Genomic DNA, 57,671 nt, shown 5'->3' with positions numbered 1-57,671 from the left:
TGCGCTGCAGGATGGAGTGTGTCTCGGTGAGCGCGCCTTCAGCGGTCTGCACGACCGAGATGCCGTCCTGCGCGTTGCGCACGGCGACCTTCAGGCCGCCGATCTGCGAGCGCAGGCCTTCACTGATCGACAGGCCGGCCGCGTCGTCGGCGGCCCGGTTGATCCGGAAGCCCGACGACAGCTTCTCCAGCGACTTGCTCATCTGGCTGTCCGTCACGGACAGGTTCCGGTAGGAGTTCTGAGCGGCGATGTTGTTGTTGATCCGTAGACCCATGTCAGTTCCTCCTTGAGCTCGGTCCGGCCGTCCGTGGCCTGTTCACGGAGCAGATCGGCCGGGCCCGCGGGGAGTTGAGGAGAAACGGCCCGGAGGGTCGGCTACTGGCAGGGCACGGCGCCCTGGGTGGGTGCCGTGCCCTGTCAAGCCCTCGTCAGGTCATCGACTCAAGCTCCTAGCGCAGCAGCGAGAGGACGTTCTGCGGCGCCTGGTTGGCCTGGGCCAGCATGCTGGTGCCGGCCTGGGTCAGGATCTGTGAGCGGGTGAACGACACCATCTCGGAGGCCATGTCCGTGTCCCGGATGCGCGACTCCGAGGCGGACAGGTTCTCCACGGCGACGTTGATGTTGTTGATGGTGTGCTCGAACCGGTTCTGGTATGCACCGAGCGTGGCCCGAGCAGTCGAGACACCCTTGATCGCTGTGTCGATCGCGGTGATGGCCGCGGACGCGGCGGTCACGAGGTCGAGCGAAACAACCCCGAGCCCGGTCGAGTCGAAGCCGGTGACCCCGGTGACGCCACCGAAGGCGGCGGTGCCGAGGTCGACCGCGATCTGGTCAGCGGACGCGGTGTTCGCGCCGACCTGGAACGTGCCTGTGTAGGAGCCCGCCGGGTCGAGCAGTTTCTGCCCGCCGAAGGACGTGGTGGTGGCGATCCGGTCCAGCTCCGCATTCAGCTGAGTGAACTCGGTCTGCGCCGCCGTGCGCGCATCGGTGTCCTGCGAACCCGTGGACGACGCCTGAACGGACAGGTCACGCATACGCTGCAGGATGGAGTGCGTCTCGGTGAGAGCACCTTCAGCGGTCTGCACGACCGAGATGCCGTCCTGAGCGTTGCGCACCGCGACCTTCAGGCCGCCGATCTGGGACCGAAGACCCTCGCTGATTGAGAGGCCTGCCGCGTCGTCGGCGGCACGGTTGATCCGGAAACCCGACGACAGCTTCTCCAGCGACTTGCTCATCTGGCTGTCCGTGACCGACAGGTTACGGTAGGCGTTCTGAGCAGCGATGTTGTTGTTGATGCGAAGACCCATGAAATTTCCTCCTTGAAGCGGGTCGCGTCCCGGGCCATCCGTGGCCCAGTCGTACTCCTCATCGGCGTTTCGCCTTGCCACATAAGGGTTCTGCGGGAAAAAGTCCGGAGAGACAGCAGCGGCGCCTCCGGGGGTGGAGGCGCCGCTGCCGTGTCATCACTGAGGAGGGTGGTGCGCGTGGTGCGTACGGTGCGGTGCGGACTAGCGCAGCAGGGACAGCACGTTCTGCGGCGCCTGGTTGGCCTGGGCCAGCATGCTGGTGCCGGCCTGGGTCAGGATCTGCGAGCGGGTGAAGGACACCATTTCCTGGGCCATGTCCGTGTCCCTGATCCGGGACTCGGACGCGGACAGGTTCTCCACCGCGGTGTTGATGTTGTTGATGGTGTGCTCGAACCGGTTCTGGTACGCACCGAGCGTCGCCCGAGCGGTCGAGACACCCTTGATCGCTGTGTCGATCGCGGTGATCGCGGCCGACGCGCCGGTCACCAGGCTGAGCGCGACGACGCCGAGCCCGGTCGAGTCGAAGCCGGTGACCCCGGTGACGCTGCCGAAGGCGGCGGTGCCGAGGTTGACGCCGATCTGGTCGGCGGTCGCGGTGTTGGCGCCGACCTGGAACGTGCCGGTGTAGGCGCCGGCCGGGTCGAGCAGCTTCTGCCCGCCGAAGCTGGTCGTCGTCGCGATCCGGTCCAGTTCCGCGTTCAGCTGGGTGAACTCGGTCTGCGCCGCCGTACGGGCATCGGTGTCCTGCGAACCGCTCGAGGACGCCTGCACGGACAGGTCGCGCATGCGCTGCAGGATGGAGTGCGTCTCGGTGAGCGCGCCTTCAGCGGTCTGCACGACCGAGATGCCGTCCTGCGCGTTGCGCACGGCGACCTTCAGGCCGCCGATCTGGGACCGGAGACCCTCACTGATCGACAGGCCGGCCGCGTCGTCGGCGGCGCGGTTGATCCGGAAGCCCGACGACAGCTTCTCCAGCGACTTGCTCATCTGGCTGTCGGTGACCGACAGGTTCCGGTAGGCGTTCTGCGCGGCGATGTTGTTGTTGATGCGAAGACCCATGGTGATTCCTCCTTGATTCGGGCCGTACTGCCCGGGCCGTCCTTGGCCCGCTCGCTCAACACATCGGCGTCAGGACCCGGAGGATGAGGAATCTGTTCAAGAAGTTTTCCGCAACGCAACTACAACGCGAAGAGACCCGGCTCCATGGGAACCGGGTCTCTCGTCAGACGCTGTACGGGATGCCGAGCGGTGTGGTGTGCGCCAGCCGGGCGCTCAGGTTGCCCTGGTCCGCGATCTGGTTGTAGTACGCCTCCCGCCGGCGGGCGATGCAACCGCCGGCCCGTTCCTGCGCGGCCACCAGGTGCGGGTCGAGGTGGTTGTTGAGCCCGTCGCGCAGCAGCACCAGGGCCTCGGAGCGCAGCTGGCTGATCCGGCTCTCCGTCACGCCCAGCTCCCGTGCGATGTCGGTCATCGGGCGCTCGTCGAAGAAGTACGCCGTGATGACCTGGCGCAGCCGCTCCGGCAGCGCGCCGATCGCGTGGTGCAGGTAGCCGATCCGTTCCCGGTGCAGAATCAGGTCCTCGGGCCCCGGGGTGCGCTCCGGGACCAGGTCCTCGGCGGTGCCGGCGGCGAATCCCTGCAGCGACAGCACCACGGCCCGCTGGACGTCGTCGTCGATCGTCTTGAGTTCGTCCGGTGCCACGCCGAGGGCTTCGGCGAGTTCGGTCTGGGTGGGGGTGCGGCCGAGGGTGGCGGTGAGTTCCTGTTGGGTGGTTTCGACCTTGCGGGCGCGGGTGCGCACGGATCGGCTGGCCCAGTCGAGGCCGCGGAGTTCGTCGAGGAGGGCGCCGCGGATGCGGGTGGTGGCGAAGCTGCCGAAGGGGATGCCGCGGCTGGCGTCGAAGCCCTTCGCGGCGTGGGCGAGCGCGGCCATCCCGGCCGACACCAGGTCCTCCCGCGACACGTGGGACGGCAGGCGACTGAGCATCTCGCGGACCAGGTGCCCCACCAGTGGCAGGTGGGCGCGGACAAGGTCCTCGCGTTCGCGGGCGGTGGTGGTGGGGCGGGCCTGGGTGGCGGTGCTGGTCACGGCAACCTCTTCGTGGCAGGAGTGGGTCTTCGTGTGCCGGGAAGTGCCGGCAAGATCCAGCCTCTGTCACTTTGGGTACACAATCGGTCGCACTTGGTTGCGAACCGGTTGTTGTCCTCAGGCTGCGTCCGGCAGCTCCGACGTGGGCATCCCCAGCGCCGTGGTGTGCGCCAGCCGGGCGCTCAGGTCGCCCTGGCGCGCGATCTGGCTGTAGTACGCCTCCCGCCGACGGGCCACGCAGCCGTTGCCCCGCTCCTGCGCGGCCACCAGCTGCGGGTCGAGGTGGTTGTTGAGCCCGTCGCGCAGCAGCACGAGGGCCTCGGAGCGCAGCTGGCTGATCCGCGACTCGGTGACGCCCAGCTCGGCGGCGATGTCGGTCATCGGCCGTTCGTGGAAGAAGTACGCGGTGACGACGTGCCGCAGCCGCTCCGGCAGCGCGTTGACGGCGTGGTGCAGGTAGCCGATCTTCTCCCGGTGCAGGATCAGGTCCTCCGGGCCCGGGGTGCGCTCCGGGACCAGGTCCTCGGCGGTGCCGGCGGTGAACCCTTGCAGCGACAGCACGACCGCGCGCTGCACGTCGTTGCCGATCGCCTTGAGCTCCTCGGGCGCCACGCCGAGCGCCTCGGCGAGTTCCGTCTGGGTGGGGGTGCGGCCGAGGGTGGCGGTGAGTTCCTGTTGGGTGGTTTCGACCTTGCGGGCGCGGGTGCGCACGGATCGGCTGGCCCAGTCGAGGCCGCGGAGTTCGTCGAGGAGGGCGCCGCGGATGCGGGTGGTGGCGAAGCTGCCGAAGGGGATGCCCCGGCTCGGGTCGAAGCCCTTCGCGGCGTGGGCGAGCGCCGCCATCCCGGCCGACACCAGGTCCTCCCGCGACACGTGCGCGGGCAACCGGCCCAGCATCTCGCGGACCAGGTGCCCCACCAGCGGCAGGTGGCTGCGGACGGCCGCGTCCAGCTCGGCCGGGTTCAGCTCGGTGGCCCGGGCTTCGGTCCGAGCGTCGGCCGGGGCGTCGGCCGGAGCTTTTGTCAGGGCTTCGGTCGGGGACTCGGTCTGGGCTTCGATGGTGACGGTCACGGCAACCTCTTCGTGGCAGGAGTTGGTCGAAAACCAGCCTCGGTTGCCGTGGGTGCAGGTCGAGGTGACGCAAAGTTGCGGGGAGGTTGTACTCAACCCTCGTATCGACCTGCCGACCTATGTGGGTGAAGCGATCGATGACGTGGGGAAGGGCGGCACACGCATGGGCCTGGCGGACCTCGCGAGCATCCTGTGGCGCGAGCGGGAGATGCTGGAGCTGCTGCTGTTCAAGCTCGAGGAGGAGCAACTCGTCCTCGCGGGCGGGCGCACCCGCTGGCTCGCCCACGCCACCCGCGAGGTCGAGGTCGTCCTCGAGGAGATCCGGCGCACCGAGGTCGTCCGCGCCGCCGAGGTCGAGGCGATCGGCGCCTCCCTCGGGCTCGGCCCCAACCCGAGCCTCACCCAGCTCGCCGAGGCCTCCCCGGCGCCGTGGTCGGACCTGCTCAACCAGCACCGCATGGCGTTCATGACGCTGACCGCCGAGGTCAGCGCGCTCGCCGAGGCCAACCGCGACATCCTCACCACCGGCGCGCGGGCCGCCCGCGAGACGATGCTGGCCGTCGCCGGATCCGTCGAGACCTACGGGCGGCGGGGGCAGACCGTGGGTTCGGCTCCCCGTACCCGGCTGATTGACGAGGCGATGTAGATGAGCACCTTCTCCGGCCTGAACACCGCGCTGTCCGCGCTCTACGCGCAGCGCCGGGCGCTGGACATCACCGGCCAGAACGTCGCCAACGTCAACACCGAGGGCTACTCACGGCAACGGGTGGAGCTCGCCCCGGTCGAGAACGTGACCGAGCCGGCCCGCTACTCGATCTCCAGCGGCGTCGGCGACGGCGTCAGGATCACCGGCGTCACCCGGCTGCACAACGAGTTCATGACCAACCGCACCCGGGCCGAGCACGGGCTCAACGAGTACCTGCAGGCGCAGAAGACCGTCTACACCAACATCGAGCAGGCGCTCGGCGAGCCCAGCGACAACGGGCTGCAGGCGCAGCTGTCGGAGTACTGGACCGCCTGGTCCGACGTGGCGAACCGCCCCGGCGACCCCTCGTCCCGCACCGCGCTGCTCTCCCGGGCCAACACGGTCGCCGGCACGATGCGCACCACCAGGGCCAACCTCGCCGAGCTGTACACCGCCACCCGCGAGCAGCTCGGCGCCGACATCAACGTGGTCAACCAGACCACCGCCGGCATCGGCGACCTCAACGCCCGGATCGCGCTGGCGAAGGTCGCCGACATGCCGACCAACGAGCTGTCCGACAAGCGCGACCAACTGGTGCTGCGGCTGTCGGAGCTGACCGGCGCGACCGCCCGGCCCAAGCAGGACGGCAGCACCGACGTGCTGCTCGCCGGCGCGGTGATCGTGCAGGGCGACACGGTGCGCCAGCTGGAGGCGGTCGGCTCGACCACCGTCGACGGGCGGGCGGCAGCACCGCCGCGGGTGCAGTTCGTCGGCGGCGGGATCGCCTCCATCACCACGGGCAAGATCGCCTCGCGGCTGGAGGCGCTCACCAAGACCGTTCCGGACGCGGTGCAGGGCCTCGACGACGTCGCCGGCCTGCTCATCAGCACCGTCAACACGCAGCACGCCAAGGGCTGGGACATCACCGTCGTGCCGCCGGCCACGGTCCCCACCCCGGTGCAGGGCGGCGACTTCTTCTCGGGCACGGACGCCCACGACATCGGCGTGGCGATCACCGACCCGACGAAGGTCGCGGCGTCCGGCACGGCCACCAACCCGTTCCAGGGCGACAACGCGATCGAGATGGCGAACCTCGCGAAGGACACCGCGGGCGCCGACGTCAGGTACCGCAACTTCGTGGTGGACACGGGCGTCGCGGCACAGACGATCAACCGGCGCGCCGACGCGCAGCAGGTCATCTCCGACGACGTGAGCGCGGCCGAGCAGGCCGAGTCCGGCGTCAGCCTGGACGAGGAGATGACCAACATGCTGCAGTTCCAGCGCGCGTACGAGGCCGCGGCAAAGGTCATCTCGGTGGTCGACACCACGCTCGACTCGCTGATCAACATGAAACGGTAGGGGGAACGGATGCCCGGCTTCCGCGTCACCGAACGGTCCATGGCCAGCAACACGCTGGCGAACCTGCAGGTCAACCTCTCGCGTAACCAGCAACTGCAGGAGCAGCTGTCCAGCGGCAAGCTCATCACCAAGGCGTCGGACTCGCCCGGCGGCGCGGTGATCGCGATGCAGCACCGTTCCGACATGGCGACGCTCAACCAGTACTCGCGTAACGCCGACGACGGCATCGGCTGGCTGAGCATGGCCGACACCGCGCTGACCAGCGCCTCGACGCAGATGAACCGGGCCCGCGAGCTGGTGCTCTCCGGCCTGTCGAGCGGCTCGGCCGGCAGCGTCGAGGCACGGGAGGCGATCGCGCTGGAGATCGACAACCTGCGGGAGTCGATGCTCAACCTGTCGAACACCACGTATCTGGACCGGCCGATCTTCGGCGGCAGCACCTCGGGCTCGATCGCCTACGACAAGGACGGCGTCTTCCAGGGCGACGACGGGAAGATCAACCGCACGATCAGCGGCAACGCCACCGTCCGGGTCGACACCAGCGGCGACGACGTCTTCGGCGCCGGCACCGGCAACGTCTTCAACCTGCTCGGGCAGATCGCCGACGACCTGCGCACGAACCCGGCCGGGCTGCAGGCCGACCTGGCCCAGGTCGACACGGCGCAGAAACGTATCCAGGCGGGCCTCTCCGGGGTCGGTTCCAGATACAATCAAGTGACCGAAATGCAGCAAACTGCCCAGAACAGGGTGCTCGATCTGCGGGCGCAACTCTCCGACGTCGAAGACATCGACCTGCCCAAGACGATCACCGAACTCGCCCTGCAGCAGACCGCCTACCAGGCCGCGCTCGCCGCCACCGCGAAGGTGATCCAGCCGTCGCTGGTCGACTTCCTGCGGTAGGCCGCGCCGCAAGCACATACGTGAGGAATCCATGAGCGTCGCGACTGTGGGACACCCAGAGACCACCACGTTGCCGGTGATCGACTTCGTAGCGCCGATGCCGGGCTTCCCGGACGACCGCCGGTTCGTGCTGGTCCGCCTCGAGGACACGGGCATGCTGTATGCCCTGACCTCGGTCGACTCGGCGGGGCTGCGGTTCCTGGTGGTGCCGCCCGCGCAGTTCTTCCCCGACTACGCGCCGGAGATCGACGACGACGCACTCGCCGCGCTCGGTGCCGGCGACGAGACCGACCTGCTGGTCCTGCTCGTCGTCACGGCCGGCGACGGGGTGGAGGACGCGACCGTCAACCTGATGGCGCCGATCGTGCTGGACCAGCGCAGCCGCCGCGCCGTGCAGCTGGTCCTGACCCGCAGCGGCCTGTCGGTGCGCCAGAAGCTCGTCGTCGTCGCCTGATCGGGTCTTCTCAACTTGCAGAACCGGCATATCGGGTACTGTTCGCGTATCGCCCAGCGAAGGAGCGGCTTGTGCTCGTCCTGACCCGACGTCCCGGGGAAAGCGTGATGGTCGGTGACGACGTCGTCGTCACCGTGCTCGACGTGCGCGGCGACGTGGTGCGGCTGGGCATCAAGGCGCCACGCAGCATCCAGGTCCACCGCGAAGAGGTCTACCGCGAGCTCCAGAAGGTCAACCGCGAGGCCGCGTCGCCCAGCGACGTCGCCGTGCGGGCCCTGAGCCGCATGCTCCGCGCCGACGTCGAGCAGCAGTAACCAGGAAGAACCCGACTTCTCAGGACGTCTCCACCGATGCCGATAGGCCGGATGGGTAACGCCTCGAGAAGGGCACGTCCATGGCCGCTCTGCGCGGATGGGTACGAAACCGGCCGATCGTCGTCAAGCTGGGTGCGATCTTCGTCGTTTCCCTGCTGACCGTCGTCGCGCTCCTCTTCGCCGGCACCCGCGCGCTGAACGACGGTGAGGAACGGGCCCGGCAGCTGGAGCGGGTCGGCCAGCTGACCAGGCAGACCCTCGAGGCCGACATGGCGCACGACGCCATCCGCGGCGACGTGCTGCGCATCCTGCTCGCGGTCTCCCGCGGCGGGGACATCGCCACCGAGGCCACCGAGGTGCAGTCCGACCTCACCGACCACTCCGCCATCCTCGGCGGCGCGGTCACCACCTTCACCGCCGACGGCATGAACCCCTCCGTCCGGGCCGCCGCGCAACGGGTCGCCCCGGCCATCACCAACTACATCGACCTCGCCGGCAAGACCGTGCGGGCCGCGGTCGGCGGCGAGGCGAACCCGGCCAGCTACGCCGGGTTCCAGACCGCCTTCTCCGCGGTCGAGGAGCAGCTGCCGGCCATCAGCGACGCCCTGGAGCAGGTCGCCGCGGCCGCGTCGAAGTCCGTCGGCGACGAACGCGACCGGGCCGTGCTCACCCTGTCCGCCGCGGGCGTCCTCGGCCTGCTGCTCACCGTCGCGATCAGCTGGCTCGTCATGCGCGGCATCATCGTGCCGCTGCGCGAGGTGTCCACCGTGCTCAACGGCATGGCCGAGGGCGACCTCTCGCACACCTCGAAGGTCGAGTCCACCGACGAGGTCGGAGCGATGGCCCGCGACCTCAACCGGGCCATCGCCAGCGTCCGCGGCACCGTGCAGTCGCTGTCCACCACGGCGCGCACCGTCGCCGTCTCCGCCGACGAGCTGACCGGCGCCTCGCAGCGGATCTGCTCCGCCGCCGAGCTCGCCCGCGACCGGGCCGGCAGCGCGAACCACGCCGCCGGGGAGGTCTCGCACAACGTCGAATCGCTCGCCTCCGCCAGCGAGGAGATGGGTGGCTCCATCGCCGAGATCTCCCGCAACGCCAACGCCGCCCTGCGCGTCGCCGGCGACGCGGTCGCCATGGCCGGCCAGACCAACACGATGATGTCCCGCCTGGGCGCCTCCTCCGTCGAGATCGGCAACGTCGTCAAGGTGATCACCTCGATCGCCGAACAGACCAACCTCCTGGCCCTCAACGCCACCATCGAGGCCGCCCGCGCCGGCGACGCGGGCAAGGGCTTCGCGGTCGTCGCCGGCGAGGTCAAGGAGCTCGCCCAGGAGACCGCCCGCGCCACCGACGACATCAGCCGCCGCGTCGAGCAGATCCAGGCCGACACCGGCCGAGCCGTCGAGGCGATCAGCGAGATCGGCTCGATCATCGCCCGCATCAACGACTTCCAGGTCACCATCGCCAGCGCCGTCGAGGAGCAGACCGCCTCCACCCAGGAGAGCAGCCGGACCGTCAGCGACGTCGCCACCCGTACCGGGGAGATCGCCGCCACGATCGCGGACATCGCGGACGTGGCCAACCGGAACACCGCCGAGGCCGACACGTCGCTGACCGCGGCCCGCCAGCTCGCGGGCATGGCCGAGGACATGAACGCCCTGGTAGCTCGTTTCCGTTTCTGACCGAATCGGCAGACGTTACCGTCCGCTACGCCGGAAACTTGGAATCATGCTCTACAGCGACGCTGACCTGCGGACGCTGAGCGCCCCGGATCGTTGGCGGCGTATCGCGCCGTTCCTCACCGTGGCGGTCCTCGCCTTCGGCATGGCCCTCTTCCCGCCCAGAGTCGACCGGGTCGCCCTCGCCTGCGCCCTCGTCGTGCTCGCCCTGCTGCTCGGGCTCGTCGTCGTCGTGCCGTGGCGGCGCCTGCCGGCCATCTACGAGGCGATGCCGCCGCTGGGCTTCTTCGGCGTCGTCGCGCTGCTCAACATCCCCGAGCGCGGCGACGACCCGGCCGGCTACGGCGCGCTCGCGCTGCTGCCCGTCTTCTGGCTCGCGCTGTACCACGGCCGCGCGGCAACGGCGATCGGCGTCGTCGCCCTCGCGGTCGTCTTCGCCGCCCCGATGCTGCGCAGCGCGGAGATCCTCGAACACGAGTGGCGCCGCGGGGTGCTCGTGTTCGCCCTCGGCGCCCTCATGGCGTCCGCGGCCCAGAGCTGGGTGCGCCGCAACCGTGCCAGCGCCGCCGAGCTCGCCGCGCGGACCCGCGAGGTCAGCCGCGAACGCGACTTCAACCGCGCGATCCTGGACAGCGCCGGCTTCCTCGTCATGGTGCTGGACACCGACGGCCGGATCACCGCCTTCAACCGCCGGTGCGAGGAGGTCACCGGCTTCACCGCCGCCGACGTCCTCGGCCACCCGTTCTGGAGCGCCGGGCTGTCCATCGACGACACCGGCCGCGGCGACGACGCCTTCGCGCACCTCACCGCCGACGCGTTCCCGAACACCTTCGAGAACGACTGGCTCGCCGCCGATGGCACCCGCCACCGCATCGTCTGGAGCAACACCGCCCTCACCGACGAGCAGGGCCGCCTCACCCACGTCATCGGCACCGGCCTCGACGTCACCGCACAACGCCACACCGAGCGCCTCTTCGCCGACGTCCTCGCCGCCGCCACCGAACAGTGCATCATCGGCACCGACCGGCGCGGCACCGTCACCGTCTTCAACGCCGGCGCCGAACGCCTCCTCGGCCACCGCGCCCGCGACGTCGTCGGCACCGCCACCCTCGACCGCTTCCACCTGCCCGCCGAGCTGCCCGGCCTGGCCACCCTCTTCGAACCCGCGCAGGCCGGCGACAGCGAACCCCGCGAATGGACCTACCTGCGCCGCGACGGCACGCCGCTGCCCGTCGCCCTCACTGTCAGCGTCATCCGCGACGAGTCCGGCGAGGTCACCGGGTACCTCTCGGTCGCCCGCGACGTCACCCGGGAACGCCGCACCGTCGAGGCGATGCGCCACGCCCTGGACCGCGAACGCGCCGCGGGCGACCGCCTCCGGGAGCTCGACAAGGTCCGCGCCGACCTCGTCGCCACCGTCTCCCACGAGCTGCGGACCCCGCTCACCAGCATCCTCGGCAACGTCGAGGTCATCGTCGACGGCGACGCCGGCCCCCTGCAGAAGCCGCAGGCCCGCCTCCTCGCCGCGGTCGAACGCAACGCCCGCCGCCTCCTCGCCCTCATCGAGGACCTGCTCATGCTGTCGCGCATCGAGGCCGGCCAGGTGAAGATCAACGCCCGTCCCGTCCACCTCCGCACCGTCGTGTCCGGCGCCCTCGAAGCCCTCCAGGCCGTCCGCGGCCAGCGCGACGTCCACCTCGACATCGACCTGCCCGACACCCCGCTCGTCGTGCACGGCGACCGCGACCAGCTCGAACGCGTCGTCATCAACCTGCTCGACAACGCCCTCAAGTTCACCGCCCCTGGCGGCAACGCCCGGCTCACCGCCGACCTCGACGGCGCCCAGATCCGCCTCACCGTCGCCGACACCGGCATGGGCATCCCCCCGGACGAGATCGACCAGATCTTCGACCAGTTCTTCCGCTCCAGCCGCTCCCACGAGCGGCACAGCCAGGGCACCGGCCTGGGCCTGGCCATCACCAAGTCCATCGTCGAACGCCACGGCGGCCGCATCTGGGCCCGCCCCGCCCTCGGCCACGGCACCGTCGTCACCTGCCTCCTGCCCCGCCACGAGTCCCCGGTCCCGGCCCGCACCGCTCGCTGACGACGCACCCTCCGCCAAGCCCGGCCATGGGACCTGACAGCGCGTGGAGAATCGGGACAGCTATGGGCTACGGCGGGCGGGCCGGAGCGGCCGAACACCTTGCACGGGCCCAGGCCGACCGAGGGGTTTCACAGCGACCAGCCGTTTCGCCGCCGACGCGAGTACCTGCGCGCCTCATCCTCATCGGTGGGGTACGGCTCGCAGAGTTGATGCTGCTGCACAACGTCGGGGTACAAGAGGAGGAGACTTTCATCCTCAAACGTATCGATCAAGACTTCTTCGAAGGCCTCTGACACCTGAGGCGCTTGGTCTTGTGCCCGGCAATGACACTGACTCGGAATGCAGTCAGCGGCGGCCACGCCCGGGGGTGAACCGGGCATGACCACCGCCGAAGCGTCGTAGCGAGCCGACGACCTACAGGGCCAGGTCGTACTGGTACAGGTTGTACTTGGTCATCAGGTTGACCAGCTTTGTCGTGTACAGCGGGTCGGTGGCGTAGCCGCCCTTGTGGACCTCGGCGACGAACTGGTTCGGGTTGGTCGTGTAGTTGAAGGCGGCCGCGTACCGGGCCAGGTTCTTCAACGCCATGCCGTGGTCGGTGAAGGAGGCCGCGGACGTGGCGTACGTGCGGAACGTGGCGACCGTCGTGCTGCAGACGCCGGCGGCGTTGCACTCCTGGGTGCTGTAGGCGTGGCAGCCGGCGGCGTAGGCGCCCGACACGTTGTTGAAGCACTTCATGCCGAAGAAGTTGCGGTCGTTCGCGGACAGCGAGCTGCGGCCCCAGCCGGACTCGAGGATCGCCTGGGCGAGGGTGACCGAGGTCGGCACGCGGGTGTCGCGCTGGCTCTGCTGGGCGGCGGGGATCGACGCGGCCAGGAACTGCTCGTTCGTCATCGTGCCGGTCGGCCCCATGGGGACCGTCGCGACGGGTGCCGCGACCACGGGCGTGGGCACCGGCGCCGGCGCCGGGGGCGGCGGGGTGATGACGCAGGTGGGCAGCTTCGGGTTGCCCGACACGTACGCGTGGGAGATGAAGTCACCGAGCGCGGTGCGGTCCCACTGTGCGGTGCGGCGGATGTTGCCGCGGAGGTACTGGCCGCTGACCTTGCAGGTGACGGTGACCTTCTGCTTGTTCTTGATCTTCCGGGTCTGCGTGAACCAGTTGGCGGCGCCGTTGCGGGCGGCAAGGGTGCCGTTGACGCGGACGGAGATGACGGCCGCGTCGGCCGGGGTGGTGGCCACGACGAGCGTCGTGGCCGTCGCGGCGAGTGCCATGGCAGGGACGAGGACATACTTCTTGAGGTTTCGCAACATGCACTGATCTCCCATGAGGGGTGGGTGGTCCCCTCAAAGGTCGCCAGTGCGGGTAGCGCGACCAGGTCCCCGCCGGGTGCCGGCGCGTTGCGGCAAAAAGCTCCACATCGTCCACTGAGGACGGTGGGATCAGTTGGTACCGTACTGCTGCTTGAGCGTCAGGTAGTCGCCGAGGCCGAGCCCCCGGTAGGCGGTGGAGCAGTCCGGTAGCCCGTCGGTCATCGTCAGGCTGCCGTGCTCGGCGAACGCCACGTGCCCGAGCCCGAAGGCGTGCCCGAACTCGTGCGTGACCGTGCCTTCCAGGTCCCACCGCGACGAGCAGTCCGGCGGCGTCGTGGTGAAGAACAGCCCCTCGGTGTCGTCGATGAGGATGTCCGTCTCGACGCTGCGGCCGTTCTCCTTGCCGCCGAACCACCAGATGCAGGTGACGGCGAGCAGCCCCTGGTCCAGCCGCCCGAAGGAGACGGCGTTGTGGCCGTCCCGCTCGCCACAGCCACCCGCCGCGGTCACCCCCGCCTTGTGGTCGGTGCGGCCGGCGTAGGACTCCACGATGCCGAGGTTCGCCGGCAGGCCGCAGTCGTTGCGCCCGGTGTCGACCGTGGTGGCGGCGCTGCGCAACGAGTCGACGACCTTCGTGCGGTCGCCGAGGTACGCGGGGATCGTCTGCTCGTTGACCCGCCATCGCAGCTCGTTGCGCCAGCGCATGCCGAGCCACGTCCCAGCGGGGTCCGCACAGCGCCCGCCGCTGTCCGCGGCGCCCGCGGGCTCCCCGACGGGTGGGCCCGGTATGACCGGCAACCAGCTACGCGCGACCGCGGAGCGTGACACGCTCACCGACGTCACAGGTGCCGTCAATGAACCGGCCACGAGGACCAGCGCGAGCAGCTTTGCCAGACCAGTGTCGATCTTTGGCACAGACTCATTCTGGTCCGCGCGCCACCTCGAAGGGGTGACTTTCCGCAAACAAGGTGCCGACATGGCTCGCTGGATGCCCTTCTGCCGCCCGCCGACACCTGTACGGCAACCTCATGTCGGGCGTTCATCCCCCGCTCACCGCACTCCCACTGGACAGTGCCGGGAGATCACGTTCAGTCATGATTGGGTGTACCGAAAGCCACCCAGGAGGAAGTTGAGCATGACGAACCTGATCGCCAAGCTGCACGCTCGTCTCGTGCGCGACGACCGCGGCGCCGCTACCCTCGACACCGGCCTCGTCGCCGTCCTGCTCGGCGTGACCATGGTCGCCGCCGTCACCCTGATCGGCGGCGACCTCTCCACCTGGTAGCCACGACCCGACGCCGCGCCGGCGCCACGACGACGGCGCCACGACGGCCGTGCTTACGGGGTCGGGTAGGACAGCCGGCGGATGCGCGGGACCTCGTCACTGCCGGCGACCGGGGCGGCGCAGTGCTCGCAGGAGAACGCGACGGGCCGGACGAGGTTGGTCTGGATCGTGAACGTGCCGCCGCCCTGCTGGTGCGGGCAGTGGTACCCCACCTGCAGCCTCACCCAGGGGATCCGGGTGAGGGCGGTGCCCGGACGGTCGCGCCTGGCGTCGTGGAACGGCGCCCACCAGTGGTCGATGACGGCGTGCAGCGTGGTCCGCCGCGGCTCGCTGGTGTAGTCGAACGCCGCGATCCGGGCGGCGGTGTAGTGCTGCCCCGAGTCGGCGTCGCCGGAGCAGACGGCGCGCTCCGCACCGTGCTCGAACACGGTGGTGCGGCCGGTCCGCTCGCAGATCCAGCAGTCCAGGCAGAACTCCAAGCTTGGTGAGCTGCTCGCGATGCCTGGTCACGCATTCGGCCATGTCCATGCGGGGCTGTGGGGTCTCGCGCAGGACCGCCACCGGGATGCCGGCGCCGGCCTGCTGGTCAGCAGCAGATCTGGCCGTTGCGGTCCGGTGAGGACCGACCGCAGCTCGCGGTTCCATTCGGTACAGCCTGTGAACGGCTGGGTCGAGCGGGGGAGTGCCACCTCCACGTCCAGGAACGGGCAGGAGTTCCTGAGGTGGACGACCAGGCGCCACTGCTTCTGCTGTGCGATGGCCTCCAGCGTGGGCAGCCAATGTCCGGCGTGGGAGTCGCCGGCGAGGACGACGGTGGTGGTCGCGTCGCGCACGCCGTACTCGCACGGCCGCAGTTCGCCGGTGGATCCGGTGGGCACGCAGCCGTCGAAGTACAGCACCAGCCCGCGGGGAACTGGGACGAAGTCGACGTCGTGGGTGGGGAACGACGAGCACGCGGACCGGCAAGGGGGCGCCGGTCCGCGTGTTCGTGGTGAGGGGTCAGCGAGTCAGGCGGCGTCCGCCGAGACCAGCAGGCCCTGGTTGACGGCAGCCATCAGGGCCTGGGAGCGGTTGTTGACCCGCAGCTTGCTGTACAGCCGGGACACGTACGTCTTGACCGTGGCCTCGGAGACGGCGAGGCGCTGGGCGATCGTCGGCAGGCTGAGGCCGTCGCGCATGAGGGACAGCACCTCCTGCTCGCGCTGGCTGAGCAGGCCGGTCTGGCCGCGGCGGCGGGACAGGGCGGAGGACAGGCCCGGCGCGGTGAAGGAGTGCGGGGCGACCGCCGCGTGCCGGATGGCGGCCAGGACGGACGGGATCGGGGCGGCCTTGGTGACGTAGGCGGACAGGCCGGCGTCGAGGGCGCGGTAGAGGAGGTTGTCGTCGCTGACCGCGCTGAGCAGCACGACGCCGAGGTCGGGGCTGGAGGCGCGCAGGCGGCGGGCGAGCCCGATGCCGTCGCTGTCGGCGAGCGAGGCGTCGATGGTCACGACGTTGGCGCGGGTCTCGGCGACGACGCGCTCCGCTTCGGCGGCGCTGCCGGCCTCGCCGACCAGGGTGATGTCCGGGACGGTCGCCACGACACGGTTGAGGCCGAGTCGGAGAAGGACGTGTTCATCGACGGCGACCAGTCGGATCGTCATCTGGGCTCCTCAGGAAGGTGTGCCGTGGCCTGCACGTTTACGGCGTGGATCATTGCTCCGTAAGCGTCGCAGCCTGCACCGTCCGGTCGCCAGGTGCTGCAATTGACCTGCGCTCGTCGGCAACCGTGCTGCACCGGAGGACAATCGGACACCGGTGGACACCGTCCACTCTTCGGGTATTTCCGCGAAAGGCACGCCGCGGAAGGCACGCCGCGACGGGCACGCCGGCGAAGACGGTCAGGGGCGCGGGAGCGAAATGCGCATGGTGGTGCCGCCGCCGGGGGTCTCGTCGATCACGAGGGTGGCGCCGTGGGCCTCCACGATGCGCTGGCAGGTGGCCAGGCCGATGCCGGAGCCCTCGACGTCGGTGCGCAGCCGGGTGAACATCTCCAGCACGCGCGGGCGGTCCTCGGCGGGGATGCCGATGCCGTTGTCGGCGATGGTGACGGTCCAGCCGTCGGGGGTCTGCGAGCCGGTGATCGCGATGTGGCAGGCGCGGCCGCGGTCACGGAACTTCAGCGAGTTGCTGACCATGTTCTGGATGAGGACGCGCAGCTGGGTGGCGTCGCCGTACGCCATGGGCAGTGGACCGACGTCCACTGTGGCCTGAGCGGTCGCGATCGCGGTGCTGACGTCGTCGACGACCTGCTGGACGACGGCGCCGAGGTCGACCGGGGCGAAGGACGGGCGTCCACCGAGCGACGCGTGCGACAGGACGTCCTCGATCATGCGCCACATCCGGGTCGCGGAGGACAGGGCCCGGTCGATGCAGCGTTTCGCGGTGGGGTCGGCGATCACTGCGTCGGTGTCGGCGAGCATGGCCACGAAGCCGAGGACGCCGGTGAGCGGGTTCTTCAGGTCGTGGCTGACCTGGCCGGCGAAGTGCTGCAGCGAGGCGTTGGAGCGTTGCAGCTCGTGGGTGGTGCGCCGGACCTTGTCGAGGGCGTCGGTGAGCAGCTGGCCGTGCCGGTGCAGGTCCATCACGTCCATGACCATGCGGGCCAGCTTGTCCAGGCCCTCGCGCTGCTGCGGGGTGAGGTCGTGCGGTTGCTGGTCGAAGACGCACAGCGAGCCCAGGACGTGGCCGTCCCGGTCGCGCAGGTGCGCGGAGGCATAGAAGCGCACGTCGTCGATCTCGCCGGTGACGAACGGGTTGCGGGCGAAGCGCGCGTCGAGGGTCGCGTCGCGCACCACGACGGTCTCCGGCTCGACGATGCTGATCGCGCACATCGAGTCCTCACGGGCGCAGACGCCGGCCGCGAAGCCGTAGGCGGCCAGCTGGTGCTGCGACGTCGCGGAGATGATGTTGACGACCGCGTTCGGCACGCCGCAGATGTAGGCGGCGAGCTCCACGACCGACGGCAGGTCCGGCAGCGGGGGAGACCCGATGACGCCGTAGTCCGCCAGGGAGCGCAGCCGCTCCTGCTCGTCGGCCGGGACGGGGTAGGGGCGCGTCGTCGTGCTGGTCATACGGCCGACGATAAGCGCCGAAAGTTGCTGGTCAGCCCAGTTCGTACGCCAGCACCAGGGTGTGCGCGCCGTCCTCGGCGATGACGATGTCGCCGGCGCCGCTGATGCCGGTGAGCTCGCCGGTGCCGGTGTCGGGCACGATCGTCCAGGAGCCGCCGCGCTGCCCGCCGGAGCCGGTCGCGGTGTGGTGCAGCACGAAGGTGCCGGCCCGGCCGTGCAGGCTGCCGAGGAAGCGTTCGAAGCCGACGTACGCCGCCGATCCTTCGACCGGGGCGCCGCACATCAGCGTCTCCGCCTCGCTGGTGCCGGCGAAGTCACCGGTGAACCGCTTGGTGATCCTGGTCCGTGACAGGCGGGCGCCGGGGCGCTCGTCGTACACGTCCTCTTCCCAGCCTTCGATGCTGAACGGCGCGACGGCCTTGTTTCCCATGCCCCACAGCGTGCCGCACATTCCTGACAGATCGCGTCAGGAATGCGGAAGCGTGATGCTCACGGTGACCCCGCGCTGCTCCACGGACGTGAGCATGCCGCCGCCGTGCCGGGCGGCGATCTCCCGGCCCAGCATCAGTGCGAGCGCGCCGGTGCGGTGCTCGCCCGGATGGTCCGGGTGCGGGATGCGCATGGAGAGCAGCCGCTCGGCGCTCAGCGGGCCGGCCACCGTGGCGATCACCCGCACCGTCCAGATCCCCGCGGCGCGGGAGGCGGTCACGGTGATCGGGTGGTCCGCGTCGTTGACCACGCCCGCGACGTCGACCGCGGTGCGCAGCAGCTGCCGCAGCAGCGGCTCGTCGCCGAAGAGGTGCGCGGTGTCCGGCACGTCCAAGGCAACGGCGAGCCCGCCGGTGACCTCCTTGAGCAGCGGCCGCAGGTCGACGCGGACCGCGTCGAGGGGCGTCTCGGCGGACTCCAGCTCGGCCAGCAGCATGAGGTCGGCCACGGTGAGCTGCATGCGCTCCGCGTTGCGCCGGATCGCGGCGAGCGCGGAGTGCCGGTCGCTCGGGTCGAGCGTGAGGACGTCGTCCGAGGCGTCGAGCATGTTCGCGAACGTGATGATCGACGTCAACGGCGTCCGCAGCTCGTGCGCGGCCACCCGGATGAACTCGGTCCGCAGCTCGCTCATGCCCCGCCCGCCCGGGGCGCCGGCTGTCACGTCGCCCGGTGCGGTGGTTTCTGTGGCGGTGTCGTCAGTGATGAGCACCCCCTCGGTCCTCCGGAAACGTTACAGGACATGTCATTACATTGCGTAGTATATGTGTGTACCGACAGTAAGCGACGGATGTCGCGAAGGCTGCCGGCCGAGGAGAGCTTTGCGTGGAGAGACCGACCGTCTGGTTGACACGGGCCTTATCGAGGGTGCCGTGGTCGACCTGGTGGTCCGTGCCGCGAACGCGACCACCGTGGTGGACGCGCAGCGCCTCGTCGCGGAGTTCCGGGGCTTCTCGGGCGTCCGGTCCGCCGAGATCGTCTCCGCGCTGACGCCCGTCGTCGGCGAGCTCGACCTCCTCGAGCGGCTCCCGGTCGGGCCCGCGCAGTGGGGACAGGAGCTGCGCGTCGAGTTCAGTGCCGCGCCGGCCCGCACCGAGCTGCTCGCCGCCGCAGCGGAGATCGCCGCCGCGGCCGACCGCGCCCTTGCCCAGCCCTGCCGCGCGGTGCCGCCACCGCCGATGCTCGGCTCGCCCCTCGCCTGGGCGATCACCACCGGCGCGCGGGCGATGATCCTGACCGTCGACCCGGCCCGCGGCTGGAGCGCGCTGTCCGACTCGTTCGGAACGGTCCTCGGGTACGACCGGCACAGACCCCCCGACTACCGCATCATCGACCTGATCCACCCCGACGACCGGCCCGCGGCCGTCGGCATGTTCCTCACCTGCTGCACCGGCCGGCACCCGGCCGGCACGGTCGACCTGCGGCTGTGCACCGCCAACGGCCACTGGCGCACCATCGAGGTCGCCGCCCGCAGCTTCGTCGACGACGCCCAGGTCGGCGCGGTCGTGTTCTTCGGCATCGACGTCACCCGCCAGCGCGAGACCGAGCGCACCGTGCTCGTCGAGCAGCAGCGCCTGGCCCGCCTCGTCGAGACGATGGGCGACGGCCTGCTGCTGCTCGACGAGCAGGGCCGGGTCGGCCTGGCCAACCTCGCCGCGCACCAGCTCCTGGACACCGGCCTGGCCGGCCCCGACACCTCGCGCGGCCAGGTGACCGACGACGAACAGCTGGACTGGGCCGCGGTCATCGGCCACACGGTCGACCGGCTCGGCGCCGACGCCACCCGTGTCGAGCGGCTGCGCGAGGCGTTCCGGGCGCGCCGCGCGATCGTCGGCGAGGAGATGCCGTTCGACGACGGCCGGGTCCTGGAGATCGACCTGGTCCCGGTGGCCGGCCCCGGCGAGTCGGACTCCGGCACGCTCGTCCACATCCGCGACGTCACCGCCAGGGTCGCGGTCCGCCGCGGGCTGGAGGAGCGCAGCCGCGGCCTGGAGGAGCGCAACCAGGCGCTGATCGAGGCGACCGCGCTCAACAACGAGTTCGTCGCCTCCGTCTCGCACGAGCTTCGCGGCCCCCTGTCGTCGGTCGTCGCGTTCGCGCACCTGCTCGGCGACGCCACCACCGGGGACCTGTCCGAGGACCAGCGCACCTATCTGGACGTGATCGACCGCAACGCCAACCGGCTGCTGCGCCTGATCGAGGACCTGCTGCTGCTGTCCCGGCTGGAGGCCCGCACCTTGCAGCTCAAACCGATGCCGACCCGCCTGCCGGAGCTGCTCGCCGTCGCCGTCGCCGAACGGACGCCGGCGGCGCTCGCGGCCGGCCTCGATCTCGTCCTCGAGTGCGCCGAGGGCCCCGAACTGGTCTGCGACGACACCCGGGTGCACCAGGTCGTGGACAACCTGGTGAGCAACGCCGTCAAGTTCACACCGAGCGGGGGGAGGGTCACCGTCCGGGCGGGGCCGGGCGACGACGGCTGGACGATCGCCGTGGTGGACTCCGGGGTCGGCATACCCGCCGCCGACCTGCCCCGGCTCTTCAGCGCATTCTTCCGCGGCTCCAACGTCGCCGCGGCCGTCGGGCGGCAGGTCATGCCCGGCACCGGGCTCGGACTCGTGGTGAGCCGGGCCATCGTCGAACTGCACGGCGGCGGCATCAGCGTCGCCAGCACCGAAGGGGTCGGCACGACGGTCACGCTGTCGTTGCCTTCGCGACCAGCACGAAATGGGGGATGATCGTGAGCCGACTTCTCGTCGTCGAGGACGATCCGGATATCGCCATGGCTCTGCGCCTGCTGCTGACGCGGGCCGGACACCAGGTCGCACACGCCAAGGACGGCAGGACCGGACTCAGGGACGCCTACACGGAGCGTCCGGAGCTCGTCATCCTCGACATCGGCCTGCCCGGCATGGACGGGTGGCAGGTGCTGGAGCGGCTGCGGGACGTCAGTGACGTCCCGGTGCTGCTGCTGACCGCGCACGGGCAGGAGTCAGACAAGGTGCGTGGGTTACGCGGCGGCGCCGACGACTACCTCACCAAGCCGTTCACCAACGCCGAGCTCGTGGCGAGGGTGGAGGCGCTGCTGCGGCGCAGCGCCGGACCTGCGTCCTGGGCCGACGAGGTGTACGACGACGGCGTCCTGCGCATCGACCCGGCCGCCCGTCGCACGTTCGTGGCCGGCGACGAGGTGCGGCTCACGCCGACCGAGTTCCGGCTGCTCAACGTCCTCGTCCGGCACGCCGGCGCGGTCCTGTCGCCCAACCAGCTGCTCGCGCAGGCCTGGGACGACCCGACCGGTATCGGCCCGGAGCGGGTCAAGTTCGCGGTGCTGCGGCTGCGGCGCAAGCTCGGCTGGACCGACCCGGACGCCTCGCCGATCGAGTCGGTGCGCGGTTTCGGGTACCGGTACCGCCGCCCCGTGCTGGACCGCGCGGGCGAATAACCCAAGCGCAACTGGCCGGGACCGGGGCAGGGGACCCGGGCCCGGCACCCTGATACATGGAAAGAGCAGCCAGCCTCAGGGAAGAGAGCCCCACATGATCGACCTTGCCGCCGACGGCCACGTCCACACCGCCTTCTCCTCCGGCCGGGACAGCGTCAGCGTCCTCGTGGCCAGCGCCGAGCAGGCCGGACTGACCGAGGTGACGTTCGCCGACCGCGTGGGACCCGACACGAGCTGGTTGTCGCCGTACCTGTCCTCCATCCAGCGCGCCCAGCAGCGCACCGACCTCGTCCTGCGCCGTGGCGTCGAGGTCGAGGCGATCGGCATCGACGGCTGGCTGGCGTTCCCGTCGGACCTCAACGGCCTGGAGGTCATCTCCGTCGGGCTCAACCGCCTGCCGCTGCCCGCCGGCCTGCTCAGCCCCGACGCCGTGCGCGGGCTCATCGACAACGGCACCATGCGCGCCCTGGACGTGATCGACCAGGTCGTCACCGTGACCGGGCTGGCCGTGGAGCGGGTCTCCCGCTACGCGCCGACCCGGCTGGCCCGACCCCTGGACTTCCTCGCGCGGGCCGGGATCGACGAGGCCGCGGTGCCGGAGTCGGCCATCGCGGACCTGGTCGAGGCGTGCCGGGCCAACGGCACCGTCGTCGAGATCAGCGAGCGGCACCGCCTGCCCGGGCTGCGCTTCGCCCAGGCGTGCGTCGAGGGCGGCGTGCGGCTGGTCGCCGTGAGCGACGCCGTCCGCGCGAGCGAGATCGGCTACTACCGCTACGTGCGTGAGGTCGCCGCGGCGCTGCACCGCTCACCCGCCACGGCCTGAACGGTTCCATCCACCCCGATCCCGTCGCGAACCCGCCGTGATCCGCCCGAAACGGGCTGATCGCGGCGGGTCCGACTTTAGGATCGAAGATGTGTCGAAGGCTCGCGAACTCGTCCTCGTCTCCCTGTTACAGGAGGCGACCCGGATCGCGAACGAGGCGGACCACATCGCCGACGCCGGACTGCCCGTGATCAAGGCGGTCTGCGCGGCCACCGGCTGGAACGCCGGGCACCTGTGCCTGCCGGACGAGCGCGACCGCAGGGTCTTCGTGTCGACCGACATCTGGTTCGAGGACGTCCCCGGCTCGTTCGCCGGCCTGCGGGCCGCGAGCGAGGGGTTCCGCTTCACCTACGGCGGCGGCATCGTCGGGCAGGCGGCCCGCAGCGGCAGGCCCGTCTGGTGCCCGGACGTCGCCGTGGACGTGAACTTCATCCGGTCCCGGATCCCCGGTGCGATCGACGGGGTCGGCGCCGCGATCGCCTTCCCGATCACCGCCCGCGGGGTCGTCTCCGCGGTGCTGGAGTTCTTCACCCACGAGCCGGCCCAGCCGGACACCCGGCTGCTGGAGATCATGGCCGACGTCGGCATCCAGCTCGGCCGGGTCGCCGACCGGATGGCCGCCACGCGGGCGCTGCGCTTCGGCGCGGAGCGCCTGGAACGCATCCTCGACAGCTGCGTCGAGGCGTTCGTCGCAATGGACGAGGGCGGCATGATCACCGGCTGGAACGCCGCCGCCGAGAAGGTCTTCGGCCTGTCGAAGGAGGAGGCGCTCGGGCGCCGGCTGGCCGACACGATCGTGCCGCCGCGGTACCGCGAGGCCCACCACCTCGGCGTCGGCCGGTTCCTGACCACGGGCGAGAAGCACGTCCTGGACAACCGGATCGAGATCGTCGCGTGGCACGCCAACGGCTACGAGTTCCCGGTCGAGCTCGCCGTCTGGGCCGTGCAGGACGCCATGCAGGGCTGGAGCTTCAACGCCTTCGTGCACGACATCACCGACCGCAAGCGCACCGAGGACGCGCTGCGTGCCGCCTACGAGCACGAGCGGGAGGCGGTCTCCCGGCTGCGCGAGCTCGACGTGGTCAAGAGCGACTTCGTGGCGACCGTGTCGCACGAGTTCCGCACGCCGCTGACCAACGTCATCGGCCACCTCGAGGTCCTCACCTCCGGCGACGCCGGAGAGCTCAACCCCGCGCAGACCCGGATGCTGCAGGTCATCGGCCGCAATTCCGACCGGCTGCGGGCGCTCATCGAGGACCTGCTCACCATCTCCAAGGTCGAGGCGGGGGTCTTCGACCTGGCGCTGGTCACCACCGACCTGACCGAGGTGCTCGTCGCGGCGCACGCGGCCGTCGAGCCGCGGGCCAAGCGCCGCGAGCACCGCCTCGCGCTCAACGTCGCGCCGCGCCTCGGCGTCATCGAGGCCGACCCGGAGCAGCTCGAGCGCGCCCTGGTCAACCTGCTGGTCAACGCGATCAACTTCACCCCGGACGGCGGGCTGATCGAGCTGACCGCCAGGCCGGACGGTGACCAGCTGGTGATCACGGTCAGCGACACCGGGGTGGGCATCGACCCGGCCGAGCAGGGCCAGCTGTTCACCCGGTTCTTCCGCGGTACGTTCGCGGTCCGCGAGGCCGTGCAGGGTGCCGGGCTCGGCCTGGCGATCACGAAGACGATCGTTGAGGGTCACGGCGGGGAGGTCGCCGTGGACAGCGTCGTCGGCGCCGGCACCACGTTCACGGTCAGGATTCCACGCGAACGTCCGCTTTGGCTGTGACGGGCTGCGGCGCCGCCGCCTGCGGCGTGGGGTCTGCGGGCGCGGCCGGGGTCAGCACGGTCTGGAAGCCGGTCCGGGTCATCTGACCCCACTCGTGCTTGCCGCCGCGGATCGCGGCCCACATGCCCATCGTCCGCCAGAGCGCGGTCAGCTGCCGGTAGCCGAAGTTCTCCAGCACCGACGCGAGGATCGAGGCGATCAGGTCCGTCCAGCGGTGGTACCGGTGGAACGAGTACTCCTCGACCGTCAGCGCGATCAGGTTGAGCAGCAGCGCGTAGCCGTACGCGACGGCGACGAACACCAGGGCGAACCTGGCGTTGATCGCGCCGACGTACAGGCCGAGCGGGACCAGGACCACCCCGGCCAGCTCGATGATCGGCGCGAGCAGCTCGAACAGCACGTAGTAGGGCATCGCGAGCATCCCGATCCGGCCGTACCTCGGGTTGAGGATCATCGAGCGGTGCTTGCCGAGGATCTCGGTGATGCCCCGGTGCCAGCGGCGGCGCTGCTTGCCGAGCACCTTGAGCGAGCTCGGCGCCTCGCTCCAGGACACCGGCTCGGCGACGAACACGATCCGGTAGTCGCGGCGCTGCCGGCGCAGGTGCCGGTGCAGCCGCACGACGAGCTCGGCGTCCTCGCCGATGCAGTCGTGGTCGAGGCCGCCGACCTCGACGAGGAGGTCCCGGCGGAAGATGCCGAACGCGCCGGAGATGATGAGCAGCCCGCCGATGCGGGACCAGCCGGTCCGGCCGAGCAGGAACGCCCGCAGGTATTCCACCACCTGCACCCTGGCGAGCCAGTTGCGCGGCATCCGGACGTCGACGATCCGGCCGGCGACGACGGTGCAGCCGTTCGCGACCCGGATGACCCCGCCGGACGCGACCGTGCGGACCGGGTCGTCGGTGAACGGCTTCGCCACCGACAGCAGCGCCTGCGGGTCGAGCACCGAGTCCGCGTCGACCATGCAGACGAGGGGGTACTGCGCCACGTTGATGCCCGTGTTGACGGCGTCGGTCTTCCCGCCGTTGTGCTTGCGGACCACGACGAGGGGGTCGGGGCGTTCCCGCGGTACGTGCACCGACTGGATCGTTCCCCGGGTGGGTGTCGCGTCCGGCACCACTCTGGGCACCTCGACCAGGCCGAACTCCTGCCGCAGCCGCTCGAAGGTGTCGTCGGTGGATCCGTCGTCGATGACGATGACCTCGAACACCGGGTAGCGCAGGGCCAGCATCGCCTGGACCGACTGCACGATCCCGGCCGACTCGTTGTGCGCCGGGACCAGCACTGACACCGCCTGGGTGAGCGGGCTGCGGTAGGTCTCCTCGTGCCCGGCGAACGGCACCCGCCGCATGTGGTGCACGAACTCCGCCGAGGCGAGCACGATCAGCACCAGGTAACTGGAGTTGATCAGCAGGAAGTACGTCAGGATGAACACGTCCGTGACGGTCAGCACCTGCCGGACCCAGTCGGCGATCACGCCGCCACCTGCGCTGCGGGGCCGGTCATGGCACGAGTTGCCTGCGGTGGTCGTCGAGCTCGGCGGCGGCCAGGGCCTCGCGGGCGTGCGCGGCGCCGAGCAGGACCCGCTGGTCGTCAGGCTCGGTCTCGGCGCGGTGCTCGGCCGCCGCCAGGGCGGCCCGGCCGGCCCCGCCGAGCCGCAGCAGGGACCGGGCCGCGTTATGGGCCACCACGTATTCGACGTCGGACAGCAGCACGGTCAGGGCCGACGCGGCGGTCACGGCGCCCAGCTCCCCGAGCGCCTTCGCCGCCTCCGCGCGCAGCACCACGGGGCGGTCCGGTTCGAGCGAGTCGAGCAGCGGCGCGAGGGCCGTCCGGGTGCCGAGGCGGCCGAGTGTACGGGCGGCGCTGATCCGCACGTCGATGGACGGGTCGGCGCGCAGCGCGCTTTCCACCCGTACCGTGGCGCCCGCCGCACCGATCAGACCCAGGACCTCCGCGGCGGTGGCTCGGATCGGCGCCCGTGGATCGTCGAGGCTGGCCAGCAGGGCTGCCTGGGCGGCCGTGCCGAGCCGGGTCAGCGCGGTCGCGACCACCTGCTGCGGCACCATGCGCCGGCTGGCGAGGGTGGCCAGCAGCGGCTGGGTGGCGCCGGCGTCGCCGATGCGGCCGAGCGAGCGGGCGGCGACCACCCGGACGTCGGGGTCGGGGTCGCCGAGCAGGTCGCACAGCGGCAGCAGGGCGTCCTTGCGGCCGAGGTTGCCCAGCACCTCGGCGGCCTGCGCGCGGGCCACCGGGTCCCGGCGGCGCAGCCGGCTGCGGGCCCGCCAGGCGGCGCCGCGGCGCTCGAACACGTCGACGAGCGTGGTGTGCGCCTCGCCGCGGACCTTGCCCAGCAGGGCGATCGCGTTGGGCTCCACCGCCTGCCAGACCTCGTCGGGCAGCCGGACGAGGGCCTCGACCTGGTCGGGGTCGTCGTCCCCGGCGGCGATCGCGAGGAGCAACTGTCGGGCCGGCTTGGCCAGTTTCGCGCGGCGGGCCTCGCGGGCGCGGCGCACGGTCCTGCCGCCGACGATGAGACCGCCGAAGACCAGGGCCGCGACGAGCAGGACCGCCAGCGCCACGACGGCGGCGCCGGCGAGCGTCACGTGCGCATCCGCGCCAGCACGGCCTCGACGCGGCTCACCAGCTCCCGGGGGCTGAAGGGCTTGACGATGTAGTCGTCGGCGCCGGCGCCGAACCCGACCTCGACGTCGCCCTCCTGGGCGCGCGCGGTGAGCAGGATGATCGGCAGCGCCTTGGTGCCGGCGTCCTGCCGGAGCTGGCGGCACACGTCGATGCCCGACATGCCGGGCATCATGACGTCCAGCACGACGAGGTCCGGCGGGTTCTGGGTCGCCTCGGTGAGCGCGGCAAGCCCGTTGTCGACGGCGACGACGTCGTAGCCGGCCTGTTCGAGCTTGAAGGCGACGAGGTCCCTGATGTCCATGTCGTCGTCGGCGACCAGGATCGCGGTCATGGGATCCTCGCTCCTCTCGGCCTTATGAAACTTCATGATATGTGACAATTAGCCCGAATGTCGGTGATCCAGTCGGTGATCCGGTTGGTGATCAAAAAGGACGCCGACCGAATAGCCGGCGCCCCTGAAAGCCTTGGTGGAACCTAGAACCGCGTCTGCTTGGTGCGCGCCGTGCCGCGGTCCAGCGCGTGCTGCATCGGCCCCAGGTTGCCGGCGGGCGGCGGGCCCTGCGGCGGCCGCTCGTTGCTGGCGTGGGTGAGGCCGGAGGCCGACGCGATGCCGCGCGCGATCGTCGCCGGGGTCGCGGTCACCGGCTTGTTGACCGTGGTCTTCGTCGCGGCCTCCTCGCAGAACCGCTTGAAGCCCTTCAGGTCCGCCTTCAGCCGCCGGTTGAGCACCTCGACGGCGTGCTGCTCGGTCGGCATCAGCTCGCGGGCGTCGATCTGCAGCTCCGCGATGACCCGGGTCATCCCGTCCGCCATTGGCTCCAGCCGCAGCGCCTCGCTGACCTGCGGGCCGTCGAGGGCCTCCCAGCACAGGAACTCACCGGGGCGCGTCTCGGTGATCCTGGCGTCGAACTCCGCCCGGTTGCCGCCGATGTCCAGCACCATGTGCGCGGTCGAGGCGTCGATCGGCGCCATGCTCATCACCCCGGACATGAACTGCGGGTAGTTCTCGAAGTGGGTGAGTTGTTCGTATGCGACCCCGGCCGGGACGGCCACCTCGATGGACTCTCGCGCGGTGCTCATGGTGTCCCCCTAGCTCTCGGATGACCAACACGGTACCGACGGGTACGCCCTAGTTGAGACCGATTCGCGGTTTCTGCAACGCCGATGGCCCCCGCGAGGTCGCGGGGGCCATCAGTCACCGGGGGAGGTGGGATCAGACGGTCAGGGTCCAGCTGTCCAGGGTGCCGGTGTCGCCGGCGAAGACGTCCGTGACCCTCAGGGTCCACACGCCGTTGCGGGTCTCGCTGGACAGGTCGACGGTGTAGGTCGCGTTCAGGTTGGCCACGTCGTCACCGGAGATCGAGCTCTTCAGCTTGTACGCGGTGCCGTCCGGGGCGATCAGGTCGAGGCGCAGGTCGCCGCGGTCGGCGTGCTTCACGGCCACCTTGACGGTCGAGGCCTTGGCACCCTTGCCGGCGCAGTTGGCGACGGTGACCTTGCTGGAGACGATGGCGCGGTCGGCGATGAACACGTCGGTGCCGTTGGAGGCCGCGGCGCAGGTGACCGGCGTGGTCGGGGTGACCGGCGTGGTCGGGGTGACCGGGGTGGTCGGGGTGGTCGGCGTGGTCGGGGTCGTCGGGTTGGCCGGCGCCGGGGCGGCGATCAGGCCGGCGGTGTAGAGCAGCTTGTTCGGCGAGCCGGTGCCGGCACCCGTCACGACGTTGCTGACGGCGCCGTTGACCAGCGCGTCACGGACCTGCGCCGGGGTGGCCGTCGGGTGACCGGCCAGGTAGAGCGCGGCCGCGCCGGCGACGTGCGGGGTGGCCATCGAGGTGCCGCTCATCTTCGCCGTGCCGGTGTTGCCGCTGTTCGCGCTGGACAGGATGTTCACGCCGGGGGCGAAGATGTCCAGGCAGGTGCCGAAGTTCGAGAAGCTGGCGCGGGCGTCCTTGGCGTCCGTCGCGCCGACGGTGATCGCCTCGGGCAGGCGGGCCGGGGACTTCGTGCAGGCGTTGGCGGAGTCGTTGCCGCCGGCGACCGCGTAGGTGACGCCCGACGCGATCGACTTCTTGACCGCCTCGTCGAGGGTGCTGCCGGCCGAGCCGCCCAGGCTCATGTTCGCCACGGCGGGCTTGACCGCGTTCTTCGTCACCCAGTCGACACCGGCGATGATCTGCGAGTAGGAGCCGCTGCCCTGGCAGTCCAGCACCCGCACGCCGACGAGCTTGACGTCCTTGGCCACGCCGTAGGTGGCGCCGCCGACGGTGCCGGCGACGTGCGTGCCGTGCCCCTGGCAGTCGGTCGAGTCCGCGTCCTTGTCGACGAAGTCGTAGCCCGAGCGGGCCCGGCCGCCGAACTCGGTGTGGGTCGTGCGCAGGCCGGTGTCGATGATGTACGCCGTGACGTTGCTGGCCGGCCCGTACGTGTAGGTCCCGTTCAGCGGCAGCGCCTGCTGGTCGATGCGGTCCAGGCCCCACGTCGCGCTCGTCTGCGTCGTCGCCTCGACCTGGACGATGCGGTCCTGCTCCACGTACTTGACGGCCGGGTCGGCCGCGAGCCGGCGGGCGCCGGTCGCGCTCATCGTGCCGGAGAAGCCCTTGACGGTGCTGTTGAACCGGGTGCCCACCGAGCCGCCGACCTTGCCCGCGAGGGCGTCGGAGGTCGTCGTCGAGCCGTCCTTCAGGACCACGATGTAGCGGTCCTTCATGGCGCCTGCCTCGCCCATGCCGCGCACGGTGCCCTCGGCGGGCGCGGCGACGGCGGCGGAAGCGAAGGAGAAGGAGCCGGCAGCGGCGGCGGTCATGGCCAGAACGGTGAGAACGCGGCGGTTCAGCATATGTCTACATCCCTTGCTTTCATGTTTTCCGTCATTGCCTTACAGGAATAAGATTCGGGTCCCCGGGTGGCACGCTCGGGACCCTGTCAGGAGCAGCGAAGTTGCGTGGGTCGCGGCGCTTCCGCCCGCGACGCCCGGCCGGCCTGCCCGCCGCCCCGACCGCCCGACGCCGATCGGCCGGACCCGGCCCCGACCGTGCTGCAGTAGTGCGTCCATCGGGTTGACGCGGGCCCGCACAGCGAAAGGCCGCCCGGACGTGGGTCCGGGCGGCCTTCGTGCCTTCAGTGCTCAGACAGTGCTCAGAGCTTCACGTTGAAGCGGGGGTCGGCGGCGATCTTCCGGAATCCGGCGAGGGCTTCCGGGGTGTCGTCCATGCGGATGTCGTGGCCGTTCTGGTCCTTGGCGGTCTCGAAGTACACCAGGCCCTTGACCTCCGGCATCTTCGCGAGCTGCGGCAGGACGGTGGCGTACACGTCGGCCTTGTTCTTGCCGACGACGGTCGGCGACGAGTCGTAGACGCCCCACTCGGCCACCATGATCGGCTTGCCGGCGTGCTTGGTGGTGGCCCAGGTGTACCAGCCGGGGAACTTCGCCTTGTCGGTGGTGCGGTTCATCATGTAGTTGAAGTCGCCGGTGTGGAAACCGCCGGGTTGCGCGTTGTTGTAGGTGTCGATGCCGACCCAGTCCACGACGTCGTCGCCGGGGTAGAGGTCGCCCCACCAGGAGGTGTTGTTCCACTTCTCGTAGTTCATGTAGGCGACGACGAAGACGGCGTTGCTGACCCCGTTGGCCTTCAGGCGCAGCGCGGTGTGGCGGAACATCGCGGCGTAGTCCTTGGCGGTCATGCCCGAGCCGGCGGTGGCGTTGACGTCGTTCTCCGGCTCGTGGTGCAGCACCATGAAGAACTTCTTCGTGCCGTAGTTGGTCTTGATGTAGGTCGAGAGGCGGTCGATCCGCGCGTCCTGGTCGCCGTTGGCGACGTTGGCCCACTTCGTGCCGTAGCCGACCTTCCAGTTCAGCATCAGGGTGCGCGGGCTGGCCGGGTCGCTGCTCATGGCGATCTCGTCCTTGGTCGGGAAGAGCTCGTCGCCCTTGTGGTACGTGTGGTAGATCGTCGACGTCCGGCCGGTCTTCTGCTCGAAGGTCTTGAGCGCCTCGTCGCGGGGCACGTCGGAGAAGCCGCCGGCGGCCGCACCCCACAGCACGCCGCAGGACGGGACGAGCTTCGCGTCGACGGCGCAGCCACCGGGGGTGGCCGGGGCGGTCGGGGTCGGCGTCGCCTCGACGGGGGGCTTGACCGGGGGCTTGGTGCTCGGGGGTGTGGTGACCGGGGGCTTGGTGGTCGAGGGCTTGGGGGTCGGGGGCTTGGTCGCGGCCGGGCGGGCCACGGTCAGGTTGAGGGCGGGCTGGCCGCTGGTGGCCTCGGCCGACTTGAAGCGGGCCGGGCTGTTGGCAACGTGGGAGGTCACCGCGAACGTGTAGGTGCCGGCGCCCTTGACGACCGAGCTGACGTCGAAGGTGACGGTGGCCGCGGCGCTCTTCGGCTTGACGGTGCTCACCAGCGCGCCGATGGCGGGGTCGTTCTTCGCCGTGAGGGCCCTCTCGGTCCACGCCGTGTCGGCGACCTTGCTGAGGGTCAGCGTGCCCGGCAGCGTCTTGCTCTCCCGGGTCAGGGTCACCTGGGCGGTCTTGACGGTCACGCCGGTGCCCGGGGAGGCGACGGTGAACTTCAGGTAGGTCACCATCGTGTCGCCGCCGGCGCGGCCCGCGACGAGGGTGTCCGACGCGCCGAAGTTGTAGGTCGGGCGGCTGCTGGAGCTGTAGCCGTCCTCACCCGCGGCGGTGCGGACGATGTCGGTGGTCTCGGCGCCGGCGTTGCCGGAGAAGAACACGGTGCCGGCGGCGGCACCAATGGCGAGGGCGGCGAGCGGCATCAATGTGCGGGTGTGGCGGCGAAACATCTATGTGGGCCCTTCCGTGGATGGCGAATCCTGGTGGAGCGGTGGTGCCGTCCGGCGTTGTCATCCGGACCTCCACAAGATTCGGCAACCCGGGTTACACCCCTGGTTCGCCGTGCGTTGCCGTTCGGGTGCCCGCCCCCGAACACGTCTGTCCACAGTGGACGCCGTGAGCGTGCCCTGAGCGTGCCCTGAGCGGGACCGGGCTCATCGGCGGCTGGCAGGGCGGCTGGTGTCGAGAAGTTGCCGAGGGGGTATGTGACGTCCACAAGTGATGCATCAGACGAACGGCTAGAGTCAGCAACCCGGCAGTGACCAAATGCCAACGCTTCCGAACTAGTCGCTCAAATCAGGCGAACGTACTGTTAGGTAGGTAAGGCGCAACACCTAGAAAAGCCACATTTCATTTCGCAGCTGACCGTTTCGACTCGAGGAGACTGAGATGACCCCGATGCTGATCTCGCGCCCGGCCGTTCACGTCGTCCCCGAGCTGACTGGGGAGCGCTGCGACAGTTGCGGTGCCGCCGCCAAGGCTCGGGTGACGTTCGGCGCCGCCGGCGACCTGTCGTTCTGTGGGCACCACACCAACAAGTACGCCGACCGGATCGCCGCCACCGCGGACAAGATCGTGGTCGAGGCGGGCTTCGACTGGCGCGGCTGACCACCTCGCAGACCTGGGCGGGCCTCCTCCGTGGAGGCCCGCCCTTTGCGTGTGTGCGTGTTGTCCGTTAGGTGGCGAAAAATCGGATATGTGATAGCTAGCATCGGAGCGTGCGACGCAAGCCGAGCCCTCATCCCCGCCCAGCCCCGATGGCAGGCCGGCCGTCCACCCTGCTCGCCGTCGCCGGCGTCTTTCTGATCGCGTTTTCGGCGGCGGTACCGGCGATGCTCCACCAGGCACTTTCCGGCTTCGCGATGCTGGTGGCCCTGGGTGCGGCCGGCGCGGCGGTGCTGCTGGTCCGGCACCGCTCCGACCGGCTCCGGCGCTCCCTGGCCAGTTCGTCGGCGCGTAGCAAGGGCCTGGAGCGGGAGCTGCGGCAGCGCGCCACCCGTGACCCGGTGACCGGGCTGGCCAACCGGCGGCAGCTCACCGCGCGCCTCGACCAGGTCCTCACGGGCGTGGCGCCCGGCGTGACGGTCGCGCTGCTGGACCTCGACGGTTTCAAGGACGTCAACGACACGCTCGGCCACGCCGCCGGCGACGAGCTGCTCGTGCAGGTGTCCCGGCGGCTGCGGGCGGCGCTGCCCGACGCCGACGTCCTGGCACGGCTCGGCGACGACGAGTTCGCGGTCGTCTGGCGCGGCGCCGACCAGGCCTTCGAGGACGCCCTCGCGCAACTGCGCCCCTCGTACCCGGTGGCCGGCCGGCAGGTGCACCTCACCGGCAGTGCCGGGCTCGTTGCGGTCGGCGACCAGCGCAGCTCCACCGACGTGCTGCGCGACGCCGATCTCGCCCTCGACGCGGCCAAGAACGCCGGCAAGGACAGGATCGTCCGGTTCGACCCCGACCTGCGCACCGCCGCCGCCCGCCACCGGGAGCTCGCCGCCGGCCTGCGCCGCGCCCTCGCCGACGGCGAGTTCGTGCTGCACTACCAGCCGGTCGTACGCCTCGCCGACGGCCGGGTCACCGCGGTCGAGGCGCTGCTGCGCTGGCCGGCCGGCGGGGTGCCGCCGCTGACCTTCATCCCGGTCGCCGAGGCCACCGGCCTGATCGTGCCGCTGGGCTGGTGGGTGCTGCGGCAGGCCTGCGCCGACGCGCGCGGATGGTTCGAGCGCGACGGGGTCGCCGTCACCGTCAACGTCTCCGGGCACCAGCTGCGCGAGCAGGACTTCGTCGAGCGGGTCCTGGCCGTCCTCGACGAGACCGGGCTGCCGCCCGCCGCGCTGGTGCTGGAGCTCACCGAGTCCGTCCTGGTCGACGACGCAGAGCGCACCGCACGCCTCGGCCGGCTGCGGGAGCGGGGCGTGCGCATCGCCGTGGACGACTTCGGCACCGGCTACTCGTCGCTGGCGTACCTCGTACACCTCCCGGTCGACATTCTCAAGATCGACCGGACGTTCACCGCGTCGGGGGTCGACTCGACCCTGATGCGGGTGATCCTGCAGCTCGCCGAGGGATTGTCGCTGCGCACCGTCGCCGAGGGCGTCGAGACCGCCGGGCAGGCCGCCGCGCTCCTGGCGCTGGGCTGCAACTCCGCGCAGGGGTACCTGTACTCCCGGCCGCTGCCGGCCGGCGAGGTGTTCGCGGCGGGCCTCGACCTCGGCGCGTTGCCGGCCCGCTGACAGGTGTCATCTGTCGCCTGTTCGTTGTCACCCTGTCCGCAACCTGGCGGACACGGCGGTACACCTGCGGGAGCGTGTGATTGGAGGAAGCCGAAGGGGGTAGAAGATGACGCCACAGCTTCTGGAACATGTCCGGGCCGAAGCGCTGTTCGTCTCCGACGTGCAGTCCTCGGATCCGATGAGTCCCGAGCACATCCGCACCGCGGTGATGCGCAGCGTCCGGCGGCACGGGCCGCGCGGGTGCGCCGCGCTGGTCGCCCACGAGTTCGGCGAGCACCCCGACACCGCCGTCAACCGGATGGGCTGGGTGCTGGGGGTCGTGCGGCTGGCGTACGCCGCCTGAGGTTTTTCTGTCGTACCCCTGGGTCAAAATCCGGGTATGAGATTCGTCGAGCTGGCCTCCGTCTCCGCCGAAGTCACGCGGACCTCCGGGCGCAACGCCAAGATCGACCTACTCGCCGAGGCGCTGCGGCGGCTGGAGCCCGATGAGGTCTCGCCCGGCGCCTCCTATCTGTCCGGCGAGCTGCGGCAACGCCAGACCGGCGTCGGCTATGCCGCCCTGCGCGACCTCCCACCTCCCGCGGAATCCGCGACGCTGTCCGTGACCGACGTCGACGAGGCGTTCGCGGCGATGGCACAGCTGGCCGGCAAAGGCTCGCAGGCCGCCCGGCGGGAGCTCGTCGCCACTCTCTTCGGCGCCGCCACCGAGGCCGAGCGCCACTTCCTCATCGGCCTGCTCAGCGGCGAGCTGCGGCAGGGCGCGCAGGCCGGCCTCCTGGTCGACGCCGTCGCCCGCGCCTCCGGCGTCCCGATCACCGCGATCCGCCGGGCGCTGCTGCTCGCCGGCGACCTGAAGATCGTCGCGGTCGACGCGCTCACCGCCGGCGCCGACGCCCTCGAGGCCTACAAGCTCACCGTCGGGCGGCCCCTCGCGCCGATGCTCGCGCAGAGCGCCGCCACCGCCACTGACGCCCTCGCCGACACCGGCACCCCGGCCGCCGCCGACACCAAGATCGACGGAGTCCGGATCCAGGTGCACCGCGACGGCGACCAGATCGCCGTGTTCAGCCGCAGCCTCGACGACCTCACCGCCCGGGTGCCCGTGGTCGTGGAGGCCGTCCGCGGCCTCGCCGTGTCCTCGATCGTGCTCGACGGGGAGGCCGTCGGCGTCGACGACACCGGCCGGGCCGTGCCGTTCCAGGAGACGTCGAGCCGGGCGGCGCGCCGCGACGGCACCGCCGTGCTCCAGCCGTTCTTCTTCGACGTCCTGCACCTCGACGGCGTCGACCTGCTCGACGAGCCGGCGTCGGTGCGGTGGGCGGCCCTCGAACGGGCCGTGCCGGCCGCGCTGCGGGTCGAGCGCACCATGCTCGACACGCCGGAGGACGCCGAGCGCGTGTTCGCCGCTGCCGTCGCCGCCGGGCACGAGGGGCTCGTCGTCAAGTCCGCCGCCGCGCCCTATGACGTCGGCCGGCGCGGCTCCGCGTGGGTCAAGGTCAAGCCCAGGCACACGCTCGACCTGGTCGTCCTCGCCGTCGAGTGGGGTCACGGCCGGCGCAAGGGCCTGCTGTCCAACCTGCACCTCGGCGCCCGCGACCCGCAGAACGGCGGTTTCGTGATGCTCGGCAAGACGTTCAAGGGCATGACCGACGAGATGCTGCGCTGGCAGACCGAGCGGCTGCGGGCGCTCGCCGTCGAGGAGTCCGAGTGGGTCGTCAAGGTCAGGCCCGAGCTGGTCGTCGAGATCGCGTTCGACGGGGTGCAGACCTCGCCGCGCTATCCCGGCGGCGTCGCGCTGCGCTTCGCCCGCGTCCTGCGTTACCGCGAGGACAAGCGCGCCGAGGAGGCCGACACGATCGACGCCGTGCGGGCCATCCACCTGCCGCCTCAGGCCGGCGCGTCGTGAAACTCGTCCAGCAGGTCCTCCGGCTCCGGGCCCCGTGCCTCCCGGCGGGCCAGGTAGCCGAAGCCGTAGAGGGTCAGCGCCGCGAGGAGCCACCACTGCAGCACGTAGCCGGCGTTCTGCAGCGCGTTCTGCTTCTCCGCCGTGACCACCGTCAGGCCCGGCGCCGGCAGGTCGGTGCTGACGTAGGCGTCGTAGATGGCGTAGGGCATCGCCGGTGCGATCGCCGACGGTGTGATCCGGCGGATCTCCAGGCGGCCGTTGACCTCCTTCGGCGCCCCGCCGCGGCTCTCCGACGGCCGCAACCGGCCGAGCACGGTCTGCTCACCGTCCGGGGCGGCGGGCACGGCCGGCATCGCGAGCGCACCACCCTCGGCGGGCGCCACCCAGCCCCGGTCGACCAGCACCGCGGTGCCGTCTGCGAGGACCAGCGGGGTCAGCACCTCGAAGCCGACCCGGCCCTCCACCGTCCGCCCCCGCACGAGGATCTCCCGGGAGGCGTCGAAGCGGCCGCTCACCTGCACCCGCAGCCACTCCATGTCACCGCCGGGCGCCGCGCCGACGGTGCCGGGCGCGCCGCCGGGGCGTGGCACGACGCCGGTCAGCGGCACCGGCGTGGCCGAGGTCCCCGCCGAGATCCGCGCGTTGATCGATGCCCGTTGGTGATAGCGGTCCAGCTGCCAGAAGCCCAGAAGCACCATCACGGTCGCCGCGGCGACGGTCAGCGCGGCGTAGCCGAGCCACCGGGGCGACGCGAGAAACCGGTACACAACCATGCACGGTATCCGGTGCGTTCCGGACAGTTGCTGTGGCGCCCACCCGGTATCGTCCGGGACACACATTTGCCCCAGCGCCTGAGGAGCATCATGAGCACGATCCCGAGGCTGGTGATCAGCGCGCCATCCTCCGGTCACGGCAAGACTGCCGTCTCCGTAGGTCTCTTGTCCGCGCTGTCGGCCCGGGGTTACCGGGCCGCCGGATTCAAGATCGGCCCCGACCACGTCGACGCCGCCTACCTGGGTCTGGCCGCCGGCCGTCCCGGGCGCAACCTTGACCCGCGCATGATCGGCGCCAAGCGGATGGGCCCGCTGTTCGCCCACGGCGCCGCGTCGCTCGACATCGCCGTGGTCGAGGGCACGATGGGCCTCTTCGACGGGCTCGCCGGCCGCACCGACAGCGAGTCGACCGCGCAGATCTCGGGTCTGCTGCGCGCGCCCGTGGTCCTCGTCGTCGACGTCGGCGCCATGGGGCAGTCCGTCGCCGCGCTCGTGCACGGCTTCCGCGCGTATGACGAGCTGCTCTGGCTCGGCGGCGTCATCCTCAACCGGGTCGCCTCCTCCCGGCACGAGCAGCTGCTCCGTGAGGCCCTCGACGACATCGGCGTGCCCGTCCTCGGTGCCCTGCGCCGCCACGCGCTCACCGACATCGGCGACGCCGGCGCGCCGCTGCCGTCGCGGCACCACGGCGTCGCCCCGGTCGTGCACCACAACCTCGACGCGGTCCGCGCCGTCCGGCGCCTCGGCGAGGTCATCGCCGGCGCCGTCGACATCGACCGGACCATGGCCCTGGCCCGCTCCGCGCCCCGGCTCACCTCCGACCCGTGGAGCGCCGCGGAGGAGGTCGCCGCCGCCCGCATCGCCGAGCCGGCCGTGGCCCGCATCGGCCGCCGCCCGATCATCGGCGTCGCCTTCTCCTATCCGGAGACCGCGGAGCTGCTCACCGCCGCCGGCGCCGAGGTCGTCCCGTTCGACCCGCTGCGCGACGAGTTCCTGCCCGACGGCGTCGACGGCCTGGTCGTCGGCGGCGCGCTGCCCGAGTCCTACGCCGAGGAGCTGGGCTTCAACACCCGCCTCCGCGCCGCCGTCGCCGCGCACGCGGCCGCCGGCAAGCCCATCGCCGCCGAGGGCACCGGCCTCGTCTGGCTCTGCCGCGACTTCAACGGCCGCCCCATGTGCGGCGTCGTGGACGCCTCGGCCCGCGAGACCGACCTCGTCGTCCTCGGCTACCGCGAGGCCACCGCCCGCAGCTCCTCCGTCCTGCTGCCCGTCGGCGCCCAGGTCGTGGGGCACAAGATGCACCGCACCACGATCAGCCCCCGGGCCGGCCTGCAGGCCGCATGGACCTGGGCCGGCGGCCCTGCGGAGGGCTTCGTCCACCGCGGCGTGCACGCCTCCTACCTCGGCCTGCACTGGGCCGGCTCGCCGTCCATCGCGTCGCGCTTCGTAGGCGCCGCCGGCGCCACCGCCACCCCCGTCCAGGGCCAGTGGACGACGCCCAGCACCCACCCGTACGGTCGCCCGTCCGTCGTCCCGGCCTCACAGGCCCCGTCCGGCAGCGGCTCGACCCTCCAGTTCCCAGCCGTCCCGGCCGACGCCTCCACGGCTGCTGCCGCAGGGGTCCCTGCTGCGGCTGGGGTTCCTGCGGGTGCTGGGGTTGCTGCGGGTGCTGGGGTTGCTGCGGGCGCTGGGGTTGCTGCGGGCGCTGGCGTCTCTGGGGGCGCCAACCTGTCGAAGACCGCCGCCGCGCCCGGTCTGACCGGGTCCGACCCGGCGCGCCCGGCGGGTGACACGGCGGCCTCCGGCCCGAGTCCCGTTTCGGCGCCGGCTGCCTTCGCCACGCCGGGCCCCCTCTCGGCGCCGACTGCCTTTTCCACGCCGGGGCCCGTATCAGCGCCGGCGGCCTTTTCCACGCCAGGCCCCGTTTCGGCGCCGGCGGCCTTCGCGGCGCCCGGGACCGCCCCGGCCGCGAGCCCTGTGTCGGTCCCCGGCCCGGTCTCGGCGCCTGGTGGGTTCGCCGCTGCGGCACCGGCCACGTATTCGCCACCCGCCCCCGTTGTGGGCCCGGGTGCGGTGACACCGGTCTCGGCGCCGTCCACGTTCGCGTCACCCGCGCCCGTGTCTGCTCCCGGCGGACCCGCGGGTCCCGTCTCGGGCCCGTCTGCGTATGCGGCGCCGGGGCAGGCCGCGGCGGCTTCGGCGTATGCGCCGGCAGGCCCCCGGCCACCGGCCGGGCCTCCGCCCACAGGCACCTCACCCGCAGGCACTTCACCCGCAGGACCTTCACTCGCAGGACCGTCGCACGCTGGACCTCCGCACGCTGGGCCTTCGCACTTCGGGACGTCGCACTCGGGCGCTTCGCCGTCCGGGGCGGCGCGTTCCAGCACTTCGCGGCCGGGTGCGTCCGCGGAGGAGGGGCCGACCGCGGTCATTCAGACGGGGATCTCGGCCACGCCGCAAGCACCGTACGCGCAGGCCCAAGGTGCCCCCTCGCCCGCCGCGGGAGACGCTGACGAGCCCGACGGGATCGCGTCGAGCCCGTTCGGCCCGACGAGCCGGGCGGGGGTCGCACTGGCGTCCGCCAGCCAGGCCGCGAGCTCAGGCGTCACGGGCTCAGGCGTCACGAGCTCAGGCACTACGGCCTCGGACGTCGCAGGATCAGGCACCGCAGCATCGGCCACCATGGCGTCGGACATCGCAGGCCCGGGCGCCACGACATCGGGCACTACGGAGTCTGGCGTTCCGGAGTCTGGCGCCGCGGGCTCAGGGACCGCGGCGTCGGGCGTCGTGGGGGCGGGCTCTGCGGAGGCGCCCGAGGTTGGGCCGTCCACCGCGACTGGTGGGGCGAGCGTTGGGGTGCCTTCCACCCCGAACGCGCCCGCGACGGCCTCTGGGCTGCCATCGTCTTGGGTTGTGCCGACGACCGTCTCCGCTCCACCAGCATCCGTCCACTCACCGACCTCGCCTGCCGCGCCCCCGCCGCCGGTGACCAGCTCACCCGCGGCCGCAGTGCCCGCCCCCGTGTCCGGTTCCATGACCGGTGCCGGCGGGGCCGGTTCGGGGGGTGTCGCGGCGGAAAGCATCGGCGCGGCCGGGCCCGTGTCAGGGGCCGGTGCCGCCGGGTCGCGGCCCGCGGAAGGGGCCGGGGTGCAGCCGGTGTCGACGCCGCCGTTGAGCGCGCAGGGTGGGCATCAGTGGTCCGGTGCGCCGGCGACGTCGTCCGCGGTGCCGGTGTCGTCCGCGCCGATGCCGACCGTTGCGGCGCCAGTGTCGGCGGCGCCCGCCGGGATGACGGTGATCGCCGCCGCCGGCTCGGATCTGGTCGCGCCTGACGAGGCGCCGACCGCGTACCTGCAGCTTCCGGCACAGGGGCACGACCCGCTCGGTGCCGGTGACCACAGTCCCGTCTCGGCGCCGCCCGACTCGGGGCCCGCCGCCGCGGCGGCGCTCGGGGCGACCGCGTCGCACGAGGCGAGGCCGGGGGAGCGGGCGACGGACGCGCGTCCCGGGGAAGGGGACGCGGACGAGCGGTCCGGGGACGGGCCGCCGACGTCGGGGCCGCCCGCCGGCGGTGCGACGGAGGCCGCCTAGTGTCGACCTGGTCGGTGGCGTTGCGCCGCTTTCCGGCACTGTCGGTCCAGACGCCCAGGCTGTCGGTGCGGCCGTTGTGCGCCGACGACGACAAGCGGGTCGGGGAGATCTTCGCGGACCGGCTCGTCCGGCGGTGGTTGCCGATCGCGCAGGACGACAACAGCGAGTTCGACGGCTATTCGTGGTGCACGGAGCTGGCCGTCGAGCGGCGTGACAGCGGGGCCGGCGATCATTACGGCATCGTGCGGCGCGAGGACGAGCGGCTCGTCGGCTGCCTGTGGACGAAGAACACCGACTGGCTGAACCGGTCGACGGAGATCGCGTATGCGGTGGCCGCCGACGCCCGCGGCTACGGTGTGGCGCCCGAGGCGGTCGACGTGCTGGCGCTGTCGCTGCTGCTGGAGCACCGGTTCCAGCGGATCGAGCTGCGGGTCGCGCCCGGCAACGTGGCGTCGCGGCGGGTGGCGGAGAAGGCGGGGTTCACCTACGAGGGGCTGATGCGCAACGCCGGGTCCCTGCACAGCGGGCGCGTGGACCTGGAGAGCTGGTCGCTGGTCCCCGCCGACATCCGCTGACCGCACAGGCGCTGACCGCACAGGTCAGCGGCGGGGTTTGAAGGCGCGGGGTTTCGCGTTCGCGCCGTAGGCGATGGCAGTGCTCGGTGGGGTGAACTGGCGCACGGCCGTGCCGGCGAGGGCGTCGCGGAGGGTCTCGGCGACCGCCTCGCGGGGCTTGCCGGCGTTGGCCGGGCCGACGCGGTGCAACGGGTTGTCGGGGTCGGCGATGAACCCGGCGATGGTCAGGCCGGGGGTCATGCCGACGAACCAGGCGGCCCGGTTGTCGTCCGTGGTGCCGGACTTGCCGGCGACCGGGCGGCGGACCGTGGGGTACACCTTCGACGCGGTGCCCCCGCCGCCGCAGTCACCGGTGGCGGCCTTGAAGCCGGTGACGCAGCGGGCCGCGTCGACCGCGCCGCGCGCGACGTCGGGGGACAGGACCTGGGTGCAGCGGGGGCGGGCCACCGGCACGCCTTCGGCGTTCACTGCCTCGGTGCCGTCGACCTGCCTGATCGAGATCACGGGGATGGGTTCGCAGTGGGTGCCGTCGGCGGCGACGGTCGCGAAGGCGCCGGCCATCTCGAGGGGGGTGGTGTCGGCGACGCCGAGGGTGAAGGCGCCCCAGGTCTTCGCCTTCGCCGGGGAGGCCTGCAGCCGGTCGATGCCGGTGCGCCAGTGCAGCCCGAGACGTTCGGCCATGCGGACCGCGGACTCGGCGCCGACGCGCTGCTCGAGCTGGACGAAGAACGTGTTGACGGACTTGCCGAAGCCGGACCACATGGTCTGGCGGCCGGTCATGGAACTGGAGGCGTTGGAGGGGCACCAGCTGTCGGTGCCGCAGCGAGCCGGGCTGTCGCGGCCGGTCTTGTACTTCGACACGAACGTCTTCGGCGAGTTGATCGCGGTGGACAGCGGCATGCCCTGTTCGAGGGCGGCCAGCAGCGTGAACATCTTGAACGTGGAGCCGGCCTGGTAGCCGGCCATGTCGCCGCCGCCGAGGAGCGGGTTGACCGTGTTGGGGTAGTTGCCGCGGAGGCGTTTGCGCTGGCGCGGGTCGGAGTGCGGGCCGTTGCTGGCGCGGTCGAGGGAGTAGGTGCGGTTCACGGCCATGGCACGGATGAGGCCGGTGCCGGGTTCGACGGCGACCTGCCCGAGGGCGTACGGGCTGCGGGTCTTCTCCCGCTTCAGCACCTGCGCCTGCGCGATCGCCTGGATGCGCGGGTCGAGGGACGTGATGACGGTGTACCCGCCGCGGCGCAGCCGGTCGAGCCGCTCGTCGGGGGTGGCGCCGAGACCGGGCTGGCTGCTCCACCACGACCGGAACATCGCGCAGAAGAAGCCCCAGCCGGGCTGGGTGGCGAGGCAGTCGTTGGGCGGTTCGCTGAGCTTCAACGCGATCGGGGTGGCGCGCGCGGCGACCGCGGCGGCGGCGTCGAGGTAGCCGAGGTCGGCCATCCGGTCGATGACGTAGTCGCGCCGCTCGGTGGCCGACGCGACGGAGGCGGCGGAACTGCCCGCGGGGTCGTACGAGGACGGCGCCTGCACCAGGCCGGCGAGCAGCGCCGCCTCGGGGACGGTGAGGTCGGCGGGCCGCTTGGAGAAGTACACCTCCGCCGCGGCGAGGACGCCGTAGGCGCGGTGCCCGAAGTAGGCGACGTTGAGGTACCGCTCCAGGATTTCGGTCTTGCTCATGTGCTTCTCGAGCTCGATCGCGAGCTTCATCTCGCGCAGCTTCCGGGCGCCGGTCTGCTCCGTCGCCTCGGAGACCTCGGCCGGGGTGTCGGCGCTGTCGCGCAGGACGTTGCGCACGTACTGCATGGTGAGCGTCGATGCGCCCTGCGAGACGGCGCCGGCCTTCTGGTTCGCGACGAACGCGCGGGCGACACCCTTGAAGTCGACGCCGTGGTGCTCCCAGAAGCGGGCGTCCTCGGCGGCGACGATGGCCTTCTGGATGTTGGGCGAGACGGTGTCGAGCGTGGTGTACGTGCGGTACTCCTCGTAGAACTGCGCGAGCAGCGTCGTGCCGTCGGCCGCGTAGACGTGGCTGGTCTGCGCGGGCAACGAGGAGCGCAACGCACCGACCGGCAGGGCGAGCGCGTCGGTGCCGCGTTTCACGCCCACGCCGGTGAGGGCGACCATCGGATAGACCAGCGCGGCGATCGCGAGCCCAACGATGAGCCCGGTGCGGACGAGGGCCAGGAATCCGCCGGCCACTCGCAGCGTGCGCGTGATCACATCTCCAAGCTAGGACAATTCGCCTCGGCGTACGCGACGATCGCCTGATGCTGCGGTTCCACGGCGATGCCGAGGTCGCGCCCGGTCTGGTCGACCTGGCGGTCAATGTGCGACAGGAGACGCCGCCGTCGTGGCTCACGGCCCCGATCGCGGCGTCCCTGGCGCACCTCGCGCGATACCCGGATCCGGCGGAGGCGACCGCGGCGATCGCGGCGCGGCACGGGCGGCCGGCGGACGAGGTGCTGCTGACCGCCGGGGCGGCGCAGGCGTTCACGCTGCTGGCGCAGGCGCTGCGGCCCCGGCACGCGGTGGTGGTGCACCCGCAGTTCACCGAGCCGGAGAGCGCGCTGCTGACCGCCGGGCACGCGGTGGACCGGCTGCTGCTGGACGCCGAGGACGGATTCACGCTGAAAGATCCGCCGGAATCGGCGGATCTCGTCGTCGTCGGAAATCCCACCAATCCAACCTCTTGTCTGCATCAATCCGAGCGGATCGCCGCCTGGGCGAGGCCCGGCCGGACGGTCGTCGTCGATGAGGCGTTCGCCGACACGATCCCCGGCGAGCCCGAGACCCTCACCGGCAACCGCGAGGTCGTCGTCATCCGCAGCCTGACCAAGACCTGGGGGCTTGCCGGCCTGCGCATCGGCTACGTCCTCGGCCCCCGCGACCTGCTCGCCGAGCTCAACCGCCACGCGCCGCTGTGGAGCGTCTCCACCCCCGCGCTCGCCGCCGCCGTCGCGTGCGCGTCACCGCGGGCCGTGCGGACCGAGCGCGAGATCGCCGAGCGGCTCACCGCGGACCGTGACCATCTCGTCGCCGCGCTGCGCCGGATGGGCGTCGAGGTGGCGGGTGTACCCCGCAGCTCGTTCGTGCTGATCAGGATCGCCGATGGCACGAAGGTCCGCGAGGACCTGCGGGCGCACGGCTTCGCGGTGCGACGTGGCGAAACGTTCCCGGGACTGGGCCAGGACTGGTTACGTATTGCGGTGCGGGACACTGCCACGAGTGACGCGTTCGTCGCGGTGTTGTCGAACGTACTGGGAGGGTGAGCATGCTTACGGAGACACTCGCGGCGATCCGGCCGCTGGACGACGAGGCGATCGCGGCGGCCAGGGCGCTGCAGGCAAGGCTGACGAAGCCGCCGGGTTCGCTCGGCGTGCTGGAGATGCTGGCGGTCCGCCTCGCCGGGCTGGCCGGCACGTGCCCGCCGCCCATCCCGGAGCCGGCCGCGCTGGCGATCTTCGCCGGCGACCACGGCGTGCACGCGCAGGGTGTGACGCCGTGGCCGCAGGAGGTCACCGGGCAGATGGTCGCCAACTTCCTGGCCGGCGGCGCGGTCGTCAACGCGTTCGCCCGGCAGTGCGGCGCGAGCGTCACCGTCGTCGACGTCGGCGTGAAGAGCGCCCTCGACCCCGCCCCGGGCCTCGAGCTGCGCAAGGTCCGCGCCGGCACCCGCGACCTCAGCGTCGAGCCGGCGATGACCCGCGAGGAGGCGCTGCAGGCCGTCGAGGTCGGCATCGAGATCGCCCAGTCACTGGTCGACAAGGGCGCGAAGGTGCTGCTGACCGGCGACATGGGCATCGCCAACACCACCCCGTCGGCGGCCCTGATCGCGGCGTTCACGCACGCCGACCCGGCCGCCGTGACCGGCCTCGGCACCGGCATCGACAGCGAGACCCACGCCCGGAAGGTGGCGGTCGTCACATCCGCGGTCGTCGCGCTGCACGCCGAGGACCCGATCGACATCCTCGCCGCGGTCGGCGGCCTGGAGCACGCCGCCCTCGTCGGCTACATCCTGCGGGCCGCGGCGCTGCGCATCCCCGTGATCATCGACGGTGTCATCGCCGCGTCGGCCGCCCTCGCCGCCGCCGCGCTCGCACCCGCCTGCACCGCGGCCATGGTCGCCGGGCACCGGTCGGCCGAGCCCGGCGCCAGCGTCGCGCTCAGCTATCTTGAGCTGGAACCGCTCGTCGACCTGGGCCTGCGCCTGGGCGAGGGCACCGGCGCCGTCCTGGCGCTGCCGATCGTGGCCAGTGCTGTCCGCGTCCTGCACGAGGTAGCCACTTTCGACTCAGCTGGAGTTGCCCACAAGTGAACCCATACCCCCTCGGTCTGGTGCTCGAAGGTTTGCGTGTCCTGGTGGTCGGCGGCGGTGCCGTGGCCACCAGGCGCGTTCCCGCGCTGCTCGACGCGGCCGCGGACGTCGTGCTGGTGTCACCCCACATCACCCCCGCCCTGCAGGCGCACGTCGACGCCGGCCGGGTCACCTGGCGCGCCCGGCGCTTCGAGCCCGCCGACATCGACGACGCGTGGCTGGTCCACGTGGCGGTCAGCGACACCGCCGCGGCGGCCACGATCAGCGAGCTCGCCGCGGCCCGCCGGGTCTTCTGCGTGCGCGCCGACGACCGGCACGCCGCGACCGCCTGGACCCCGGCGGTGACCCGGCAGGGTCCGGTGACCGTCGCCGTGCTCGGCGGCGGCGACCCGGCCCGCTCCGTCGCCGTCCGCGACGCGATCGGCGAGCAGCTCGCCGCCGGCGCGATCGTGGCCGCGATCCCGCCCGAGGCCGGCCCCGGCCGGGTCGCGCTGGTCGGCTCCGGCCCCGGCGACCCGGAGCTGCTGACGGTCCGGGGCCGCCGACTCCTCGCCGCCGCCGACGTGGTGGTCATCGACCGGCTCGCCGCCGGGCTGCTGCTGGACGAGCTGCGGCCCGAGGTCGAGCTGTTCGACGCCTCGAAGATCCCCTACGGCCCGTCGGCCGCGCAGGAGGAGATCAACCGGGTCCTGGTGGACCGGGCCCGGCAGGGCAAGTTCGTGGTCCGGCTCAAGGGCGGCGACCCGTATGTCTTCGGACGTGGCGGCGAAGAGCTCCTGGCCTGCGTGGCGGCCGGTGTACCGGTGAGCGTCGTGCCCGGCATCAGCAGCTCGATCGCGGTCCCCTCGGCGGCCGGCATCCCGATCACCCACCGGGGGCTGGCGCACGAGTTCACGGTCGTCTCCGGGCACCTCGCCCCGGCACACCCCGAGTCGCTGGTCAACTGGCCGGCCCTGGCGCGGCTGCGGGGCACGCTGAGCATCCTGATGGGCCTGAAGAACCTGCCGGCGATCGCCGCCGTCCTGCAGGAGCACGGCCGCGCGCCCGACACGCCGGTCGCGGTGATCCAGGAGGGCACGACCCGCGACCAGCGGGTCGTGCGCGCGCAGCTGTCCACGGTCGCCGACGCGGTCAAGGAAGCGGCGCTGCGCCCGCCGGCGGTCATCGTCGTCGGGCCGGTCGTGGACGCCCTCACCACGTGAAGTGGACGCCCTCACCACGTAAAAGTGGACGCCGTTACCACGTGAAAGACGCCCTCACCACGTGAAAAGGGGCGCCCCGGAAAGGGCGCCCCCTCACAGCGCTCAGGAGCGGTCCAGCTCCAGCGCGCAGCGGATCAGCCCCAGGTGCGAATACGCCTGCGGGTGGTTGCCCAGGGCGCGCTCCGTCAGGGGGTCGTACTCCTCCGGCAGCAGGCCCGTCGGGCCGGCGCACTCGATGAACTGGGCGAACAGCTCCTCCGCGTCGGCTCGGCGGCCGGTGCGCAGGTACGCCTCGATCATCCACGTGGTGCAGAGGTGGAAGCCGCCCTCGACGCCAGGCAGGCCGTCGTCCCAGCGGTAGCGGTACACCGTCGGGCCTTCGCGCAGGTCCGCCTCGACCGCCAGGACCGTGGCGAGGAACCGCGGGTCGTCGTCGGCGAGCAGGCCGGACAGCCCGATCCACAGCACCGACGCGTCCATCTCGTCGTAGCCGTAGGCGACGGTGTAGGCGCCGAGCTTCTCGTCCCAGCCCTTGTCCAGCACGTTCTCGGCGATGGTGGTGCGCAGCGCCCGCCACGCCTCCGGCACCGGCCGGCCGGCCCGTTCGAAGAGCTGGACGCCGCGGTCGACGGTCATCCAGCACATGACCTTCGAGTAGACGTAGTGCCGGGGCCGCCGGCGCGCCTCCCAGATGCCGTGGTCCGGCTCGTGCCAGCGCCGCTCGACGGCCTCGACCATCGCCTCCATGAGGGCGAAGTCGCCGGCCTCCGGCGGGCGGAGCTCGGCGAGGGTGGTCACCAGGTCGGCGACCGGGCCGAACACGTCGAGCTGCACCTGGCCGTTGGCGGCATTGCCGACCCGCACCGGGCGGGAGCCCGCGTAGCCCGGCAGCGCCTCGATGACGGCCTCCGGGCCGAGCTCGGTGCCGTCGAGCGTGTACAGCGGGTGGAGCCGCTCCGGGTGCCCGTCGGTGTTGTCGGCGACCTTCAGCGTCCACCGCAGCAGCGACTCGGCCTCCTCGGTGGATCCGAGGTCGACGAGGGCCTTGGCGGTCAGCGACGCGTCGCGCAGCCAGCAGTACCGGTAGTCCCAGTTGCGGGACCCGCCGACCTCCTCCGGCAGCGAGGACGTCGCCGCGGCCAGGATCGCCCCGGTCGGCTTGTGCCACAGCCCGCGCAGCGTGAGCGCGCTGCGCTTGACCAGGTCGCGGGCGACCGACGGCAGCTTCAGCGCGTCGGACCAGTCCCGCCACGCGGCCTCCGCCGTGACCTGCCGGTCCTCGGCACGCTCCTGCGGCGGGTCGATCGAGTCGGTGCCCAGCCGCAGCTCCAGCATGGCGCTGCCGCCGGTGGCGCTGAGGTCGACCGTCGCGCGGGCCAGGTCGCTGTGCCCGTCGGAGCTGATCTCCCAGCTGATGCCGGGGGAGTAGAGCACGATCGGCTCGTTGGAGCCGAGCACCAGCAGGCCCTCGTCGCCGATCGGCTGCAGCCGGATGTGCACCTGGCCGAAGTCGGGCCGCGGCACGAAGTCGATCCGGGCCCGTGAGCTGCCCGACAGCACCCGGATGAGCGAGTTGCCGGTCGGGTGGTGGTCGAGCCAGTCGGTGACCGTCAGACCCGACCAGCGGGTCTCCACGGTCATGGTGCCCGGCCGGTACCGCTGGCCGAGCGGGATGCCGCCGCGCTCCGGCTGGACCGTGAAGTGGCCCGCCGCGGTGTCGCCGAGCAGGTCGGCGAAGACGGCGCCGGAGTCCGGCTTCGGGTGGCACAGCCAGGTGACCCGGGCGGCGGGTGTGAGCAGGGCGACGGTGTGCGTGTTGGACAGCATCGAGTGCCGCTCGATCGGCACCGCCTGCTCGCCGAAGAGCCAGCGCCGCCGGGTGTGCAGCAGCAGCTCCAGCACGCCCACGGCCACCTCGGCGTCGGTGATGCTGAAGCGGGCCTGCGTCTCGCCAGGGCCGACCTTGATGCCGAGGTCGGGCCCGTGCAGGTGGGCGAACGCCTTCTCGTCGGTCGCGTCGTCGCCGAGATAGACGATGGCGCTCGCCGAGACCTGCATCCGCAACGCATCGACGGCGAGACCCTTGTCGGTCGGCACCACCGACAGCTCGATGACCTCCTTGCCGGTGGTCACCTCGATGTCGGGCCACAGGGCCGCACCGCTGCGGACGGCGTCGAAGACCCGCCCGGCGACGTCACGCGGCGCCGCGCGGGTGTGCACCGCGACGCTGGCCGGCTTCGCCTCCAGGCGGACGCCCGGCTGGTCCCGGCAGATCGCGTTGAGCGCCGCATGCAGCTCCGCACGGCGCTGCTGGCGCTCCGGCGGCAGCTCGTCGACGTATCCGACGTCGAACTCGGAGCCGTGGCTGCCGACCAGTCGCACCTCGGCGGGGAGGCGCGACAGTGCGGCAAGGTCGCGCAGCGCGCGACCGGAGATCACGCCGACGGTTGTCTGCGGCAACGAGGACAACGCGCGGACGGCGGCTACGGATTCTGGACTGGGTGTCGCCTTCGTTGGGTCGGCGACGATAGGCGCGAGTGTGCCGTCGTAGTCACATGCCACCAGGAGGTTCGGCACGCGGGCGACGCGCAGCACCGCCGCGCGGAGGTCCGGGTCGAGCGAGAGGACGCTGCCTGTCGCCGAGTGTTGGTTCATGTCCGGCCTGTTCGTGGGAGCGATGGAGGTCGTTTGAGCGATTGACGTGCACACGGCGGTGCAAAGGCGGGCGTGTGGTGGTCAACATGATGGTCAAGATGCTGCACCGAGAGCGTCGAGAAAGGCGTCCGCCCAGGCGCGGACGTCGTGTGAGCGCAGGTGGGAATGCATAGCATGCATCCGTTTGCGCCCTTCGACCGGGTCGACGTGGATCGCGCGCATGAGTGCGTCTTTCACCCCGTCGAGGTCGTGTGGATTGCACAGGAATGCCTGACGCAGCTCGGCCGCCGCACCGGCGAACTCCGACAGCACGAGAGCGCCGCCGTCGTCGGCGCGGGCGCCGACATACTCCTTGGCCACGAGATTCATGCCGTCCCTCAACGGAGTCACCATCATGACGTCGGCCGCGACGTACAGCGCGGCCAACTCAGCCCGACTGTACGACTGATGGAGATAGTGCACGGCCGGTTGGCCAACTCGTCCGTACTCCCCATTGATCCGCCCGACCTCACGTTCAACGTTCACCCGCAGGGTCTGGTAGTGCTCAACCCGCTCCCGACTCGGCGTAGCCACTTGTACCATCACCGTATCCGGCGCCGTGAGTCGTCCATCCGACAACAATTCGCGGAAGGCCTTCAGCCTCCGCTCGATCCCCTTGGTGTAGTCCAACCGGTCCACCCCGAGGATGATGGTCTTGGGCTCACCCAGCTCCGTCCTGATCGCCTTGGCCCTGGCCTGCACTTCCGGTGAAGCGGCGAGTCGCTCCATCTCCTCGACGTCGATGGAGATCGGGAAGGCCTCGGCCCGCACCGTGCGGCCCTCCCACTCCACGACGCCGCGCCGCACCCTGGTGCCCAGCAGATGTCGGGACAGTTGGACGAAGTTCTGCGCGCCGAGTGGCCGTTGGAAACCAACCAGATCGGCACCGAGCAGACCCTTGAGAACTTCCGCCCGGCGGGGTAGTTGCATGAACAGTTCGACCGGGGGAAATGGGATGTGCAGAAAAAACCCGATCTTGAGATCGGGTCGGGTCTCGCGCAACAGTGCCGGCACGAGCTGCAACTGGTAGTCCTGGATCCAGACGGTGGCGCCGGGTGCCGCGTCGTCGGCGACGGCCTTGGTGAACCGCTCGTTGACCAGGCGGTACGACTCCCACCATCGTCGCTTGAAGATCGGCGTCTCCACGGCGTCGTGGTAGAGCGGCCACAGGCTGGAGTTGGAGAAGCCCTCGTAATACCGCTCGACCTCACCCGCGCTGAGCGCGACCGGGTGCAGCTTCACCCCGCCGGCCTCGAACGTCTCCTCCGGAAGCTGCGAGTCGCCGGTGCCGCCCGACCAGCCCACCCATGTGCCGTTGCGCTGCTGGAGCACCGGCTCCAGTGCGGTGACCAGGCCTCCCGGGCTCCTGCGGAAGCTGACCTCGCCGTCCGGTCCGACGACCTTGTCGACCGGCAGTCGATTGGCGACCACCACGAATGCACTGTTGCCAGCCACGTGTCGTGTCCTCCCCCTGGGTGATCCACCCTCGTACTTTCAGCCTACTGATCCTCGAAGCTGCCCGGCAGCATGCAGCGGGCTGGCTCACAGGTGCGATCCTGCTGGGCATGTCCTCGCACGATGCCTACGCCGAGCCCGAGCGGGGCCGGACGCTCACCGTCGTCCTGCTCGCCCTGCTGATCCTGACCGTCATCGGTGCATTGTTCGGTTTCGTGCTGGGACGTCGAGACATTGATGATCCTAAGTCGAACGCGGGTAACGGTCAGTCTCCACGACCGGCCGTTTCCGTGACGAGCCAGGGTGCCACGACGCCCGTCGCCGACCGGTGCCCGAGCTTCATCGAGACCGCCGTCAAGCGCCGCGACGGCAACGCCGCCACGCCGCTGACCTTGCAGTTGTTCATCCGCACGGACAAGCGCGAGGCCTGGGTCTGCCTGGAGGCCGACGGCCAGGGGCTGTGGTATCAGGGCCACGACAAGCGCAAGAGCTTCTACAACGGCGGCGCCGGCGAGACGCCGGTCGACGGCGAGAACGGGCTGCTGCTCGGCGGCGGCAACGTCAGCGTGGCCGGGGACGACAAGTACGTGGCGAGCAACGGCGGCACCAAGTACGCCCTGTCCCGGGACAAGCTCGTGGTCACCGGCGACCAGAACTTCACCGAGGACGTGAAGGAGTCCCTGCCCAAGAAGTGACGCCCGATTTGGGTGCCGGCCCTGGGCCTGGAAAGATTGACCCGACGCGAACACAGACTTACCGGAGGTAGGGGCGCACCGTGGCTCAGTACATCTACGTGCTCGAGAAGGCGCGCAAGGCGCACGGCGACAAGGTCGTGCTCGACAACGTCACGCTGTCGTTCCTGCCCGGCGCGAAGATCGGTGTGGTCGGCCCGAACGGCGCCGGCAAGTCGAGCCTGCTCAAGATCATGGCGGGGCTCGACAAGCCGAGCAACGGTGAGGCCCGGCTCATGCCCGGCTACACCGTGGGCATGCTGCTGCAGGAGCCGCCGCTCAACGAGACCAAGACCGTCCTCGGCAACATCGAGGAGGCCGTCGCGGGGACCAAGGCGAAGCTCGCCCGGTTCAACGAGATCGCCGAGATCATGGCGACCGACTACTCCGACGCGCTGATGGAGGAGATGGGCCAGCTCCAGGAGGAGCTCGACCACGCCGACGCGTGGGACATCGACTCGGCCCTCGCCCTGGCCATGGACGCGCTGCGCTGCCCGCCGCCGGACGCCGACGTCACCACGCTGTCCGGTGGTGAGCGCCGCCGCGTCGCGCTGTGCAAGCTGCTGCTCGAGGCGCCCGACCTGCTGCTGCTCGACGAGCCCACCAACCACCTGGACGCGGAGAGCGTCAGCTGGCTGGAGCAGCACCTGCAGAAGTACGCCGGCGCCGTGCTCGCCGTCACCCACGACCGGTATTTCCTGGACCACGTGGCCGAGTGGATCGCCGAGGTCGACCGCGGCCAGGTCCACGGCTACCAGGGCAACTACTCGACCTACCTGGAGAAGAAGGCCCAGCGGCTGGCGATCTCCGGCCGCAAGGACCAGAAGCTGCAGAAGCGCCTCACCGAGGAGCTGGAGTGGGTCCGCTCCAACGCCAAGGCCCGGCAGACGAAGTCCAAGGCCCGCCTCGAGCGCTACGAGGAGATGGCCAACGAGGCCGAGAAGACCCGCAAGCTGGACTTCGAGGAGATCCAGATCCCGCCGGGCCCGCGCCTGGGCAACCTGGTCATCGAGACCAAGGACCTGCTCAAGGGCTTCGACGAGCGGGGCGTGCTGATCGAGAACCTGTCGTTCTCGCTGCCGCGCAACGGCATCGTCGGCATCATCGGGCCCAACGGTGTGGGCAAGACCACGCTGTTCAAGACCATCGTCGGGCTGGAGCAGCCCGACGCCGGCCAGGTCCGGGTCGGTGAGACGGTCAAGCTGTCCTACGTCGACCAGAACCGCTCCGGCCTCGACGGCGACAAGACGGTCTGGGAGGTCGTCTCCGACGGCCTCGACCACCTCATGGTCGGCAAGGTCGAGATGCCGTCCCGGGCGTATGTCGCGGCGTTCGGCTTCAAGGGTCCCGACCAGCAGAAGCCGACCAAGGTCCTGTCCGGCGGCGAGCGCAACCGGCTCAACCTGGCGCTGACGCTGAAGATCGGCGGCAACGTGCTGCTGCTCGACGAGCCGACCAACGACCTCGACGTGGAGACGCTGTCGTCGCTGGAGAACGGGCTGCTGGAGTTCCCCGGCTGTGCCGTGGTCATCTCCCACGACCGGATGTTCCTGGACCGGGTCGCGACCCACATCCTCGCCTGGGAGGGCGACGAGAAGGACCCGGCCAAGTGGTTCTGGTTCGAGGGCAACTTCGAGTCCTACGAGAAGAACAAGGTCGACCGCCTGGGCCAGGAGGCGGCGCGCCCGCACAGCGTCACCTACCGCAAGCTCACCCGCGACTGAAGTGGCCCGCTTCATCTACCACTGCGCCCTGCGCTGGTCCGACCTGGACGCGTACGGGCATGTCAACAACGCGCGCTTCCTCACCCTGTACGAGGAGGCGCGCGTGGCATTGATGTTCACCGCGGCGAAGGCGGCCGGGCTGCAGACGTTCGAGGACGGCATCGTCATCTCACGTCATGAGATCGACTACCTGCGTCCCATCGACTACGGCGATCCCGTGCGCATCGAGCTGTGGCTGGAGGAGATCAAGGCGAGTCGATTGACCGTCGCCTACGAGCTCTTCGACGGTGACGCGGTCGCCTCCCGCGCGAGGACCGTCTGCGTGCCCTTCGACCTGGCCGCCGGCCGGCCCCGCCGGGTGAAGGACGTCGAGCGCGAGTTCCTGTCCCCGTGGCTTGGCTGAACGATCTCGGCGCCGCGGACGCCCGGGCCTTCGTGGCCCGGGCGGTCCGTCTGGACGCCGGTGCGGTGGTCCGGCTGCGGCCGGCCGGTGACGAGCACGTCACCCTCTGGTCACACCTGCCGTGGGGCATCCTGGTGAGCCGTGGCGTACCCGGACGCGTCGACGGCGATCACACCGTCCTAGCCCGCGAGCTCCTGACGTGCCTCGATGGCGATCTTCCCACTCTTCGGGACAGCGAGTGGCATTGGTCCATCCCTGGGGGTCCCGGGACCGTCGTGGAGCGGATCCCGGGTGCCGACATCCGGCGCGTCGGGGCGGCCGCCGCGGACACGTTGCGGACCGCCGCGGCGGAGGGTGTCGGGGGTCGCGCGGTCGGGTCGAGGGTGCTCCGGGAGGCACTTCTGGATCATGTGCCGATCGTCGTGACGACCGCCGCCGGAGAACGCGTCGAGATACCGCAGCGGCTCGTGCAGGCGGTCGTGCGAATGGGGTTCACGATAAGCGACCGTGCAGCTGCACGAGACTTTGTCGATGTTCGGAAATTGGGTCCATGGACGGCTCTGGCCTGCGCATATGGCTCTGCCTGGCATCGTGCTGCCAAGACTCTCCTCATCGGATAGACGGTGGTAAGACCCTCACCCGAACGGGTGGGGCGGGGGTGAAATTGGGGGCTGCTGAAACTCGTCCGAACGGGTACCGTCCTCTTTCGGGTCCACCGCCGAGCGAAATCGTTTGGCGACGGACTGCTATTGCGGGTGGAGGCCACGGGGGAGCTAGGGAGCGCGGAGACATGCCAAAGTGGCCATGGCGTGCCGAGCAGACGGACGGGTCGCAGACCGACACGACCGTCGCGCAGCTGGCACGGGAGGAGCCGACTCCGGTGACCGACGCGGTGTGCGACGGGACCCCGGACGTGGGTGCGGGCGTCATCGCACCGGTGACGTTGCTGAGGGTCGCTGAGGCCCTCGAGCAGCTTGAGATTCGATACCTGACCGATGGGGATGGCAGCCTTCTGGCGCTGTGGGAGCGCCACGCCGTGCTGTTCGCCCTCGAGGGACCGTCGGACGAGATCCTGGTCGTCCGTGCCAGGCCGCACGCCACGGTGCCGCCGGACTGGGCCGACCGCTCCTACCGGGTGGTCAACGAGTGGAACCACACGCGCCGCTTCTACAAGGCATATGTCGGTGACCCCACCGACCGCGGCCAACTCCCGATCTACGCCGAGATGCAGGTGCCGCTGCTGTCCGGCGCCCACCCGGAGCTGATCGCCGAACTCGTCGACTGCGCGGCCGTCGTCGCGATGGGGTTCGTCGACTGGCTCCACGACGAGGGCGCACTGCTCTGACGGTGCTGTATGCCCCGCCTTATCCGGACAAGTCCGATAACGGCGGGGCTTCGTACCGGCTGCAGGAGGCGGGCGCTTCGAGGAGATCCTCGGACGTGGGACGATAGAGCCCTGATCCCCCGCCTCATGGAGAACGGACGCCTGTGCCACCGACGAACGACCCCGGCGTGAACCGTCCCGGAGCCACCGTGCCGGACCGGATCCGCAACTTCTGCATCATCGCGCACATCGACCACGGCAAGTCGACGCTGGCCGACCGGATGTTGCAGCTCACCGAGGTGGTCGACGCGCGGCAGATGCGGGCGCAGTATCTCGACCGCATGGACATCGAGCGCGAGCGCGGCATCACCATCAAGAGCCAGGCCGTGCGCATGCCGTGGGTGGTCCGCGAGGGCGACCTGAGCGGCCAGCAGTTCGTGCTCAACATGATCGACACCCCGGGCCACGTGGACTTCACCTATGAGGTCTCCCGCAGCCTGGCCGCCTGCGAGGGCGCCGTGCTGCTCGTCGACGCGGCCCAGGGCATCGAGGCGCAGACCCTGGCGAACCTGTATCTCGCGCTCGAGAACGACATGACGATCATCCCGGTGCTCAACAAGATCGACCTGCCGGCCGCGCAGCCCGAGAAGTACGCCGAGGAGCTGGCGCACCTCATCGGCTGTGACCCCGACGACTGCCTGCGCGTGTCGGGCAAGACCGGCGTCGGCGTGTCGCACCTGCTCGACGAGATCGTGCGGCAGCTGCCCGAGCCGCTGCCCGGCAACACCGGCGCGGCCCGCGCGATGATCTTCGACTCGGTGTATGACGTGTACCGCGGCGTGGTCACCTACGTCCGCGTCGTCGACGGACGGCTCGGCGCCCGCGACAAGATCAAGATGATGTCGACCGGCGCGGTGCACGAGCTGCTGGAGATCGGCGTCATCTCGCCCGAGCCGATCAAGAGCGACGGCCTGGGCGCCGGCGAGGTGGGCTACCTCATCACCGGCGTGAAGGACGTGCGCCAGTCCCGGGTCGGTGACACGGTCACCATCAACGCCAAGCCGGCCACCGAGGCGCTTGGCGGCTACAAGGACCCGAAGCCGATGGTCTACTCGGGGCTCTACCCGATCGACGGCTCGGACTACCCGCTGCTGCGCGACGCCCTGGACAAGCTCAAGCTCAACGACGCCGCCCTGGTGTACGAGCCGGAGACCAGCCTCGCGCTGGGCTTCGGCTTCCGCTGCGGCTTCCTCGGCCTGCTGCACCTGGAGATCATCCAGGAGCGCCTGGAGCGGGAGTTCAACCTCGACCTGATCTCCACCGCGCCCAACGTGGTCTACCGGGTGATCACCACCGACGGCACCGAGGTCGCGGTCACCAACCCCAGCGAGTTCCCCGACGGCAAGACCGGCGAGATCTTCGAGCCGACCGTCCGGGCGACGGTGCTGACCCCCAACGACTTCGTCGGTGCGGTCATGGAGCTGTGCCAGGGCCGCCGGGGCGTCCTGCTCGGCATGGACTACCTGTCCGCCGACCGGGTCGAGCTGCGCTACACGCTGCCGCTCGGTGAGATCATCTATGACTTCTTCGACCAGCTGAAGAGCCGCACCAAGGGCTACGCCAGCCTGGATTACGAGCCCAGCGGCGAGCAGGCCTCCGACCTGGTGAAGGTCGACATCCTGCTGCACGGCGAGCCGGTGGACGCGTTCAGCTCGATCGTGCACAAGGACAAGGCGTACAACTACGGCGTCACGATCGCGGGCAAGCTGCAGAAGCTCATCCCGCGCCAGCAGTTCGAGGTGCCGATCCAGGCCGCCATCGGCAGCCGGATCATCGCCCGCGAGACGATCCGCGCCATCCGCAAGGACGTCCTCGCCAAGTGCTACGGCGGTGACATCAGCCGCAAGCGCAAGCTGCTGGAGAAGCAGAAGGAAGGCAAGAAGCGGATGAAGATGGTCGGCCGCGTCGAGGTGCCGCAGGAGGCGTTCATCGCCGCCCTGTCGACGTCGGACGCACCCACCTCGGACAAGCCGAAGAAGTGACGCACTGCCCCCGCTGCGGGGCGTCCACGGACGCTCCGCCGGTGGCATGCGCCGCCTGCGGTTACGCCGTCTACGTCAATCCCCGCCCGACCGGCACCGCCATCATCGTCGACGACGGGCGCTTCCTGGTGATCCGCCGTGCCCGCCCGCCCCAGCAGGGCTGGTGGGACCTCCCAGGGGGCTTCTGCGACGGCTGGGAGCACCCGCGGGACGCCGCCGTCCGCGAGGCCCGCGAGGAGCTCGGCATCGACATCCAGCTCGGCGCCTTCGTCGGCATGTGGATCGGCACCTACGAGTTCCAGGACGAGCCGCTGCCCGTCCTGGACTGCTTCTGGCTCGCCGCCCTGCCGCAGGGCGCCACCATCACCCTCGACCCGGCCGAGGGCACCGAGCACGCCTGGGTGCCGCTGTCCGATCCGCCACCTCTCGCGTTTTCCACCATGGAGTCGGCGATACGCGAAGTTCGTCGATCAGCGGGGCGTTTGGTCCCCTGACGTCACGGGCAATAAGAGCGCAACCGCAACTGCAAGACCCCCTGGTTGAGGCTCTGAAGGAGGACCCCCGTGACTGTCACCGGAATCATCACCGCACTGATCGTCGGCCTAATCGTCGGTGCGCTCGGGCGGCTGGTTGTCCCCGGCCGCCAGAACATCCCAATCTGGCTGACCATGGTGATCGGCGTGATCGCCGCCCTGCTCGGCACCGTCATCGCGAACGCCATCGGCATCTCCACCGACACCCCGGGTGTCGACTGGGGCGAGCTCCTGGTTCAGGTGATCGTCGCTGCCATCGGCGTGGCCCTCGTGGTCGGTGTGATGGGTCGCGGTCGCCGCAGCACCCTGTAACACCCGCACCACGAACACCCGCACCACAGCGAAAGGCCCCCAGCCTCCCCGGACTGGGGGCCTTTCGCTGTGCCCGTCACGACGTTTGTGTCACGACCGGAGGTCGTGTCGCGGCCGTTCACGGCTGCGGGCCTGTTCACGACCGCAGGTCGTGTCACCGCAACCGGCC

52 protein-coding genes (1 of these 52 running past the window's edge) are annotated in these 57,671 nt (G+C 71.0%); 29 read left to right on the top strand and 23 right to left on the bottom strand.

Going from position 1 to position 57,671, the window contains the following annotated elements:
- The 5 genes from AB0K00_RS38795 to AB0K00_RS38775 all read right to left on the bottom strand — a co-directional run.
- Positions 1-274 carry the start of a flagellin gene (locus AB0K00_RS38795; RefSeq protein WP_363531499.1) on the bottom strand. Its footprint begins 584 nt before the window's first position, so 274 of the gene's 858 nt are visible here — the first part of the coding sequence; the start codon lies at positions 272-274; its stop codon lies beyond the left edge, outside the window.
- Between the two features lie 175 nt (positions 275-449).
- Positions 450-1,307 (bottom strand): flagellin, encoded by an 858-nt coding sequence (locus AB0K00_RS38790; RefSeq protein ID WP_363531496.1) that lies wholly within the window; start codon positions 1,305-1,307, stop codon positions 450-452.
- A 201-nt stretch (positions 1,308-1,508) separates the two neighbouring features.
- Complete coding sequence (locus AB0K00_RS38785) at positions 1,509-2,366, bottom strand: flagellin (RefSeq protein ID WP_363531493.1); 858 nt, start codon at positions 2,364-2,366, stop codon at positions 1,509-1,511.
- 163 nt (positions 2,367-2,529) lie between these two features.
- Positions 2,530-3,396 carry a FliA/WhiG family RNA polymerase sigma factor gene (locus AB0K00_RS38780; RefSeq protein ID WP_363531490.1) on the bottom strand — a complete coding sequence of 289 codons (867 nt, stop codon included), beginning with the start codon at positions 3,394-3,396 and terminating at the stop codon, positions 2,530-2,532.
- A 117-nt stretch (positions 3,397-3,513) separates the two neighbouring features.
- On the bottom strand, positions 3,514-4,362 hold the full coding sequence (locus AB0K00_RS38775) for a FliA/WhiG family RNA polymerase sigma factor (RefSeq protein ID WP_363531652.1): 849 nt from the start codon (positions 4,360-4,362) through the stop codon (positions 3,514-3,516).
- 268 nt (positions 4,363-4,630) lie between these two features.
- Between AB0K00_RS38775 and flgN the strand changes: the two genes are divergently transcribed.
- The 7 genes from flgN to AB0K00_RS38740 all read left to right on the top strand — a co-directional run bounded on the left by flgN (position 4,631) and on the right by AB0K00_RS38740 (position 11,962).
- On the top strand, positions 4,631-5,113 hold the full coding sequence (gene flgN / locus AB0K00_RS38770; RefSeq protein ID WP_363531487.1) for a flagellar export chaperone FlgN: 483 nt from the start codon (positions 4,631-4,633) through the stop codon (positions 5,111-5,113).
- The gene (flgK, locus tag AB0K00_RS38765; protein ID WP_363531484.1) at positions 5,114-6,511 is read left to right on the top strand and encodes a flagellar hook-associated protein FlgK; all 1,398 of its coding nucleotides are present in this window, start codon (positions 5,114-5,116) and stop codon (positions 6,509-6,511) included.
- Between the two features lie 9 nt (positions 6,512-6,520).
- Positions 6,521-7,411 carry a flagellar hook-associated protein FlgL gene (flgL, locus tag AB0K00_RS38760; RefSeq protein ID WP_363531481.1) on the top strand — a complete coding sequence of 297 codons (891 nt, stop codon included), beginning with the start codon at positions 6,521-6,523 and terminating at the stop codon, positions 7,409-7,411.
- Positions 7,412-7,457: 46 nt separating this feature from the next.
- Positions 7,458-7,865, top strand: coding sequence for a flagellar assembly protein FliW (locus AB0K00_RS38755; protein WP_363531478.1), 408 nt, complete (start codon positions 7,458-7,460; stop codon positions 7,863-7,865).
- A gap of 71 nt (positions 7,866-7,936) precedes the next feature.
- Positions 7,937-8,179 (top strand): carbon storage regulator CsrA, encoded by a 243-nt coding sequence (gene csrA / locus AB0K00_RS38750; protein ID WP_203847552.1) that lies wholly within the window; start codon positions 7,937-7,939, stop codon positions 8,177-8,179.
- A gap of 80 nt (positions 8,180-8,259) precedes the next feature.
- Positions 8,260-9,861 carry a methyl-accepting chemotaxis protein gene (locus AB0K00_RS38745; protein ID WP_363531475.1) on the top strand — a complete coding sequence of 534 codons (1,602 nt, stop codon included), beginning with the start codon at positions 8,260-8,262 and terminating at the stop codon, positions 9,859-9,861.
- Positions 9,862-9,907: 46 nt separating this feature from the next.
- A complete protein-coding gene (locus AB0K00_RS38740; protein WP_363531472.1) occupies positions 9,908-11,962 on the top strand; it encodes an ATP-binding protein in 2,055 nt (684 codons plus the stop codon).
- 414 nt (positions 11,963-12,376) lie between these two features.
- Here the strand turns inward: AB0K00_RS38740 and gsmA are convergent, their stop codons facing one another.
- Positions 12,377-13,276 (bottom strand): sporangiospore maturation cell wall hydrolase GsmA, encoded by a 900-nt coding sequence (gene gsmA / locus AB0K00_RS38735; RefSeq protein WP_363531469.1) that lies wholly within the window; start codon positions 13,274-13,276, stop codon positions 12,377-12,379.
- A 129-nt stretch (positions 13,277-13,405) separates the two neighbouring features.
- On the bottom strand, positions 13,406-13,981 hold the full coding sequence (locus AB0K00_RS38730; RefSeq protein ID WP_363531466.1) for a hypothetical protein: 576 nt from the start codon (positions 13,979-13,981) through the stop codon (positions 13,406-13,408).
- 430 nt (positions 13,982-14,411) lie between these two features.
- On the opposite strand from AB0K00_RS38730, the gene AB0K00_RS38725 reads away from it, so the two are divergent.
- Positions 14,412-14,561, top strand: a complete 150-nt coding sequence (locus AB0K00_RS38725; RefSeq protein ID WP_363531464.1) for a hypothetical protein — start codon at positions 14,412-14,414, stop codon at positions 14,559-14,561.
- Between the two features lie 53 nt (positions 14,562-14,614).
- On the opposite strand, the gene AB0K00_RS38720 is transcribed toward AB0K00_RS38725, so the two are convergent.
- The 6 genes from AB0K00_RS38720 to AB0K00_RS38695 all read right to left on the bottom strand — a co-directional run bounded on the left by AB0K00_RS38720 (position 14,615) and on the right by AB0K00_RS38695 (position 18,872).
- Positions 14,615-15,040: a hypothetical protein gene (locus AB0K00_RS38720; RefSeq protein WP_363531462.1), complete on the bottom strand. Its 426-nt coding sequence runs from the start codon at positions 15,038-15,040 to the stop codon at positions 14,615-14,617.
- A gap of 27 nt (positions 15,041-15,067) precedes the next feature.
- Complete coding sequence (locus AB0K00_RS38715) at positions 15,068-15,460, bottom strand: SGNH hydrolase domain-containing protein (protein ID WP_363531460.1); 393 nt, start codon at positions 15,458-15,460, stop codon at positions 15,068-15,070.
- 108 nt (positions 15,461-15,568) lie between these two features.
- On the bottom strand, positions 15,569-16,204 hold the full coding sequence (locus AB0K00_RS38710) for a response regulator transcription factor (protein ID WP_363531457.1): 636 nt from the start codon (positions 16,202-16,204) through the stop codon (positions 15,569-15,571).
- 237 nt (positions 16,205-16,441) lie between these two features.
- Positions 16,442-17,674, bottom strand: coding sequence for an ATP-binding protein (locus AB0K00_RS38705; protein ID WP_363531455.1), 1,233 nt, complete (start codon positions 17,672-17,674; stop codon positions 16,442-16,444).
- A 31-nt stretch (positions 17,675-17,705) separates the two neighbouring features.
- A complete protein-coding gene (locus tag AB0K00_RS38700) occupies positions 17,706-18,104 on the bottom strand; it encodes a DUF3224 domain-containing protein (RefSeq protein WP_363531452.1) in 399 nt (132 codons plus the stop codon).
- Between the two features lie 36 nt (positions 18,105-18,140).
- A complete protein-coding gene (locus tag AB0K00_RS38695; protein WP_363531449.1) occupies positions 18,141-18,872 on the bottom strand; it encodes a histidine kinase dimerization/phospho-acceptor domain-containing protein in 732 nt (243 codons plus the stop codon).
- Positions 18,873-19,032: 160 nt separating this feature from the next.
- On the opposite strand from AB0K00_RS38695, the gene AB0K00_RS38690 reads away from it, so the two are divergent.
- The 4 genes from AB0K00_RS38690 (at position 19,033) to AB0K00_RS38675 (ending at position 24,202) form a co-directional block, all read left to right on the top strand.
- Positions 19,033-20,895 carry an ATP-binding protein gene (locus tag AB0K00_RS38690; protein ID WP_363531446.1) on the top strand — a complete coding sequence of 621 codons (1,863 nt, stop codon included), beginning with the start codon at positions 19,033-19,035 and terminating at the stop codon, positions 20,893-20,895.
- Entirely contained in the window at positions 20,892-21,602 is a 711-nt protein-coding gene (locus AB0K00_RS38685) for a response regulator transcription factor (RefSeq protein WP_344512041.1), read from the top strand. Before AB0K00_RS38690 ends, AB0K00_RS38685 begins: the two co-directional genes overlap by 4 nt.
- Before the next feature lie 94 nt (positions 21,603-21,696).
- Positions 21,697-22,425: a hydrolase gene (locus AB0K00_RS38680; protein WP_363531443.1), complete on the top strand. Its 729-nt coding sequence runs from the start codon at positions 21,697-21,699 to the stop codon at positions 22,423-22,425.
- A 91-nt stretch (positions 22,426-22,516) separates the two neighbouring features.
- On the top strand, positions 22,517-24,202 hold the full coding sequence (locus AB0K00_RS38675; RefSeq protein ID WP_363531441.1) for an ATP-binding protein: 1,686 nt from the start codon (positions 22,517-22,519) through the stop codon (positions 24,200-24,202).
- Here the strand turns inward: AB0K00_RS38675 and AB0K00_RS38670 are convergent.
- The 6 genes from AB0K00_RS38670 to AB0K00_RS38645 form a co-directional block, all read right to left on the bottom strand.
- Positions 24,168-25,679 (bottom strand): glycosyltransferase, encoded by a 1,512-nt coding sequence (locus AB0K00_RS38670; RefSeq protein WP_363531438.1) that lies wholly within the window; start codon positions 25,677-25,679, stop codon positions 24,168-24,170. The genes AB0K00_RS38675 and AB0K00_RS38670 overlap by 35 nt on opposite strands.
- Positions 25,680-25,704: 25 nt before the next feature.
- Complete coding sequence (locus AB0K00_RS38665; RefSeq protein ID WP_363531435.1) at positions 25,705-26,808, bottom strand: HEAT repeat domain-containing protein; 1,104 nt, start codon at positions 26,806-26,808, stop codon at positions 25,705-25,707.
- The gene (locus AB0K00_RS38660; protein WP_203847576.1) at positions 26,805-27,179 is read right to left on the bottom strand and encodes a response regulator; all 375 of its coding nucleotides are present in this window, start codon (positions 27,177-27,179) and stop codon (positions 26,805-26,807) included. Before AB0K00_RS38660 ends, AB0K00_RS38665 begins: the two co-directional genes overlap by 4 nt.
- Before the next feature lie 143 nt (positions 27,180-27,322).
- A complete protein-coding gene (locus AB0K00_RS38655) occupies positions 27,323-27,928 on the bottom strand; it encodes an SRPBCC family protein (protein ID WP_363531432.1) in 606 nt (201 codons plus the stop codon).
- 133 nt (positions 27,929-28,061) lie between these two features.
- Positions 28,062-29,651, bottom strand: coding sequence for a S8 family serine peptidase (locus tag AB0K00_RS38650; protein WP_363531430.1), 1,590 nt, complete (start codon positions 29,649-29,651; stop codon positions 28,062-28,064).
- A 332-nt stretch (positions 29,652-29,983) separates the two neighbouring features.
- On the bottom strand, positions 29,984-31,618 hold the full coding sequence (locus AB0K00_RS38645; protein WP_363531427.1) for a DNRLRE domain-containing protein: 1,635 nt from the start codon (positions 31,616-31,618) through the stop codon (positions 29,984-29,986).
- Positions 31,619-32,084: 466 nt separating this feature from the next.
- Between AB0K00_RS38645 and AB0K00_RS38640 the strand changes: the two genes are divergently transcribed.
- From AB0K00_RS38640 to AB0K00_RS38625, 4 genes are all read left to right on the top strand, one after another.
- Complete coding sequence (locus tag AB0K00_RS38640) at positions 32,085-32,303, top strand: hypothetical protein (protein WP_327008736.1); 219 nt, start codon at positions 32,085-32,087, stop codon at positions 32,301-32,303.
- Between the two features lie 110 nt (positions 32,304-32,413).
- Positions 32,414-33,925 (top strand): bifunctional diguanylate cyclase/phosphodiesterase, encoded by a 1,512-nt coding sequence (locus AB0K00_RS38635; RefSeq protein ID WP_363531424.1) that lies wholly within the window; start codon positions 32,414-32,416, stop codon positions 33,923-33,925.
- Positions 33,926-34,031: 106 nt separating this feature from the next.
- Positions 34,032-34,268 (top strand): hypothetical protein, encoded by a 237-nt coding sequence (locus AB0K00_RS38630; protein WP_203847581.1) that lies wholly within the window; start codon positions 34,032-34,034, stop codon positions 34,266-34,268.
- Between the two features lie 36 nt (positions 34,269-34,304).
- Complete coding sequence (locus AB0K00_RS38625; RefSeq protein WP_363531422.1) at positions 34,305-35,831, top strand: ATP-dependent DNA ligase; 1,527 nt, start codon at positions 34,305-34,307, stop codon at positions 35,829-35,831.
- On the opposite strand, the gene AB0K00_RS38620 is transcribed toward AB0K00_RS38625, so the two are convergent.
- Positions 35,813-36,598: an SURF1 family protein gene (locus AB0K00_RS38620; RefSeq protein ID WP_363531419.1), complete on the bottom strand. Its 786-nt coding sequence runs from the start codon at positions 36,596-36,598 to the stop codon at positions 35,813-35,815. The two genes, AB0K00_RS38625 and AB0K00_RS38620, sit on opposite strands and share 19 nt — an antisense overlap.
- A 96-nt stretch (positions 36,599-36,694) precedes the next feature.
- Here AB0K00_RS38620 and AB0K00_RS38615 point away from each other — a divergent pair, with 96 nt between their 5' ends.
- Together AB0K00_RS38615 and AB0K00_RS38610 are read left to right on the top strand one after the other, a co-directional pair.
- The gene (locus AB0K00_RS38615) at positions 36,695-40,195 is read left to right on the top strand and encodes a cobyrinate a,c-diamide synthase (protein WP_363531416.1); all 3,501 of its coding nucleotides are present in this window, start codon (positions 36,695-36,697) and stop codon (positions 40,193-40,195) included.
- Positions 40,195-40,770: a GNAT family N-acetyltransferase gene (locus AB0K00_RS38610; RefSeq protein WP_363531413.1), complete on the top strand. Its 576-nt coding sequence runs from the start codon at positions 40,195-40,197 to the stop codon at positions 40,768-40,770. The genes AB0K00_RS38615 and AB0K00_RS38610 overlap by 1 nt, the downstream gene beginning before the upstream one ends.
- Positions 40,771-40,794: 24 nt before the next feature.
- Here AB0K00_RS38610 and AB0K00_RS38605 read toward each other — a convergent pair whose 3' ends face one another.
- On the bottom strand, positions 40,795-42,891 hold the full coding sequence (locus AB0K00_RS38605) for a transglycosylase domain-containing protein (protein WP_363531649.1): 2,097 nt from the start codon (positions 42,889-42,891) through the stop codon (positions 40,795-40,797).
- Between the two features lie 143 nt (positions 42,892-43,034).
- Between AB0K00_RS38605 and cobC the strand changes: the two genes are divergently transcribed.
- From cobC to cobA, 3 genes are read left to right on the top strand one after another with little or no spacing between them, the layout of a single operon-like run.
- A complete protein-coding gene (gene cobC, locus AB0K00_RS38600) occupies positions 43,035-44,036 on the top strand; it encodes an Rv2231c family pyridoxal phosphate-dependent protein CobC (RefSeq protein ID WP_363531410.1) in 1,002 nt (333 codons plus the stop codon).
- Positions 44,037-44,038: 2 nt separating this feature from the next.
- Entirely contained in the window at positions 44,039-45,082 is a 1,044-nt protein-coding gene (gene cobT, locus AB0K00_RS38595; protein WP_363531408.1) for a nicotinate-nucleotide--dimethylbenzimidazole phosphoribosyltransferase, read from the top strand.
- Complete coding sequence (gene cobA / locus AB0K00_RS38590) at positions 45,079-46,284, top strand: uroporphyrinogen-III C-methyltransferase (protein ID WP_363531405.1); 1,206 nt, start codon at positions 45,079-45,081, stop codon at positions 46,282-46,284. The genes cobT and cobA overlap by 4 nt, the downstream gene beginning before the upstream one ends.
- A 102-nt stretch (positions 46,285-46,386) precedes the next feature.
- Here cobA and otsB read toward each other — a convergent pair whose 3' ends face one another.
- Positions 46,387-48,939, bottom strand: coding sequence for a trehalose-phosphatase (otsB, locus tag AB0K00_RS38585; RefSeq protein ID WP_363531402.1), 2,553 nt, complete (start codon positions 48,937-48,939; stop codon positions 46,387-46,389).
- Between the two features lie 93 nt (positions 48,940-49,032).
- Positions 49,033-50,433: a trehalose-6-phosphate synthase gene (locus tag AB0K00_RS38580; protein ID WP_363531399.1), complete on the bottom strand. Its 1,401-nt coding sequence runs from the start codon at positions 50,431-50,433 to the stop codon at positions 49,033-49,035.
- Between the two features lie 5 nt (positions 50,434-50,438).
- On the opposite strand from AB0K00_RS38580, the gene AB0K00_RS38575 reads away from it, so the two are divergent.
- From AB0K00_RS38575 to AB0K00_RS38540, 8 genes are all read left to right on the top strand, one after another.
- Complete coding sequence (locus tag AB0K00_RS38575) at positions 50,439-51,128, top strand: hypothetical protein (RefSeq protein WP_363531396.1); 690 nt, start codon at positions 50,439-50,441, stop codon at positions 51,126-51,128.
- A gap of 80 nt (positions 51,129-51,208) precedes the next feature.
- Positions 51,209-52,888, top strand: a complete 1,680-nt coding sequence (gene ettA, locus AB0K00_RS38570; protein ID WP_363531393.1) for an energy-dependent translational throttle protein EttA — start codon at positions 51,209-51,211, stop codon at positions 52,886-52,888.
- A gap of 1 nt (position 52,889) precedes the next feature.
- Positions 52,890-53,291, top strand: coding sequence for a thioesterase family protein (locus tag AB0K00_RS38565; RefSeq protein WP_363531391.1), 402 nt, complete (start codon positions 52,890-52,892; stop codon positions 53,289-53,291).
- On the top strand, positions 53,279-53,911 hold the full coding sequence (locus AB0K00_RS38560; protein WP_363531388.1) for a hypothetical protein: 633 nt from the start codon (positions 53,279-53,281) through the stop codon (positions 53,909-53,911). Before AB0K00_RS38565 ends, AB0K00_RS38560 begins: the two co-directional genes overlap by 13 nt.
- Positions 53,912-54,081: 170 nt before the next feature.
- Positions 54,082-54,636, top strand: coding sequence for a YbjN domain-containing protein (locus AB0K00_RS38555; RefSeq protein ID WP_363531386.1), 555 nt, complete (start codon positions 54,082-54,084; stop codon positions 54,634-54,636).
- A 143-nt stretch (positions 54,637-54,779) separates the two neighbouring features.
- Positions 54,780-56,657: a translation elongation factor 4 gene (gene lepA / locus AB0K00_RS38550; protein ID WP_363531383.1), complete on the top strand. Its 1,878-nt coding sequence runs from the start codon at positions 54,780-54,782 to the stop codon at positions 56,655-56,657.
- 41 nt (positions 56,658-56,698) lie between these two features.
- A complete protein-coding gene (locus tag AB0K00_RS38545; protein ID WP_363531380.1) occupies positions 56,699-57,151 on the top strand; it encodes an NUDIX hydrolase in 453 nt (150 codons plus the stop codon).
- A gap of 69 nt (positions 57,152-57,220) precedes the next feature.
- Positions 57,221-57,502, top strand: a complete 282-nt coding sequence (locus tag AB0K00_RS38540; RefSeq protein ID WP_363531377.1) for a GlsB/YeaQ/YmgE family stress response membrane protein — start codon at positions 57,221-57,223, stop codon at positions 57,500-57,502.
- Positions 57,503-57,671 lie beyond the last annotated feature (169 nt).

The sequence above is a fragment of the Dactylosporangium sp. NPDC049525 genome (assembly GCF_040676755.1).
Classification (GTDB): domain Bacteria; phylum Actinomycetota; class Actinomycetes; order Mycobacteriales; family Micromonosporaceae; genus Dactylosporangium.
The sequence above is the reverse complement of the archived record's forward strand: the minus strand, read 5'-3'. Positions and strand labels throughout refer to the sequence as shown.

Bases quoted from the DNA above. Each gene is read 5' to 3' on its own strand.
- AB0K00_RS38785 (WP_363531493.1), bottom strand. From the start codon at position 2,366: ATGGGTCTTCGCATCAACAACAACATCGCCGCGCAGAACGCCTACCGG.
- AB0K00_RS38680 (WP_363531443.1), top strand. From the start codon at position 21,697: ATGATCGACCTTGCCGCCGACGGCCACGTCCACACCGCCTTCTCCTCC.
- AB0K00_RS38655 (WP_363531432.1), bottom strand. From the start codon at position 27,928: ATGAGCACCGCGCGAGAGTCCATCGAGGTGGCCGTCCCGGCCGGGGTC.
- cobT (WP_363531408.1), top strand. From the start codon at position 44,039: ATGCTTACGGAGACACTCGCGGCGATCCGGCCGCTGGACGACGAGGCG.
- flgK (WP_363531484.1), top strand. From the start codon at position 5,114: ATGAGCACCTTCTCCGGCCTGAACACCGCGCTGTCCGCGCTCTACGCG.
- AB0K00_RS38605 (WP_363531649.1), bottom strand. From the start codon at position 42,891: ATGGTCGCCCTCACCGGCGTGGGCGTGAAACGCGGCACCGACGCGCTC.
- flgN (WP_363531487.1), top strand. From the start codon at position 4,631: ATGGGCCTGGCGGACCTCGCGAGCATCCTGTGGCGCGAGCGGGAGATG.
- AB0K00_RS38660 (WP_203847576.1), bottom strand. From the start codon at position 27,179: ATGACCGCGATCCTGGTCGCCGACGACGACATGGACATCAGGGACCTC.
- AB0K00_RS38700 (WP_363531452.1), bottom strand. From the start codon at position 18,104: ATGGGAAACAAGGCCGTCGCGCCGTTCAGCATCGAAGGCTGGGAAGAG.
- AB0K00_RS38790 (WP_363531496.1), bottom strand. From the start codon at position 1,307: ATGGGTCTTCGCATCAACAACAACATCGCTGCTCAGAACGCCTACCGT.
- AB0K00_RS38650 (WP_363531430.1), bottom strand. From the start codon at position 29,651: ATGACCGCCGCCGCTGCCGGCTCCTTCTCCTTCGCTTCCGCCGCCGTC.
- gsmA (WP_363531469.1), bottom strand. From the start codon at position 13,276: ATGTTGCGAAACCTCAAGAAGTATGTCCTCGTCCCTGCCATGGCACTC.
- otsB (WP_363531402.1), bottom strand. From the start codon at position 48,939: ATGAACCAACACTCGGCGACAGGCAGCGTCCTCTCGCTCGACCCGGAC.
- AB0K00_RS38705 (WP_363531455.1), bottom strand. From the start codon at position 17,674: ATGACCAGCACGACGACGCGCCCCTACCCCGTCCCGGCCGACGAGCAG.
- AB0K00_RS38740 (WP_363531472.1), top strand. From the start codon at position 9,908: ATGCTCTACAGCGACGCTGACCTGCGGACGCTGAGCGCCCCGGATCGT.
- AB0K00_RS38725 (WP_363531464.1), top strand. From the start codon at position 14,412: ATGACGAACCTGATCGCCAAGCTGCACGCTCGTCTCGTGCGCGACGAC.
- AB0K00_RS38630 (WP_203847581.1), top strand. From the start codon at position 34,032: ATGACGCCACAGCTTCTGGAACATGTCCGGGCCGAAGCGCTGTTCGTC.
- AB0K00_RS38555 (WP_363531386.1), top strand. From the start codon at position 54,082: ATGCCAAAGTGGCCATGGCGTGCCGAGCAGACGGACGGGTCGCAGACC.
- cobC (WP_363531410.1), top strand. From the start codon at position 43,035: ATGCTGCGGTTCCACGGCGATGCCGAGGTCGCGCCCGGTCTGGTCGAC.
- AB0K00_RS38625 (WP_363531422.1), top strand. From the start codon at position 34,305: ATGAGATTCGTCGAGCTGGCCTCCGTCTCCGCCGAAGTCACGCGGACC.
- AB0K00_RS38730 (WP_363531466.1), bottom strand. From the start codon at position 13,981: ATGCGCTGGCGCAACGAGCTGCGATGGCGGGTCAACGAGCAGACGATC.
- AB0K00_RS38640 (WP_327008736.1), top strand. From the start codon at position 32,085: ATGACCCCGATGCTGATCTCGCGCCCGGCCGTTCACGTCGTCCCCGAG.
- AB0K00_RS38645 (WP_363531427.1), bottom strand. From the start codon at position 31,618: ATGCCGCTCGCCGCCCTCGCCATTGGTGCCGCCGCCGGCACCGTGTTC.
- AB0K00_RS38710 (WP_363531457.1), bottom strand. From the start codon at position 16,204: ATGACGATCCGACTGGTCGCCGTCGATGAACACGTCCTTCTCCGACTC.
- AB0K00_RS38685 (WP_344512041.1), top strand. From the start codon at position 20,892: ATGATCGTGAGCCGACTTCTCGTCGTCGAGGACGATCCGGATATCGCC.
- AB0K00_RS38745 (WP_363531475.1), top strand. From the start codon at position 8,260: ATGGCCGCTCTGCGCGGATGGGTACGAAACCGGCCGATCGTCGTCAAG.
- flgL (WP_363531481.1), top strand. From the start codon at position 6,521: ATGCCCGGCTTCCGCGTCACCGAACGGTCCATGGCCAGCAACACGCTG.
- AB0K00_RS38615 (WP_363531416.1), top strand. From the start codon at position 36,695: ATGAGCACGATCCCGAGGCTGGTGATCAGCGCGCCATCCTCCGGTCAC.